Genomic DNA, 57,671 nt, shown 5'->3' on the forward strand with positions numbered 1-57,671 from the left:
CAAAAAGCTCCCAGCCAAATCTTCTGTAAAAATTCACTTGAAACGGATGGAGGAATGATATACTTTTCCCGCTCTCCCTCATTCGTTCCAACGATTTTGTTAACAGCTTGGCCACCTTTCGCTTCCGGCGATGCTCAGGCCATGTCGCTACGCCGGCTACCCCTCCCATTTCCCATTCTTGTTCGTGAATAAAAACCGTAAATGGCAGCAAATGCACTTTTGCAGCAAGTTGGCCATTCTCAAAATCTCCCAAAATCTCTTGTTTATCCATCCATTGTTTGCGAACCATCTTTTGCTGCTCTGTAAGCTTATATTGAAAGGCATATTCTGATAGACGAAAAACCTCTTCATAATCAGCTTCCGTCAATAAACGGACAGATTCCATAACAGCTTCCTCCCTCTTCTCGATATCCTTTTCCCTTATTTCGCTTTTTTTCCTATAAAATCCTTTGTCCAGCAAAAATAAAAACCTTATAACGATAGATGCATTTTCTGGTTTGCTCGTTTTTTGGTCGACTTTCATCTCCTGTTGATGCCAGCTTTCTCATCAGAAGATTCAACTCACAACAGATTTCCATTTTTTATAATCGAGGGCCAGTAATCGACTGTCGAAATCGGTTATCACCTGTTCATTTGGAGATCACTAGCAAGAAAGCCCTCTTAATCTCAATTGAATAGAGAGCCCAGCCAAACCTAGTTTTTTAATATCATCCACCGAGAAATCTCCCACCTCTAAGCGAAGTGGAGGTGGAGGAGGTTCATCGCGGAGAGCTTCTTAGGACGAAACTGCCCAGCATATAAAGGGAGTGTTACGAAAATCGTCTGATTTATGCTATTCTAATAGTGCGAAAAAATAAACAGAAAAGGTGTTTTTCATGAAATCATACATCGTTGTAGGAGCCGGCATTTTAGGAGCATCAACCGCCTACCATTTAGCAAGAGAGGGAGCAGCCGTCACCATCATCGATCGCGGCGACAAAGGCCAAGCCACCGCCGCAGCCGCCGGCATTGTCTGTCCATGGGTATCCCAGCGCCGCAACCAAGTTTGGTACCGCTTAGCCAGAGGCGGAGCCAAATTTTATCCTTCGTTAATTCAAGAACTTCAATCGCATGGAGAAACAGAAACAGGCTATGAACGAGTAGGGGCCCTTTGTTTGCATACAGATAAAGAAAAACTTGAAAAGATGATGGATCGTACACTGCAGCGCCGCCAAGAAGCACCGGAAATCGGAGAAGTGACAAAGCTATCCTTTACACAAGCAAAACAGCTAGTTCCAGCGCTGGCTGAAGGCTACGAGGCTGTTTACGTCAGCGGAGCAGCGCGCGTCAATGGCAAAGCATTACGCGATGCGTTAGTGAGAGCCGCCCAAAAGCTGGGGGCCATCTATATAAAAGGAGACGCCAAGATTGTTCAGCAACATTCGCATGTGAACGGTGTGGAAGTCGCTGGCACTTATTATCAGGCTGACGCGGTCGTCATCGCAGCCGGCGCATGGGCAAAAGAATTGCTGCTGCCGCTCGGCATCGAATTTTTAGTCACACCGCAACGGGCGCAAATCATTCATCTCGAAAAGCCAGAACAAGATACCGATCACTGGCCTGTCGTCATGCCCCCAAGCAACCAATACCTGCTTGCTTTTCGAAAAGGGCGAATCGTTGTCGGGGCGACCCATGAAGACGGTGTCGGTTTCGATTGTCGAGCAACCGCAGGGGGAGTGTATGAAATATTACATAAAGCGTTAGCAATCGCACCCGGATTATCGGATTGCACACATAGCGAAACAAGAGTCGGATTTCGCCCATATACCCCAGGGTTCCTTCCTGTCTTTGGAGCGCTTCCCGGCTTTACCGGCATTTATGTGGCCAACGGCTTAGGGGCATCCGGGCTAACAGCAGGGCCTTACTTGGGCGCTGAGCTTGCCAAGCTCATTGTCGGAAAGTCGACCGAGCTGAATCCGCTCGACTACCATATCGCCGGCGCGGTAAAATGAGAGAATACACCTAACAAAAAAGAACCCTCGCCATAGCTGATATTCAGTTGAAAAAGCTTCCCAATTCATTTCGGCTACTGGATGCTTATTTCACACGCTAATCATAAGCCAAACCGCAATTATCCGTATGGCGGTTTGGCTTAGATATCTAGGGATAAGCGGAAATGTTGTGCCCTTCCCGCTTTTTTTGGATATAATAATATCACAGGAAGGGAGCGAGAGGATGAAAATTACGCAAACGACAGACTACAAAACTATTGCCGCATTGAATAAACACGTTCACGATCTGCATGTTGCGTTATATCCCCGGCATTTCAAAAAATATGATGCGGAAGCCATGAAGCGATTTTTTCAAAGTGTGATCCACCAGCCGCACTTCATTTTTCTATTATTGGAAGAAAACGAACAAGCATGCGGATATGCTTGGCTGGAGATACGAACACATCCGGAAAATATATTTTTTCAGTCCTATCAATCTATATACGTCCACCAAATTAGCATTAGCGAATCCGTCCGAAACAAAGGCTATGGCACGCAACTGATGGAGTACATTTACGAACTGGCACAAGACAAAGGCATCTATTTAATAGAGCTCGATTATTGGAGCAAAAATGAAGTCGCAAAAAATTTCTACGCAAAGCAAGGATTTCAAGTATACCGAGAGCTTGTTTATAAAGAACTTGCGCCCCCTCAGCTATCCGAGGATCGTGCTTAAGATCAGATAACGGAATAGTCAAAAAAGCTAGTTTTTAAGTTACGGCGTGCTTTTTCTCCGGTTCGGAATAGAGCAGAGGGTGAGCAGACGAACGAGGCCCGTAACGCAAGATAAAGGCATTTGTCAACATTCTAAGCGGAAGATTTTTTACGCATCTTCCGCCGTTTCTTTTTATCTTGTGATCATGTCCTGTCCCTCTATATATTGTTCCACTTCACGAATGGAAGGAAGACCTTCCCAGTCTCCTTTAAATTGTGTAGCTAGGGCGCCTAATAAATTCGCCCGCTTTAATGCTTTAGGTAAACAAATGTTTAAAACATCCTCATCGAGCGGCTGATCTTCATCTAACAGCACAGACAGCAAGCCCGCGGCAAACGCATCTCCGGCCCCTACCGGATCAACAACCTTATCCATACGAAAAACGGGGGATTGGACCGCTTCATTTTGATAAAAGCCAATAGATCCCTCTTGTCCAAGCTTCATAACAACCAGCTTGGGGCCCATTTGCAAAAACTGCTTTCCATACTCTGCGACCGGTTGCTCACCCATTAAAAATTTTGCTTCTTCTAATCCAGGTAAAAAAATATCGCACAACGGCATTAATGACAATAAAACGCGCCGCGCCTGCTCCTCGCTCCATAGCTTTCGGCGTAAGTTCGGGTCAAATGAGACAGTTAATCCTCTTGCTTTCGCTTGCTCCATCACTTTTTTAATAAAATCTGCCGTCCGTTCGCCTAGTGCGGGCGTAATTCCGGTTACATGCAGATGACGGGCGTTGGCCAACCACTCAGGTTGGATATCTGCTTCGGAAAATTTACTTGCTGCTGAATATTTTCTATAGTAATATATCATTGGGTTGCCGTAACCTTTAAATTCTTTAAAATAAATGGCGGTCGGCGCCTTCTTATCACGAATAACGCAGGAGACATCGACTCCCTCCCCGGCAAGCGTGCTCACAATCAAATCGCCGAATGGATCGCAGCCAATCCGGCTGATCCATCTTACTTTTTTGCCGAGCCGCGTAAGCCCGATGGCCACATTGGATTCAGCGCCTGCTATCGATTTGGTAAATAAAGGAGAGTACCTTAAGGAGCCGTCTGTCATTGGTTGAAAGAGAATCATGCTTTCCCCGACTGTCACCACATCAACATCATTATTTTGCTGCATCGCTGCCAACCCCTTTAGCAAGCTCAACAAACATACGCGCCCGCTTTGTGAGTTCATCGTAGTTTTTTTGTTGCACAAGCTGTTTGTCGACTAAATTTCCTCCTAATCCAACGGCAATGGCCCCATTATTTAATATTGTCATCATATTTTTTGTATTGACGCCTCCTGTTGCAATCATTTCAATAAAAGGAAGAGGAGCTTTTACCTCTTTAATATAGTTCGCTCCTAAAGTTCCGACCGGAAACACTTTCACAGCGCTCGCCCCTAGCTGATAGGCCCTGTACATCTCGGAAGGTGTCATCGTACCAGGCCATACGTCGATCCCTTGTTCGACACAATAAGCAACCACTTGTTCATTTAGATGAGGAGAAATAATATATTGCGCTCCCGCCTGTATGGCTTCTTTAGCCATCTCTAGATTTAACACCGTCCCCGCACCAATATAAAGGCGGTTTTCATATGTTTCTCTTAGCTTCGCAATAGCGGCTAAAGCTCCATCGGTATTCATTGTGATTTCCAAAAATTTCATTCCCCCTGACTGTAAAGCCTCGGCAATTGGTTGTATGGAATCTTGTGAAACTCCTCTAATGATCGCGATGATTTTTTCCTCTTTCAATAATGGGAGCAAACGAGACGTCATCAGTATCATGCCTCCATTCTTATCGTTTTATAGTGTAACCCCTGTTTTCCAAATGGCCATGTCGTGAACATGATGATTTCTTATGATTGACTGCTTTGCCACTTGCTATTTCGATAATATACGATATAAAATCACATAATACCTTTTTCCACGAATTTCCTTCTAGTAAATGTCCAACAATGAACCTCTCCCGCCTCTTAACGGAGTAGAGGTAGGAGAGGTTCATGAATTAGAAAATATTTGCTGCTCATTAAAGTATGCGCCATCCATTATTTTGCAAAAACCTTCATAAAAGAGGTCCACCCTCCCCCATTACCCCCACCACATATTGGTCGGTTGGTCTTCGATTAAGACTTGTTTTAAGTTGCTGACAGCGCGTTTAAATCCCTCTTCAATCGACATGAGTGGATCTTCGTGTTCGATGCTGACGACGTAATCATATCCGTATGTGCGAAGGGCACTCATCATATCAGACCATTCTTGAAGGCTATGACCGCATCCAACAGACCGGAATGTCCAGGACCTTGTTTGAACATTACCGTATGGCTGCATGTCCGTTAAACCATACATATTGACATTGTCTGGATCAATATAGGTGTCTTTTGCATGAAAATGGTGAATAGCCTTTTCTTTTCCTAAAATTTTAATCGCAGCTACCGGGTCAATCCCTTGCCACCAAAGGTGACTTGGGTCAAGGTTTGCGCCTACTGCTTCACATGTTTCCTCACGAAGCTTTAACATCGTATATGGTGAATGAACTAAAAAGCCACCGTGCAATTCTAGACCAATTTTAACGTTATGATCTTGAGCAAATTTCCCCCACTCTTTCCAATATGGGATAAGCTTTTCTTCCCATTGCCACTTTAAAATATCATTGTATTCATTGGGCCAAGGGGCAACCGGCCAGTTTGGATATTTCGCCTTTTCATGGTCACCACTAACGCCAGAGAAACAGTTCACAACAGGAACCTCCATCATCTCCGCAAGCTGAATGGTTTTAACAAACGTTTCATGGGATTGCTTCGCAAATTTTTGGTCGGGAGAAAGGGGATTTCCATGACAGCTAAATGCACTGATCATGAGCCCACGAGATGCTACTTCCTTAAGGTAGCGCTCGCGCTTTTCTTTGCTTTCTAATAATTCATCAAGGTTGCAGTGAGCAGAACCTGGATAGTTTCCTGTTCCAATTTCGACTGCGTGTAATCCTGCTTCTTTCACGTAATCGAGCATGTCTGTAAACGATTTATTAGAAAAAAGCACTGTAAATACGCCTAGTTTCATGACAAACTTCCTCCCATCTCCGTTCGTAATATGCTTTTACTTTTTTCACTGCTTTCATAAATCACATCGATTATATGTGAAACTTGTATCGCTTCTTCTGGTTTCACTAAAGGTTCTTTTAATCCAAGACACGCCTCCACAAATGCTTTTGCCTGTAAAAACCCTTCCTCTTTTTCCTCGGGAATATAGGCAGCCACACTATTAAACAGCATCCCATGTTTCGCATAGTTTAAGGTAAAAGGAAAAACGTCTAAGCCGCCTTTTTCGCCAGAAATGGAAAGAGTATCTTCATCTTTCGAAATGTTAGCAGACCATGATGTTTCAAAAAGGAGGCTTGTTCCATTTTGAAAACGAAGGTAGGCTGTCGCATGATCTTCAACATTGAATGTTTCATGATTAAAGCTGCCCCATTCATTTACTTGATTTAGTATTTTACTAAGTACGTTATAGGTGGCACCTGTGACTTCTTTCACTTTTGGATTTCCCATCAACCAAAGAGCAAGGTCTAATAGATGACATCCGTAATCGATGAGGCACCCTCCACCCTGCAAGTCCTTATTGGTAAAAACGCCCATCCCGGAACCTTTCTTCGCCGTAATGCTTTGACACGGACAACGAGCGGATGACCAATTTCACCTTCATCGATCACTTTTTTTGCTGCTTGTGCTTCTTTCATAAAGCGATAGTGGTAGGCGATCCATAATATTTTCCCGGACTTTTCTTTCGCTTTTATCATTTCCGCACATTCACTCGCATTCATCGCCATTGGCTTTTCACAAAGAACATGAACGCCGGCTTCCAGTGCCGCAATAGTCATTTCCTTATGAAATTTATTCAGGGTACAAATGACAACAGCATCGACATGTGGCAGCATATCTTTATAATTCTCGTAAACTTGTGGAATATGAAATTGGTTTTGTACTTGTTTTGCTTTATCGATGTTTACATCGCAAACAGCCGTGACGGCTGCTTCATTTAATTGCTGAAATGCTGGAATATGGCAAAATGTAGCGATTCCCCCTGCTCCAATCATGCCGACTCTTAATTTTTTCATGGTGACACCTCTTCGCCGTTGGTCTCGTTTCATGAATTTGTTCGGTTAAGCTCGACAACTAAGCAAACAAACCTGTTCTCAAATAAAAAGGACGGCACTCATGTTTTATATGTTGGTGCTTTATTTCTAGGTTCATATCTTTTACGGGCTAGTTTGTATGAGGTTGAAGCGCTGCTATTCGGCTTCGAATTGACATTTTTTGATAATGAAGCTCATTGACTACGGGTCTGGGCTTTCCTTTCAGCTTTGCGGCTTTGATCGCGGTTTAGCACTAGTTTTCGTGTTTTCAGCACCCTTTTTCACGATTTTCGAATAATGCCTATCCGCCACGTTGAATGCTTTATCACTTTTATTCGAGGGTGAGGTTCTTTTTTCCGTAGCTTCATGCCTTGATCCTGCTGCTCTGCGATTTCCCTCCTGAAATAAGCCCAACACATGGATTTTTCCCGCCCTGAGATTTGATCCCCACATCTTTTATTGTTTGACTCTTTCCCATGTTAGCGGTACGACTTTTTTTGCTTGGGCTGCTTCGAACGCAGCAAGAATGACTAGCAAAGATTTCATTCCTTCCTCTCCCGATATCGGCGGTTCTTGGTCGTTTAGAATGCTTTCAACAAATTGGTCAATGACGTGAGAGGTTGTTTGCCCGCCTTCTTCATTGGATTGAATGGCACTAAGCTTGTAATTGACCACTTCTCCATTTTTGTATTGGACTACTAAAGAATAGTCTGGATCGTCTTCTAAACGTAAAATTCCTTTTTCACCCATAAATGATGGTTGAGTTGTCTTCTTTTCCGTTGTATGACCAGCTAGCAGCTAGGGTTCCGATAATGCCGCTCTCTGTTTTTAAGAGGCAAACGGCGTTGTCATCGACATCTGTTTGTTCCTTTGCTATTGTTTCGACAAATGCGGCGACCTCGATGATTTCTTCACCAAGTAAAAAGCGAATTAAGTCCGCTTTATGGACACCTAAATCGCCCATTGTTCCCATTGCCGCCTGCTCCTTTTTAAAGAACCAGCTGTCCCTTCCATCAGCGCTCCATCCTTCAGGTCCGGGGTGCCCGAAAGCTGTGCGGAAACTGTAGATTTTTCCGATTTCTCCTTTTTCAATTAACTCTTTGGCTTTCACATGGGAGCTTACAAAGCGTTGATTATGGGCAATCATTAATTTCTTTCCAGTTTGTTTGGAAGCTTCAATCATTTCCTCAGCTTCTTCTTTTGTTGTCGCCATTGGCTTTTCACATAGGACATGTTTCCCTGCTTTTAGCGCAGCAATGGAGATAGGGGCGTGTAAATAATTGGGCGTACAGACACTAACGGCATCAATTTCTTTATTTGACAAAAGGTCCTCATAATTTGTATAAGGTGTTACATGATATTTTTTAGCTATTTCGACTGCGCGTTCTTTATTACTATCACATACAGCGACAATGTTTACGTGTTCATTTTTAGAAAATTCAGACAAATAGCGGTGTTTAGCAATACTTCCACACCCAATTACTCCGACTTTCAATTTTTTCATCACAAATATTCCTCCTTAAAACATCGGTGTTGTTTAGGACCTCTTCCGTTAAGATTGGATTGTGCTTTATAAGAGCATAATCCAGCTCCCCAAGCAGCTGATGAGAGCAAGTGCCGCCAATAGTAGTCATAATGGCATGAATACGCGGATTGGCAAACATATCATGTAAATCTTCTAGACGCTCTTCCACTGTACCTGCCATATATTCATTTTGTTTTTGAACATGCTTGCCAACGACAACGTTAAATCCTAGTCTCTCTAATTCGGCGATCCCTCTTTACAACCGTCTTGGACATAAAGCCGCAACCCCCGATGAAGGGGAAATAATGCCAATGGTATCTCCAGGACGCAATCGGTTAGGACGCAACGCCATTTTTTCTCCTCCCTATTTGTAAAAATACACATACAAACAGATAAACTCCAATCCATTTTACCCAGCCTCATCTTAAATGATATGGGCAAAACCACTGGCTCTATCGAGATATTCTCCGTCTATAATTAATAGTTCATTACACAAATTGCTTTGATTCTTGTTTTATTTTTATCATCTGTAAAAAATAACTAAATTGATAATAACACATAAAGCAGCTGATCTTTGAACCTATGCCTTTCACAAAGTAAGTTCGGCAAACAAAAACCGAGTGATGTCAGCAAAAAATGGTCACTGTCTTGGTGCCCATAACATGACAGCTACGCCAGCTAAACAAAGAAGCATGCCTATCCAGTCATAGGAATCAGGCACTTTTCGATCCATTCCCCATCCCCAAAGAACAGCAAGTACAACAAAAATGCCCCCATAAGCCGCATAAACTCTACCGAAATTCGGAAATTGCTGTAATGTTGGAATAATCCCATAAAGAACAAGAAGTAGGCCTCCCAGCATTCCATATATCATTGGCTTGTCTTCACGAAGCCACAGCCAAACTAAATATCCTCCGCCAATTTCCGCTAATCCCGCCAGAACAAATAGAACGATCGCTACAAACATATGTATTTCCTTCCTTTTCCACCCCTAAAATTCAAAAAGCACAGCGATATCTTCTCTCGCAAAGACAGCAAGATGCCCTGTTCTCTATTTTCTTTTTATAGACAATGTCTTCATTTCTCATTTATATCATTATAAACGATCAAACGTTTATTTTATATGATCGCTTGATAAAATACAGAGAATCGACGATCGTCGATTTCCTTGACACTTCCACTTTCTTTTGCCGATGATCAATATGGACAATAAAATAAAAAGATGCTAAATCTCAGCATCTTTTTTCAAACAGAGAGCCGGGCACATAGCTTCCATAAAAGCCGGCTTGTTTTATACGGTTTGCCTTCTCATAGCACTTTTTGCTCGTCTTCCCATTCTTCGATGACCACTTGATGATCGGGCTGAAGATGAGAAGCCGGACGCCAATAGGAAAATAGAATCATCGATACGATGCTGGCTACGATGCCATACATAATCGGTTTCGTCGAGCTGAGGCCTTCCAACGCTAAACCAGCAAATACGACAAGTGAGCTAATAACCATCGAATACAGCCCTGCTTTCGCTGTTGCCTTTTTCCAAAAGAAACCAAGAATAACAGGGACGAAAATGGCACCTGATAAAATCGCATAAGCCACGTCAAGAGCAACGAGCACATCTTGAATCCAAATGGCAAAGATTATGGCGATCACACCGACCACAAGGGTAATGATCCGCGATAATCGTACAACATGCTGGTCGCTCATATTTTTTAGCCAATATTGCTTCAAAATATCGTGTGAGATCAGTGTCGAGGAAGCGAGCAGCGTTCCTGAGGCGGTAGACATGAGCGCAGAACACACGCTTGCTAAAATGAGACCTAATAACCCATGTGGAAGAATAGCGAGCGACATGCTGGCAAATACATTTTGCGGATCACTGATAGTTGGAAAGACAATCACTGCACACATGCCAATGATACTTAAAGCTAACGCATACGCAATGCTGTACACCCCGGCATACACCGCTCCGCCTCGAGCGATTTTCGTGGTTCGTGCTGTAAATACTCGCTGCCAAATATCTTGAGAAACGATCATTCCTAATGTATATAATAGAAAGTATTGAAAAATGCTGGACCATCCGATGGAGGTAAAATCAAAATGAGAAGCCGAAAGCTGTTGAGAGAGCGCCTCCCATCCGCCGACGCGAGATAAGCTCATCGGCAGCATAATGAAAAAGATGCCGATGGTCATCACAAGAAACTGAATAATATCTGTCATCGTTACACTCCACATTCCGCCGAGGATCGTATAAAATAGGACGATGCCGCCGCCCACAAGCATGGAGGTCGTCATAGGCCAACCGAGCACCGCGTGTATAATGCTGCCCATTCCGATCACCTGCGTAACAGAAACCATTAAGGTATAAATCGCCGCCACAATCGCGCTGATTAAACGAGCTTCTTGATTGTAGCGCCTTCCTAGCAATTCACTTATCGTCGTAACGTTCGCTCCGTAAATCTGCCTAATAAAAAACAAGCCTAATAGTGTGATGCCCAGACCAATCATAAAGACAAACCACATGCCTGAAAGCCCAAATTGATACCCCAATTTGGCCGTGCCAATCGTTGAAGCGCCGCCAAGAATGACGGCGGATAAACAACCAAGGTAAATAAACAAACCAAGATTTCTGCCTGCAAGCGCGTAATCTTCCGCCGTTTTCGCTTTTTTCGCTCCTAAAATCCCCACGACGATTAAAAGAAGAAAATAAGCCAAAATAACACCTGTATCAAGGACGCTCATCCCGATTCCCCCATTCTTGTTTTCATCAAGAAACCCGCCGCTATCTGCCTGTCATTTTAGCTTCAAATGAACGGAAGCCCATTTCGTTTTCATACTCCGTTAACGCCTCGGCCAGCAAGCGCAAGCCATCATCAATCTGCTCCTTCGTCACAGTCAGCGGTGGAATCATGCGAATAACTTCTCCTTGATTTCCGCATAAATAGAAAAGAACCCCTTTTTGCAGACAGCGATTTAAAATATTCATCACCCCCTCTCCATTTGGTTCCCCTGTCATTGGATCAACGATTTCAATGCCAATCATCAATCCGATCGAGCGCACCTCGCCAATCACAGCGTGTTTTTCTTTGAGCTCATCCAACCGTTCACGAGCATATTGTCCAACAATCCGGCAATTTTCCAGCACGTTTTCTTCCTTGAATACTTCTAATGTCGCCAGCGCTGCCTCGCAGGCAATCGGATTGCCGCCAAATGTTGTTCCGTGACTTCCTAGCGGCCATTGCTGCATCAGCTCTTTAGAAGCCACCGTTGCACTTAGCGGAAGACCTGAAGCGATTCCTTTCGCAATAGCCATAATATCTGGAACAACGTCAAATGTTTGTGCGGCAAACCATTCCCCCGTGCGTCCAAATCCTGTTTGCACTTCGTCAAAAATAAGCAAAATTCCATGTCGGTCACAAATTTCTCTTACTTTATGAAGCCATCCTTTTTGGGGAACAATATATCCTCCCTCTCCCAATACCGGTTCTAAAATCATGCACGCTACTTCTTCCGGGGTCACTTGATGAGCAAATAAAGCTGCAGCTTCTTTCTCTAGTTGACGAGCCAAATAAACATCCGGATCTTCACCGTCTGGACACGTTTTCGGATTCGCGTATGGCAGCTGATACGTCAATCCGTTTGGCTGCAAATATTGGCGATATTTGCTTTTGGAGGTGCTGACGCTAAGCGATCCTAAGGAACGCCCGTGGAAACAGCCTGTAAACGATATCACATACGGACGTCTCGTAACATGCTTGGCCAGCTTCATCGCTCCTTCAATCGCTTCCGTTCCGCTATTAGCAAAAAAGAAACAGTTTAATCCTTCAGGCATAATCGGTGTGAGCTCTTTGGCCAAACGAAGAATAGACTCATACATGATGACCCCGCTCGGTCCATGCAGCAGACGGTCTGCCGCATCTTTAATCGCCTGTACTACTTTCGGGTGACGGTGGCCAATGTTTGTTACGGCGATCCCGGAAGTAAAATCAAGATATTTTTTTCCATCCACCCCGTAATAATAGCAGCCTTCCTCCTTTACAACTGGCAAATTCGGATGATCTTTTGCCATCGTTGGCGCAAGCAAATCCGGCATTTGTTGAAATAGATGAATCCAATTGCTTTCTCTCATCTTTTTTCTCCCCTTGTGCGAATGAAATTTGTTTATTCATAACCCGCTATGATGATACCAGTACACAGCGCGGAAGGAATGTTCTCAACCACATTTGCAGGATGCTGATCCATCCTGTTGCTTTCAAGCGAAAGGGCCGATGATCCGCCATCCCTTCAACCGCTCGTTCATGATTGCATCAACTGGGCTTTAGATGCTGGCTGAATACACGCTTTTCCTAGGTTTCAAGTTCATTCTTGCCGACCACTCAAAATCAGGCGCCCCAGCTAAAGGGCCTTTTATCCTTCTGTTCCGCATCCCTTTCATTGTCTAGCAACGCCAGATCGTCTCTCTTGATGCGATCGCCTTTTCTTTAAAGCGATGAGTGTGATCATTTCATAAATAATGGCGGAGGCCAGCACAGCCGTAATTTCGCCCTGATCGTATGAAGGCAATACTTCAACTAGATCAAAACCAACGATGTTTAAACCATCAAGTCCTCTCACATATTCGAGCGCTTCATAACTTGTAGGCCCTCCTACTTCCGGTGTACCGGTTCCAGGAGCAAATGCCGGATCAACAAAATCAATGTCATAAGAAACAAAAACAGGCCGATCTCCCACTCGTTGATGAATGCGATCCATCACTTCAGAAAAGCCTGTTTTTCGAACTTCCTTCATCGGAATCACTTCAAAGCCGAGGCGGCGTGCATCCTCGATATCATCTGCGCTATAGAGCGGTCCGCGCATACCGACTTGAATGGAGTGATCCACATCGAGCAATCCCTCTTCTACAGCCCGGCGAAACGGCGTACCATGCATATACTTCTCTCCATAGTAATGGTCCCATGTATCTCCATGCGAATCAAAATGAACAAGCGCGATCGGCCCAAAACGTTCATAAAATGCCCGCAAATGTCCTAATGTGATGGAATGATCTCCGCCCATCATAATGGGAATAATATTTTTTTGCAAAAGAGGACGCAATTCCTTGACAATCCGACCATATGTCCGCAGCGCATTTCCAGGAACAACATCTATATCACCATAATCGATTCCAGAGCAGTATTGAAAAATATCAATCTCCATATCTGGATTATACGGACGAAGCAGTACTGAGAAATTTCGAATGTGTTGCGGACCGTATCGCTGTCCCGTTCGATTAGAAGCAGCCGTATCAAACGGAACACCAAGCACCGCAAAATCAACGTTATCCGTTGTGCGAACATGCTCTAGCCGCATAAATGTGCGAACGCCACAAAAGCGTGGCGATTGCGATGAATCTTTTGGTTGATACACACAAACCCCTCCCTTTATAAAAATATATAAATGCAGCTTGAAAATAGAACGAACGAGCTGTGGAAAATGGACGGTCGCGGCAAGGCTAATGGAAATATTTTGACTAGCTACCCTCATTTTGTTATCGTTATAGACAAACGTTACAAAATCAAGCGGGGGGATAATCGATGCCGCTTGATATGTAAGCATTTGCATCCATATGGAGCTTGGCCTTTTTCAACGTCCTTTGTCACACCCATGCCCAGTCTTTTTGTTGTAGACATGATTCGTTCCGTCTTGCCATGACGTTTAGATACCATGGGCATTCGATCTAGATTTGTGAATAATATAGCGAAAATCAGCCATACTGGATTTGCGCCGCTAAAATGGAAAGAGCGAAAGATGGCATGAAACGAGCAACAAACAGCAAAAGGCGGCTCGCAAGCAGAAGCTTACGAACCGCCTTTATTGTCTAGGATTCTTCCTCACCCTTCAGCTTTTTCACAACTTTCCTGCTCTTAATGCCCCAAAGCTGCCGACCGGCCTTTATCTTTCGGCAGCCAATAAGTCAACACTCCGAGCAGTGGTAAAAAGCTGCACATCCACATCAACGATTTAAGCGTGTATGTATTGGCAATTTTACCAAGTACGACCGCGCCTAACGCTCCCATTCCAAACGCAAGACCAACAATTAATCCAGAGGCCATTCCGACATTTCCCGGAAGCAACTCTTGTGCATACACGACAAAAGTTGAGAAGCTAAGTGATAAAATAAAGCCAGCTAAAAAGAGCGCAGGCAGCGCCCATCCGAGCGGAAGATGCGGAAGCAGCAAGGCGAACGGAGCGGTACCGACTGTAGAAAACAGCATTAAATTCTTCTTTCCAAATCGATCGGCAAGCGGGCCGCCAACAAATGTGCCAATCGCTCCAGCGATCATAAAAATAAATAAGTACAGCTGCGCTTCTCGTATCGAAATATGGTAATATTGAGTCAAATAAAACTGATAATAGTTGGAAATACCGGCCGAATACCAAGAGCGAGTAAACACTAAAAAGATTAATAGAATTAAAGCAAAGAGAACGCGTCGCCGCTCTTGCCCTTCCAATTTTACCACTGTTTTTTGGGCACGGTCTTTCTCTCGCTGTTCTAGTTTATGAGAATACCACCGTGATACGCGAGATAATATCATAATGCCCAGCAGTGCCACCATTGTAAACCATCCGGCCCCTTTTTGGCCAAACGGTACAAAAATAAGAGCCGTAAACAATGGAGCAAGAGCATTTCCTGTATTTCCTCCTACCTGATAAATCGATTGGGCAAACCCTCGTCTCTCTCCTGCTGCAAAATAGACCACCCTTGCTCCCTCCGGATGGAACACGGCAGAACCAAGCCCTACTAATAATACCGATAATAAAACAAAGAGAAAGCTAGGCGCCAGCGCCAAACCGACCATTCCCAACAGGCTCGCAGCCATTCCCAGCGGCAGAAAGTATGGGGAAGGACGCCGGTCCGTAAATAAGCCAACAACAGGCTGAAGAACCGAAGAGGTCATATTCAAAGTAAACGCAATCCAACCAATTTGCATATACGATAAATTCATCGATGATTCCAAAATCGGAAACAGCGCAGGGACAACGGCCTGCATGGCATCATTAAGCAAATGGCCCATGCTGATGGCAATCAAAATAGGATAGACTGTCATCCGAACAGGAGCAGCCTGCTGAGCACTTGTATACATCTTTTCTCTCCCTTTCTATTAATTTAAGCATTTCCCTAAGAAGTCTCCCTGACCAATGGCAGAGAGGCATCAGCTACCATTATACTCCTTTTAACAAATGTTTCAATTATTTATCATTTCCTTTCCAAATTAACATCTAGGCATGAAGCTTTAGAAACCTTCTATGATGTTCCTCTCGTCATTATCGTGATGATATACATATACAAAAATGCTTATGTATACAAAATGATAGCTGGCACTACTTCTTGAAGAAGCATACCATGCTTAAGTGCCGCCGCTGCACTTAGCTTGTTTGGGGAAGGGATCGCTTTTTTGTCATTCCCTGAGAAATGGCAGGCAAAATGGTGTGAACAGCGATCGAACACATGCAACAGCCAGTGAGCGAAAAAGCAAGGATGCTCTAACTGAGTCTCATGAAGCCCGTGTTAACTAAATACCATACACAAAAAATGGCTGCTGCGCCATGACTAGGCATGGCGCAGCAGCCGTTTTTTTGCGTTCTTTCTGTTCCGAAAAGCAGCTATTCACGATTTATTTGCCAAAAAACCCTTTTAACGCAAACGCGACATTTTGTGGTCGTTCCGCTAGGCGGCGCATAAAGTAGCCGAACCAGTCGTTGCCAAACGGAATATACACACGCATTTTATATCCTTCAGCCGCAAGCTGTTGCTGCATGTCGGTGCGGAATCCGTACAACATTTGAAATTCAAATTGGTCGCGCGGAATATTGTTCTCTTTAGCAAATTGCTTCACTTTCGCAATAATGTTATGGTCATGTGAAGCAATGGCCGTGTAGCTTCCGCTTAATAAATGCTGTTGAATAATGTTCATGTAATTGGCATCTACTTCCTGTTTATCCTGATAAGCCACCTCAGGTGGTTCTTTGTAAGCACCTTTTACTAAGCGAAGAGAGACTCCTTTTAAATCTTTGACATCTTGCTCCGCGCGATATAAATAGGCCTGAATGACTGTTCCTACATTGTCATACGTTTTGCGCAATTCATGCAAAATATCTAATGTCGCCTGACAATGAGCGGAATCTTCCATGTCAATGCGCACAAAGTTATTGCACCGCTTAGCGGTTTCCATAATTCTTTTCATATTGTCAAGGCAAAAATGCCAATCAATATCAAGCCCCAGTTGTGTCAGTTTAACAGAGAGATTGCTGTTGACCCCCGCTTTATGAATGGCCTCTAGCGTTCTCACATTATATTCTGTCGCCTCAATCGCCTCTTCTCGGCTCGAAACAAACTCGCCTAAATGGTCAAGCGTACAAACAAGCCCTTTTTCATTCAGCTCTTTCACTTTAGCAATAGCGCTTTCAATCGTCTCACCAGCGACAACTTGGGAAGCTCCAAACCGGAGCCCCCATTTTTTAGCTGCTTTATTTAATGCTTTGCTTTGCGAAGCATATAGAAAAATATTTTTTGAGATTTGTGCTAACATCGTCTTTCCTCCTAAAACGCCTCACTTACGGTTTTTGCTTGCATATGAAGAATTAAATAATCAGGGCCCCCTGCTTTTGAATCGGTTCCTGACATATTAAAGCCGCCAAACGGCTGATAACCGACAATCGCACCTGTACAGCCGCGATTAAAGTAAAGATTGCCAACATGGAACTCCTCACGAGCTTTTTCAAGATGGGCACGATTTCTCGAGATGACAGCTCCTGTTAATCCATATTCCGTATGATTTGCTATTTCAAGCGCATGGTCAAAGTCCTTTGCCTTCGTAAAAGCGACAACTGGACCAAAAATTTCTTCCTGCATAATCCGTGCGCTTGGGTGGACATCAGCAAAAATCGTTGGCTGGATAAAAAATCCTGTTGAATCGTCTCCTTCTCCTCCGGCCATCAGTCTGCCTTCTTGCTTGCCAATCTCGATATATCCCATAATTTTGTCAAATGACGCTTGATCGATAACCGGTCCCATAAATATGCTCTGCTCTTCTGGATTCCCCACCTTTAGCTGTTTTGTCAGCTCGACCACGCGGTTTAACACTTGTTCGTACACATCTTCAACGATAATCGCCCGTGAACAGGCTGAACATTTTTGTCCGGAAAAGCCAAAAGCCGATGCAACAATAGACTGTGCCGCTAATTCAAGATCGGCTTCTCGATCCACAATGATCGCATCTTTTCCACCCATCTCGGCAATCACTCGCTTAAGCCATTTCTGTCCAGGCTGAACGATCGCTGCTCGTTCGTAAATGCGGCAACCAACAGCTCGTGAACCAGTAAACGAAATAAAACGCATCTTTGGATGCTCGACTAAATATTCGCCAACCTCCGCTTCGCCGCCTGGCAAATAGTTTAGTACCCCAGCTGGCAGCCCTGCTTCCTCCATCATTTCGACAAATTTCGCAGCCACGACAGGCGCACGGTCCGACGGGCGCAAAATAACCGTATTTCCTGTTACGATAGCCGCTACAGTCGTGCCAGCCATAATCGCCAACGGGAAATTAAATGGAGAGATAATAAGCCCGACCCCTAGCGGAATATAATGAAACGTATTGTGCTCACCAGGACGACTCTCCACAGGGATGCCGCGCTGTAAATTCATCATTTGGCGCGCGTAATACTCCAGAAAATCAATCGCTTCTGCCGTATCAGCATCCGCCTCTTTCCAAGGCTTTCCGACTTCTTTTACTAAAAGCGCGGAAAACTCATGCTTTCTTCTGCGTAAAATAGCCGCTGCTCGAAATAAAATGTGCGCACGTGCTTCAACAGGTTCATTTCGCCATGTTTCAAACGCTTGGAGCGCTGCTTCCATCGCTTTATCCGCCCATTGCTTCGTCGCCTTTGAAACCATGCCGACAATCTCTGCCTTGTTCGCCGGATTGCGCGAAATTATTTTTTCTTCTGTAGTTACGCGTTGCGTCCCAATCACAAGCGGATATTCTTGTCCAAGCTTCGATTGAACATCGGTTAATGCTGCTTGAAATACTTGCCGATTTTGCTCAACAGAAAAATCGGTAAACGGCTCATGCTTATACGGTACAGCCATTCTCATCGTCCCCTTCTTGATCAGCTTATATGATTCATTATAATGGATACATTCAGAAGATTCTTTGTTTCTCCGGTATAATGATCAAGCCTTATATTTGTGTGTCGAACACAATATCATCCTTATATTGGAGAAGGAGGAGATCAATGTATAACATCATTCGTTGTTCAAAATCAGCAAAATCAATGCCAGTAATCGCTTGAATGCGCTTGATTCGATAATGCAATGTGTTAGGATGTATGTATAAGTCCTCTGCTGTTTCTTTAATTTTTCCATCATTTTTAAGATACTGCTTCAATGTTTGGATAAGCGTCGTTTGATTTTCCATATCATATCTTTTCAATTTCTGCAATTGTTCGTTTTGATAGCGCTGCCGCTTATGCTGCGCATATATGGCCGGAAGCAGCCGATAAATCCCTAACTCCTCATAAAAATGGCCAAGCGGTTCATGAAGTCGCGTTTTAATATGTATCACCTCAGTTGCTTCTGTATAGCTTTGTCTAAGATCCTTTAATCTGCGATACTCTTTGCCGATTCCCACAAGGACATCCCGCTGTAAATCACAGTGAAACTCCTTCTCTAATTTTTCAAGCAGCAGCCGAGCTTGGTCCAAAGCTGTATGAGAGGAAACAGAGGGATTTCCAATGATGCAAATCAACTGCTCATGATTTTCGATCAAAAAGGTGGAGCCACTTAACGCATTCATGCTAAAAATAATATAATGGCGAATGATTTCCTTCCTATCGGACCGCAAAACCCGAAACAGAACGACAACAAACTCCTTTGGCAGTTTGATTCCTCTCAGTTCTGCTTCAATCTTTACAGCTTGGTCACTTGGGGCTCCTTCTCGAATGAAGCTCATCAATATCCGTTCCATTTCCTTCTGCCGCTTACGAGTCACACTCATTTGTTGTTCAAACCATTCCGCCGCTTTCTTCGCCGCCTCCACCAAAAAAGACTGATGTTCCTCCGCAAATGCGTCACTGGCTTCCTGAACCCATAAATATCCATAAATTTTTTTCCCGCTTTTGATGCAGGCGACCGTGCGAGGGCCAAGTCCAATTTCTGTCAATGTTGGGATTTTAACGACTCCACTCGCCTCTTCAATGCGCTGAAGCCAACCACTTTCATGCAAATAATGGACAACATGGGCCGCGGCCCGTTTGCTTAAAATGGTATTCATGCGCACCGCATCCGGTTCGTTGTGGTTTCCGCTATAAGCCATCAGTTCCAAATCACGTGATTCAATGGTCACTGGACATTGAACATGGGCGGAGACAAAATCAGCTAATTCATGAAGAGAAGCAAACTCTTTTTCATTCCATTGTGACTCTTGTTTGGATCCATCCATACAGACGATTCTCCCTTCATTAAAACCCCTTTTGATAGTATGTACACTTTCATTGATTTACAATATACACTTGCATGCTTGCGACATTTGTGGTAGCAGTAAAAAACGCCTGTTCTAGTGAAACAGCAGGCGTTTTTGCATTCGTTGGCATCACGAAGACGGCAAAAATGTCTTTGGCATGACGACCGCAATCACTTCTCCTTGCGCGCAAAGAACATCATTTGCATAAACTTCTGTCTGCACTCTCCATTTTTTCGGATGTACTTCCTCCACCGTGCCAATCGCTTTGAGCGGTACCCCCTGTGGAGTGGGCTTCAGAAATTGCACATTTAAAGAAGCGGTTACAAACCGCGGCGGGGCTGTGCCATCTCCGGGGTCATAGCCATTTTTACGATGCAGGGCCAATGCTGCTGAACCGGTTCCGTGGCAATCAATTAAGGACGCGAGCAGCCCGCCATATACAAATCCCGGAATTGCTGTATGCTCTGGACGCGGTGTATAAATAGTCACTGTTTGCTCCCCTTGCCATCCCGTCCGAAAATGATGGCCTTTTTCATTAAGACGACCGCAGCCATAACACCAAGCAAAATCATCCGGATATTCATCTTGAATCGCGTTTACAACCTTTTCTTCCATCTTCTCTCCCCCTTTCCATTAAGTATAGCCGAGCGGCTATAGACAGAGCAATCTCCATTCATCTTTAGACGTACATTTTTCGTTTGTCAGCTGCTCCTATGGGAAGTCATCTTCTTTGTTTCCAAAAATGGGCCCCTTCTGCTCACGTTGAATGAAATCTGCTACACACATTTTTTATCAAAGTTCACAAAGTTGTAAGTCGTGCAGAGCAAACGGCTAATAAAAGGGCTGGCGATACGTTGATACACGACGTAAGCCAGCCCTTTAACCGATTGATATTTTTTACGAAAACCATTTAATCAAATAGCTCAATAAAATACCAACAATACCAAAGTCTGAATCACCAAATGTCGTGTTTTCAAACCCTAGCGACCCAATAACTGGCAAAAGAAGCGCCGGCAAGAACGAAATGAGAAGTCCGTTGACAAAAGCCCCCAAAATAGCTCCGCGTCTGCCTCCTGTAGCATTTCCAAAGACACCTGCTGCTGCTCCTGTGAAAAAGTGCGGAATCAGTCCAGGCACGATTACTTTTAAACCGACAGCCGGCAAAATAAGCATGGAAATCATTCCAGCAACAAAGCTTGATAAAAAGCCAATAATGACGGCATTTGGTGCATAAGGAAATACAGTCGGACAATCGAGAGCAGGCTTGGCATTGTTTACGACTTTATCGGCAATCCCTTTAAAAGCGGGAATAATCTCGGCAATTAACATCCGTACTCCAGCAAGCACCACATATACGCCAGCAGCAAATGTAATTCCTTGCATTAACGAGAAAACAAGAAAATTGACGCCGCCGCTTAACTGTGTTTCAACGAACTCTTTGCCCGCCAATGGTACAACAATCAGAAATAAGATCGTCATCGTCAGCGACATCGCTACGGACGTATCACGCAAAAAGCTCAACGATCTTGGTACGCGCAAATCCTCAGTAGAGCGCGCTTTATTGCCAAAGCGCTTGCCGATCCATGCAGACGCAAAATATCCGACAGATCCAAAATGCCCTAAAGCAACTTGATCTGTCCCGGTCACTTGACGCATATATGGCTGAAGCAGGGCCGGCATGAATACCATCAAGGCGCCGAGAATAATCGAACCGATCATGACAAGAAGAGCTCCAGCAACACCGCTTGTTGCCAGCACTGCTGAAATTAAGCAAGCCATAAATAACGTATGATGTCCAGTTAAAAAAATGTATTTAAAACGGGTAAACCGAGCAAGAAGCAGGTTGACAATCATCCCAAACAGCATAATGAGCGCCGTTTCTTTGCCAAATGTTTGCTGGGCAATTGCGACAATCGCTTCATTATTCGGAATGACCCCTTGAATCGCAAAAGCTTTTTCAAATAATTTGCCAAACGCATCAAGTGATTGGATCAGAATCGCGGCACCGCCGTTGAGAAGAATAAATCCCATAATGGTTTTTAACGTTCCTGAAATAATGTCAGAAACACGCTTTTTTTGCAGCACAAGCCCCAAAAACGCGAACAACCCCACTAAAATGGCTGGTGATCCCAAAATATCCTTCATTAATAAATCTAACATCCGCCTCTCCCCCTTGTTGTTTATGCATACTGCTGTAAGACGGATTTCAACTCTTGCATGTCGAAAATATTGGCTAGTTTAGCGACTGCCCTTGTTCTGTCGTCAAGGACATCCATTAAATCCTTCGCACTGACGTACAGATCCGCTTTTTCGGTTTTGCTTGCAGTTAAATCTGTATGGGACACATCGGCCTCAATCCCCAGATCCTGTAAAGCGTTTTTCACATTTAACTCGATCATAAAGCTGCTGCCAAGCCTATTGCCGCAGACCACCAAAATTTTTTTCATCCTTTTCACCTCCTTTCGTCTGCTAAAGACGCAACGGGACTTCACCTTTTCACATTCGAAACTGAAACTCGATGGTTAGGGTTAAGCGTTTCATTGATCGATTGCTAGAAGCGGCGGTTGTTCAGACCTGGCCGCATCAACGGGCTATAAAGCAAGCTGCAAACTGCTGACCTTCCCAAAATTATTCTTGTATTTTATCTACCATACATTTCAAAAGTCACATACCCAGTGCGCGTGATCCACTGCAAATAAACGGATAAGACCGCCTTTATTTCCTAACAGCGCCGCCTATTATGAAAGCGCTTTTAAATAGAGACGGGAGGTTACTGCTGCTCAAATGATGACCTTACGTACGTGATGTTTTCACCTTGTTAGATCCCCCGGCCGATTGCTTTTTTTGATGATGGTTTGTCATGCAACCGTTATGCAATTACATGCAGCCATATCCATCGCCGCTTTTCAATATGCAACACAATCCATAAAATGAATGTGGGTTAAAGAAAGCGAGTCAGTCAGCAGAGAACGCTCTTCTCCTCTTGGCTAAGAAAACAGACAGAGGGACATGCCATAAAAATCGGCTTGAGCCATTTTCTTATTTTCATATGTATGACATGATGGTAAAAATATTAATCTTAATAGAAATCCCCTTCGTATCCACAGTATTTTATATTCATGCAGAAGCCGAAAACCCAAACAGAAAAAGGGCGTTCCCACAAAATTATGGGACCCCCTTTTCCTTCAGCGGTTCTATTTTATTCGGTTTCTGGTTTTTCCGCTGTTACTCCTACTTCTTGCCATTTCCAGTTGAATGGATCGATATCAGCCGTAAAGTTTTTCACGCGATTATTCACAGCAAATATTTGTGAACGATATAAGGTTGGAATCACCGGCACTTCTTCATTCATTAATTCTTGCCATTGGTTATAAATACCTTTCCGGTATTGTTTATCGAAAGCTTGTTCAGAATGGCCTTTTTCAAGCAATTCATCATTTTTTTCGTTCACCCACCGAGAATAGTTGAACATAACATTGCGGCCGTATAGCCCGTACGGGTCGACATCGGTCCCTGTTCCCCATGCCGCTGCAAAGATATCCACTTTTGGATCGTCTTTTTCAACCATATCGTAAAATGAATTAAACTCTGCTAAACGGCCATCCACAAGCTGCACATCCAAACCGACTGCCTTCCAGCATTGGATATAAAACTTAGCAAGCGGTTCCGCAATATCTCCTCCACTCATTGAAAGGAAATTGATTGTGAATTTCTTTCCATCTGGATCTTCGCGAAGACCATCGCCATCTTTATCCTTATAGCCCGCTTCATCTAACAGCTTTTTCGCTTTCTCAGGATTATATGAATATCCTTTTGCATTTTCGTCATGATAGCCTGGAAATGATGGTGGAATGAGTGTAGTGGCCGGGAAGCGGAGCCCATGATATAGTTTGTCGGCAACTGCCTGATTGTCAATGGCGTACGCCATTGCTTGGCGCAGCTTTTTATTTTGGAATTTCGGATTATCCATGACATTTTCTTGTTTTTCTGCATCCCAATGCCCCAGCTTAAATCCAATATAATTATAGGCTAACTCAATGTTGCCAACGAATTGAATATTTTTTGTTCCTTTTGCGCTGACATATTGATCAGTTGGAAATTGCGCAACATCGATTTCTCCTTTTTTTAATGCCTGCAACACAACTTTTGGATTGACAACTTTAACGATAACGCCTTTTAAGTTCGGCTTTCCGCCGTAATAATCATCATTGCGCACAAGCTCAACCGACTCACCCGGAACGATCTTTTTCACTTTGAATGGGCCGAAACCGATCGGGTTTTTGCGGATTTTATCGGATTGCGCCATTTGTTTGATTGGAATATCTTTTAAATAATGCTTTGGCAATGGATATGCCCAAATGCCTGTTAAGATGGACGGGTTTGCATGCTTATATGTGATGGATAATGTTTTGTCATCAATCACTTTAATTCCAGAAATATTCGCTGCTTTTCCCGCATGATATTCATCCATGCCAACAATGTCTTGAATGAGTGCGTCTCCGTAGCGGACACCTGTATAATCCTTATGGCCAATGACTAAATAGGCATACTCTAAATCTTCCGCTTTAACAGGTTCTCCATCATGCCAGTTGACATTGTCTTTAATTTTAATCGTGATCGTTTTTTTATCATCAGAAAGCTCATACGTTGCGGCACCGTCATTCGTAATTTCATAATCCCCGTTTGCGTGGAACAGTGACTCATCAAAAAAATGTAAAATTTCCGCATCTGGCTGGCCTTGATAAAATGCATAATTCAGCGTTCCTTCAAAAGGCGTGTCGTAAACAAGCCCATACGTCAACACCCCGTCAACAATCTTGCCATCGTTTTTGACCGCCATCGGGAAGTTTCCGATCGTTTCTTTTTGCGCTGTCTGCGCGTTTTTGCTATTCTTTCCATCGCCGCTTGTTGTGCTGTTTGTGCAAGCCGCTAGCAAAATCGAAAAACCGACTAACAAGCTTAAAAGCTTCCCATACCTTTTTTTCAATGTCCATTTCCCCCTTTATCCTAGCCGCTGTCTCGCGTCAGCTGCTCTTTTTAATGCTTGACCAATAAAATTTATGCACAGCATGATCACTAAGATTAGCAATGATGCCGGAAGCCATACCCACCATTTATTTTGTAAAACATCCGGATTTGTCGCATAGCTTACTAACGTGCCAAGGCTCGGTGTGCTTTCGGGCAGCCCAAATCCTAAGTAGCTCAATCCGGATTCGATGCCAATATTCCCAGCGAGATTTAGCGTTAAATTCACAATGATGATCGAACTTAAATTGGGCAAGATTTCGCGTATCATAATTTTCCAATCCGGAGTGCCGAGTGTTTTTGAAGCACTGACATAATCCAGCTCCCTTTCAGCCAATGTTTTAGCTCTAATCAACCGCGCTTTCCCAGTCCACAAAAAAGCGCTCATGATTAAAATAAATGTAAAGACATTATACTTTGGTACAATCGCTACAAAAACGATGACAAGCATTAAAAAAGGCAAAACCAAAATAAAATCAATGATACGCATAATCACATTGTCAATGATCCCGCCATAGTATCCAGCAATTAACCCTATGGCAAGGCCAATGAAGCCGGTCAAAAGTGTAATGAGCAAACCAATTGTAAAGGAATTTCGGGCGCCAATAATCAATTGACCCAAAATATCTCGTCCTCCATAATCGGTGCCTAACCAATGTTCCGCAGAAGGCGGCGCGTAGATAGACAGTAAATCCACTTTCACAATTTTGTCTTGATCTAAAAAAAGCGCAGATCCATAGACGATAAGAAGAATGCACGAAAGAACAACGAGAGAAATAAGCGCTAGCTTATCTTTTATCATTTCACGCCATAATATGAAGAGGCTTGACGGACTTTGACTAACATCCTTCGCTATTTGCTGAGAATCATTCAAATTTGCCCTCATAATCGTTCCTCCATTTGTACTATTCAATTCTAATGCGCGGATCTACAGCACTTAAAATGATGTCGGATAACAAAGTTCCTATTAATGTCGCCAAACCTGAAATCATGACAAGTGCTGTGACGACGCTATAATCGCGCTGCATAATGGATTGAAGGAACAGCTGTCCTAGCCCCGGATAGCTATAAATAGATTCTAAAAATATGGAACCGCCAATAAGCCCCGTAATTTCATACCCTAAAAAAGCGGCAATCGGTAAAAATGAATTGCGTAAAATATGATGAGAGTAAATTTTCGATTCCGGTATCCCCTTGGCTCGCGCTGTTTTCACAAAATCTTTAACCTTCGTATCGATAATCTCACTTCGCAAATATTGAATAATACCAACCGTGCCAATAAGAGCACCAGACAAAGCCGGCAGAAGGAGATGATAAAATTTATTGATATAATAGTCCAATGTCCCCTTCTCTACTTGAATATCGACACTTCCTCCCGTTGGAAACCACCCTAGCTTAAATCCAAATACAAACAGCATAACTAAGGCAAAAATAAATAATGGTGTAGCAAAACTAACATAGCTATAACCAACAATGAGTTTGTCCGCCCAAGAATCTTGCCAACGCCCGGAAACCAATCCTAATGGTATGGCAATAAGATAGGTAAGCAATAGAACGCACGCGGATAATAAAAGAGTATTGGCCAGTCTGCCGGATAGAAGATCTGTTACGGGCTGTTGATGAATATACGAAAGACCAAGATCTCCATGCAAAAGATTTTTCACCCATCTTACGTATTGAATATGGACAGGATCATTTAATCCGAGCTTTTCCCGCATTTCCATTAATGTATTGGCGTCCATCTTTGGAGATTGGGCCAACTGTCCAGTAAGCGCGTCACCCGGCATTGCTTTAGCTAATGCAAAAACGAGAATACTCAAAATCAATAATTGAGGAATCATCATCATGATTCGTCGCAATATAAACTTCAGCATGTTTCGACTTCCTCTCTCACAAAATAGCAACAGAATGTGTGTCTGAGATGCGCTTTAACGGATAAGCCTTCCCTTCCGCATTAAAATAACGCTGCCAAGAAAGCTTATATTCTTTTTCAACGTGCTGGCGAAGCTTTATTTGTTCTTGTTTTTTTCGAGGATCGACATTAGGAATCGCCGAAATCAGCCGTTTGGTGTAAATATGCTGCGGATTGTTGAATATCTCCTGGCTTGCGCCTTCTTCAACAAATTGTCCTCTATACATAATCCCGATACGGTCACACATGTGACGGATAATCCCTAAATCATGACTAATAAACAAATATGTCAGCTGGAATTCTGTTTGAATGTCTTTCATAAAATTTAACACTTGAGCTTGTACAGATACATCTAAAGCTGACACAGGTTCATCTGCAATAATCAGTTTGGGATGAAGCGTTAAAGCGCGCGCAATGCCAATGCGTTGCCGCTGTCCTCCAGAAAACTCATGCGGATATTTATAGATAGAATCCGGATGAAGGCCTACTCTCTCGATTAGATACTGGACTTTTCGTTTTTCTTCTTGAGGAGATAGCTTTTCAAAATTGCGTATCGGTTCGGCAATAATATCAAGAACTCGTTTTTTAGGGTTAAGCGATGAATATGGATCCTGAAAAATCATTTGAATGTCTTTGCGATGATATGACCGTTCACGGCGATTCAGTTTTGCAAGATCCTTGCCCTCTAGTAAAATCTCCCCCGCTGTTGCTTTGATTAAGCCAATTAACGTTCGTCCTGTTGTCGTTTTGCCACATCCCGATTCGCCGACCAATCCGTATGTCTCTCCTCGGTTCAATTGAAAGCTTATATCATCGACCGCTTTTACATGGTCGACTACTCTGCGAAAAAAACCACTACGAATCGGATAATATACTTTTAAATGATTGACTTTAAGAAATTCCATATTTCATGTCCCCTATATGGTCATGTGGAAAGTGAAAGTTTTTATAGCAAATGCAACGTACAAAATGCCCCGGTTCCACTTCTCGCAAAATCGGCTGCTCTTCATGTTCTGATTCATCGATCCATTCAATTCTTGAGCGAAATCGGCATCCCGTTCTTGGCAATTTTTGAAGCGGCGGAACGATGCCTTGGATGACATGAAGCCTTTCTTTTGGATGTTGGGCAGATGGGATGGACTGGAGCAATGAACGTGTATACGGGTGCAAAGGGCGATCAAATAGCGTATAAACATCCGCCATTTCAACAATTTCACCTGCATACATCACCGCTACACGATCCGCCATTTCCGCTACCACTCCTAAATCATGCGTAATTAAAACAATGCCTGTATTCATCTGCTGCTGGAGTTCTCTTAATAGATCCATAATCTGTGACTGAATCGTGACATCTAATGCTGTTGTCGGCTCATCCGCAATGATTAATGAAGGGTGACAAGCAATCGCCATCGCAATGACAATTCTCTGTCTCATTCCCCCCGACAGCTCATGCGGGTACCGATGATATACTTGATTTGGATTAGGAATGCCAACGCGTTCTAACAACTCTATCGTACGGCCTCTTTTTTCTAGCGAAGAAAGAGACAGATGAAAATCCATTCCTTCTTCAATTTGTCTTCCTACCGTCATGAGCGGATTGAGAGCGGTAAGCGGATCTTGAAAAATCATCCCCATATCCTTTCCGCGAATTTTATTTAGTTCATGGACAGATAATGATAACAAATCGGTTCCATGAAACAGAATCTTTCCTTCTAATTTCGTTTTTGCAGGCGGATGCAACCCCATAATGGATAGGGCCAATGCACTTTTGCCGCAGCCTGACTCGCCCACAACAGCAAGCACCTCATTTTTGTGAACATTGAGCGATACCCCATCAACTGCAGCATAATAGGCATCATGAACCCGAAATGAAACTCGTAAGTTTTCGATTTGTAAAACTGGCTGGTTAGACAAATCATCACCTCCATATCAGAGATTAAAGAGTCTTTTTTTTCTGAATATTTTTATTGATATATTATTACATTAATATAAAAAATCAAATATTTTTTAGTAGATATTCCTTAATTTCTCAATATATCTAAATATAATCTATTTCATTGCACCTAAATCCCTGTTTATTTCTCAACATGTTAAAAGATGACGTCCTCCATAAAAGCGAACTTCGATATAGATACAAGCGGCTCTCTAGGCATCTGTAAATGTTTTTCGTCGTTCTTTCCGTTCATAAGCCGGATGACTAAACCACACCTCTTCACAAAACAAAATCAGAAATAGAGCTGAAAGTAGCGTTGCTCCAACCTTGTTCACGCAGATGCATCCCCAAAAAAGATCAGTCACTAAGATTCTTCTGAACGTGGAATTCGTTTCATTTTTAATGATGTAAATAAAGCAACAATCCCCCTTTCGTGATCGAAAGGGGGAACAGGTTATAGATGAAACCGCTCAATGGTTTCAAATAAGTCTTGTGCTTTGCTATTCAGCGACTGGACCGATGAGGAGATTTCCTGCATGGAAGCGAGAAGCTGTTCGGCCGCGGCTGCCACCATTTGTGTTTGCTGTCCGGATTCTTTAGAAATATGCTCCGTCTCTTGAATCGTTTCTGAGAGCTGCTGCAGTGATGACTCCATCATGGAAAGCTTGGCAGATACCCCGTTAATTTGTTCAGTCACAGCATCGGTTGAGGATAAAATCTTTTCAAAAATGGTTCCTGTGCGATTGGCTACTTCTACTCCTTTTTCCGCTTCTCGCAGCACATGTTCCATAGCTTTCATCGATTGGGACGTATCATCCTGAATCTCACTCAGCAGTTCATGAATTTGCTTAGCCGATTGCGAGGACTGTTCAGCGAGCTTGCGAACTTCCTCGGCCACGACAGCAAAGCCTCTTCCCTGCTCTCCAGCACGCGCCGCTTCAATCGCTGCATTGAGGGCCAGCAAATTCGTTTGCTCAGCAATAGCTGTGATCATTTGTGTCATCTGTCCAATATTATTTGAACGCTCATAAAGTGTTTGAATGAACCGCGAAGATTGCGAGACTAGTTCGTTGACGCTGGACATTTGCTGCATCATTTGCCGAACGGATTCACTTCCGCTCTTTGCCTCGTTTGTCATTTCAAATGAAGAAGTTGCTACTTGCTTTGCCCGATCCGCGATAAAGTGCGTATCGCGTAAAAGCTCATGAATCGAGTGCGTATTTTGTTCCGCATATTTCAATTGCTGTTCAGCACCCACAGCAACATTTTCAATCGTTGTCGCCACTTGTCCTGCCGCTTGTGCCGTCTCCTCGGTAATGGCTGTCAATTCTTCTGATGCAGCAGATACCTCTTCGGTCATTTGCTGGTTGACAGAAATGATCGAACGAAATGAATCGACTAATTCATTAAACGAATGGGCGATATGAGAAAACTCATCGTTTGTTCGAATATGCATTCGTCCTGTCAAATCTCCAGTAGCCGCCTGTTTAATCGCCATCTCTGTTGCTGAAATATGATAACGAACAGAAAAATAAAAAGCGATAAACAGATAAATCATCATGATCGATGCAGCTAACATGACGGAAATAGTCAGCCATTTATTCATATTTACCGATTGAGAGCGTTCATGAACTCGATCTTCCAAGAGTTTGACGCTGAATGTGGATAACTCATATAGCCGCTCATTCGCCTTGCTTGTCTTTTCATATATTTCCTTCGGTTGAATAGACACTTGTCCAACCATTAAAAAATCCTTATCCATCATTCCCGACATGCTGATGACTTCGGTCATAGCCATGTCTTTATGTTGGTCAAACTGATTCTGCAACGCTTTATGATTAGCAAACATCAGCGAAGCAGAGCGGTTCAGCGCATTTAACGAATTATCAATGGCATTTAAAAAATAAGTCATTTTCGATTGATCGATCTCATATATTTGCGTGCTGAGCGACATTTTCACCCCAAGTGCCTGCGCCGAGCTAATGAGCTCCGTTAAAGTAGGAATTTTTTCAACGATGACATCGGCAAGATAGTTATTATCAATATCATCATCCAACGCTAAATTAGAACGGTCTGTCACATTCATCATCATATCTATAAAATTATTAATCATAATGTTATGGCGTGAAATCGTTTCGTCCATTGTATAGGATGTCCACCCTTTTTTCATTTGTTCCCAAGATTCATAAATTTCCTTCCATTGCTTGTCTACTTTGAATACATCCTCATATGTTTTTTGCATAGCCTGTATTCTCTTAAAAACTTGATCCAGGTTGTTTTCATCGGCTTGAATGCTTTGTTCGCTTGATTGATCCCCAGATAGGTAAAGGGTGGTATGCTCGCGGTGGTCTTGGAGCGCTCTTAGCCCGGTTAAAAAGTCTTGGACATACAACAGGCCAATCTTTTCTTTTTCTATAAAATTCGATTTCGTTTCTAGTTCACGAATGTAAAATATTCCAATTGTTGCAAGCGAAAAAATAAAAACAATAAATAAGAGCATAAATTTTTTTCCAAATTTTAATCGGTTTAACAATTGCGCTCCTGGCTGAAATAGTTGCATCCTCGTCCGTCACTCCTTGCTTGAGAAATATTATTTAGAAAATTATGATTAGTTTTTATTTTATCAAAAAAACAACAAAATGAAAAAGATTATTTGAACGAAATCTAGGGCTTTTTTCTCACTGGCCGCATAGCTTTATCACATTTTTTATTTCTAAATTCATAGATGCAAATTCGCCGGTCGAGCGACTGAACAACTCCCGTACTAACAAATGAATTTGTCTGTAAGCGTCAATTGTCCCATGCTCTCTCTGCCATCTTTCCATATGTATAGAGGAAAATGATCAGGACGTGCTTAAGGGAGGCTTTTCAAACCGTTATATTTAAGAAATTTGCCAAAGAAGGAAAAGAGGAATCTCATACTTATAAGAATGTTAAGTGTGAGAGACTTCTCGGTAGGTAGGTTAAATAAAAATCACAGGGAACCCTCAAAGGGTTTCCCTGTTTTGTTAAATGAACGTGTTGCAAAACGCATAACGGGTGCATAAAAGGACGCAAAAAATCCACCGTCTTGGAAATCATATACAGTGACCAAAAACACATTTCCAAGGGGTGGACACTATCATGATTTCCAATTTTGTTATCGAACATGCACTGAATAGCGAAATGGATCCTCTTTTACAGGCTTTATTTCAATACATCGACCAACTTTCTTTACCAGAAACACCTTATATAACCGGGCGACCACCGATTTCGAAAAAATCATTGTTAAAATGTTTCTTTTTAAAAACCTATTTTTCCATTGATTCTTTACGTCAGTTAGTGGAAACACTCGATCGATTTGGCTACTTCCGGCGTATTTGTGGACTCAAAGAGGTTCCACATCTTTCTACGTTTTCACGTGCAGGTAAGTGGTTTCGAGAACAAGGATTTTCCACATTTAATGCTCGACTTCTAAAAGATTTAGGTGTTCGGTATCCCAAAATTGTCATCATCGACAGTACGGCACTCCGAAGCAGTTTTTATGATTCTCAAGCGAGATGGGGGATTTCGACTCGGTATAACTGGTTCAAAGGATATAAGTTGCACCTTTGTACAACCACAGAAGGAATCGTCCTATCCCATGTCTTCACGACTGCGAATCGAAATGATGCAGCCGTTGCGCTCGAATTATTTCCATCTTTAAAGGAATGGAAGATTGAATTTGCCCTTGGAGATGCCGCCTATGACAGCGAAAAAGTCCGTCAAATAGCCGAACAGACAGGAATTTTTTTCGTTTCACCTATTAATCCTCGAAATAGCGATGAACGAAAAGATGCCTATGGTCGGATGATTCGTTCGTTTTTGAAAACAGAATTCGGAAAGTGGTTGTTTGGTTTTCGCAACTCGATTGAGCAGACATTTAATCAGTTAAAGAATGACGGATTAGAACAGCCGCGTTGGTATGGGTTTCATCGCTATTTACTGCATGTACAATTATGCATTCTTATGCACAATTTTGAGTTTTTACTCTAGTTTTGCAACACCTTCTAGTATCAGAATCTCAGCTCAGAACCTCATATAAAAAGAAGAAGCTTCAAGGGTTGGCCCTTGAAGCTTTTTTAATTTCAAACCGAAAAACCCGTCTGCTTTACAAAAGGGTTTTTCGGTTAAACGGAGAATCATTTAACATGTTTATTGAGGAGATTTTCACAACGTATGGGGAAGAGGAATTTCATAGTGAATCGTTGGAGAAGGAGGGCGAACGATCATGCGTGTGGTAACAGCAGCTGAAATGTATGCCATTGACCGCTATACGATCGAGCATATAGGAATCAGTGAAGAAGCATTGATGGAAAATGCCGGACAAGCCGCTGCTAGAGTACTGCTTGAGCGCATTTCTCCGTTTCAGCGTATTGCTGTGTTAGCAGGTGCGGGCAATAACGGAGGGGATGGCTTTATTATGGCAAGAGTGTTGAAAAGCTGGGGCTATACCGTTGATTTATGGCTTATTCCCCCAAAAGAAAGAATAAAAGGAGCAGCCAAAAAAGCGCTTGAAATCTATGAAAATTGCGGTTATGAGGTGAAAAGCTTTATCGGAAATGAGCCGTTATTTTTTCAGCAAATGCTGAGCTATCACGTTTTGATTGATGCGCTGCTCGGAATCGGTGTGAAAGGGCCAGTCCAATCGCCTTATAAAGAAATCATCGATGCGATGAACCATCATCATGACGCAGTTGTATATGCTATTGATGTTCCAAGCGGTGTTCCGGCTGACGGTGGAGAGATAGGAGCGGCTGTTTATGCAGATATGACGATTACGATACAATATCCAAAACTGAGCGCTTATACATTTCCAAGCGCTGATTATTACGGTGAATTAGTAGTGGTTGATATCGGGATCCCTCCGCTTTCATCGGAGCACCATGCGGCTTTCCGTAAAGTATGGATGAAAGAGGACGTCATCCGCACGCTCCCAGAAAGAAAGCGCGCCTCACATAAAGGAGTGCATGGTAAGGGATTGATTATTGGAGGCTCTCAAAGGATGACCGGCGCCGTTATGATGGCAGCAAAGGCGGCTTTACGGAGCGGGGCGGGACTTTTGACGCTGGCCATTCCTGAAACGATTTATCCTGTGGTGGCTAGCGGCGTGCTTGAAGCGATGTATCATCCTTGTTCAGCGAAAAATGGCGGCTTTGCTGGAGAGATCGATTTGATCCATTTGGATATGGATGCCATCGCTATAGGGCCGGGGATGGGAAGGCTGGAAGGAACGAAACCGATCGTTCAAGCGGCTCTTGCCCAAGAAGTGCCAGTTGTTCTTGATGCCGATGCCTTATTTTTTTGGAGCGACTACGCTCGTTTTTTGAAAAAACGAACAAGCCCCACGATCGTGACCCCACATCCAGGAGAAATGGCGCGCATGCTTGGCCTATCGATTCGCGAGGTGGAAAATGATCGCTTTCAAGTAAGCAGACAAATGGCCATTGACTATGGGATCTACGTCGTCTTAAAAGGGCCTTATACGATTGTCGCTACCCCTGATGGAAAGCAGTATATCAATACGACGGGGAATCCGGCTCTGGCCAAAGGGGGAAGCGGCGATGCGCTTACAGGAATGATTCTTGCGTTTTTGATGCAGCATCGTTCGCTTGAAGCGGCGATCAGCAATGCGGTTTGGGTGCATGGAAAAGCAGCTGATTTTTTAGTGAAAACGAAGCATTCGCCATTCGATGTGCTGGCGACCGATGTAATCAGTGCCATTCCAAACGTCCTATCTTCGTTATGTAAAGGGAAAAAATGATGAGATATACGATGTTTCCATTAAGCGAGAATGCATTGACGATTCGCTTTTCGAATGAGATCAGCGACGAAGCACATGAGCGCGTTCAAAAACTAACTCGTTTGCTCCGTTGTGAAGCGATGGAAGGGATCATAGATATCGTCCCTGCCTTTTCATCGGTTACGGTCTATTACAATCCGCTTGTGCTTGGGACATATGAACAAGCAAGCCGAGACATCGGCGAGAAAGTGGAAGGAATGGAGAGAGCGGCTTCAGCTTTAGCAGGACGCACGGTGGTAATCCCGGTTTGTTATGGGGGAGAGTTCGGACCTGATTTGCCAGAAGTAGCGCAGTATCATGGCATAACGGAGGAAGAGGTGATTCGTCTTCATTCGGCAGGAACATATAAAGTATATATGATTGGGTTTGCTCCAGGATTTGCGTATTTGGGAGGGCTGCCATCGCAGCTTGCCACCCCGCGCCGCGCTGTTCCACGCTTGCTTGTCCCCGAGGGATCTGTCGGTATTGCCGACCGCCAGACGGGAGTATATCCGCTTGCTACACCGGGGGGATGGCAAATTATCGGGAAAACTCCACTGTCTTTATTCTGTGCAGAGCGGCAGCCTCCTAGCTTGTTGCAAGCTGGAGATGTTGTGCAGTTTCATCCGATGACGGAGAAAGAATATAGGATGTGGAAAAATAATGGGGATTTTTGTTCTTGATGGAGGCTTTTTCACAACTGTACAAGATTTGGGGAGATGGGGGGTTCAAAAAGACGGTGTGCCGGTCAGCGGCGTTATGGATGATTTTGCGAGCCGCCTTGCTAATTTTTTAGTCGGAAACGAAGCAAATGAAGCCGTGTTAGAAATAACCATGCTGGGTCCGACCCTGCGTTTTGAAATAGGAACGGTTGTCGCTATTTGCGGCGGCGAATTTTCTGGCAAACTGAACGATCAGTCCGTACCGCTGTGGCAGCCGTTTATGGTACAGCCGGGCGATATACTTGCCATTGGCGCCTGTCGGATAGGCTATCGGGGATCTGTCGCTGTTTCTGGAGGATTGCATGTTCCGCTGCTGATGAATAGCCGTTCAACCTACACGAAAGCCGCTATCGGCGGCTTTTATGGCCGCCCTTTGCAAAAAGATGATGAGCTTTCGCTGCGGCCAGCTCCTTGTTTGCCAGAATGGCCGCCTTCATGGGGAATCGCTTTTTCTATGCGTCAATATATCAACAGTCAAGAAAAAGTGATTCGTGCCGTAGAAGGACCAGACTTCCACACGTTTACAAAAGAAAGCATTGAACATTTTTTTACCGAAGTATATGAAGTCACGACACAGTCTGATCGGATGGGCTACCGGCTGCGAGGTCAAAAGTTGCAGAGAAGTGTGGACCAAGAGATCGTTTCAGAAGCGGTGACGTTTGGAACCGTACAAGTGCCCGCGTCCGGCGATCCAATTGTGTTAATGGCGGATCGGCAAACAACCGGCGGCTACCCGCGTATCGCTCAAGTATTAGCTGTCGATTTGCCAATTTTAGCACAAGCGCGCCCCGGCGATCGCATTCGCTTTCAACCATCATCTTGGCAGGAAGCGCAGCGATTATACATCCAGCGCGAGCGTGAGATGATGTACTCAAGAGCGATCATCCGCCAAAAATGGAGGGAGATAAATGGCGCAAATCGATTTAAATTGTGATTTTGGTGAAGGCTTTGGTATATATGAGCTTGGCGAAAACGAAATATTGCACTATGTCACATCCGTTAATATAGCATGCGGATTTCATGCTGGCGATCCGGTTGTCATGAGGAAAACCGTGCAGATGGCGCTTGAAAAGGGAGTGGCGATCGGTGCACATCCTGGTTTTCCTGATTTGCTTGGCTTTGGACGCCGCCATATGCATGTCACTTTTGAGGAGGCGTATGCCTACGTTGTTTATCAAATTGGAGCGCTGTTGGCATTTGTCAAGGCGGAAGGAGGCCGGCTTTCTCATGTCAAGCCGCACGGCGCCTTGTATAATATGGCGGCGAAAGATGCAGAATTGGCGGAAGCGATCGCTCAAGCGGTGCGGGATGTGGATTCGTCGCTCGTTTTATATGGGCTTAGCGGAAGCGAACTGATTCGTGCCGGCAAACGGTTTGGTTTGAGAACGGCAAATGAAGCATTTGCCGACCGGACCTATCAAGAAGATGGCTCACTCACTCCAAGAAGTCATCCACAGGCCTTGATTACGAACGAAGAGGATGCGGTGCGTCAAGTGGTGAAAATGGTGCGCGAACGCTGTGTTCGTTCGCTTGCAGGTACTGATGTGGAGATTGTGGCAGAAACGGTGTGTGTTCACGGTGACGGGAGTCAAGCCGTTTCGTTTGCGAAGCGGTTAGTTCAAGCGTTGCATGGTGCAATGATTGAAATCCAAGCGATTGGATAAAGAAAACGTGATATATTCCGGCGTCATTCACGGTAAAATGTATTTTTCTGTCTGTCCGTTCGTCCGGATTCTCGCGGCAAAGGAAGCGCAAAAGCGATGAGGCAAGGCCGCTAGCGAATGGCGGAGGATATAGAAACATAAGCTTTGAGCAACGTTTGGATTCAGAAAGTGGAGGGACAATGCATCATAGAACATGATGGAAGTCACCTTTTCGTTACACCATTTTTTCACACCGTTCTTATGGCTGCTAGTATTTGGCTTTCATTCATTTGTTACAAGGAAAAAGCTCGGCCGTAACAGCCGAACTTTTTCTTTAGATTCGTTTCAAACGAACAGAAGCCGGTTGTTATACAATAATCCGCTCCGGATGGGTGTATATATTGAGGGTTGTTCCGCGAATAAAGCCGACAACGGTCATGTGCAAGTCATCGGCGAGCTGTAACGCTAAATCGGTCGGGGCCGATTTTGAAAGTACGATTCCTGCCCCCATTTTCGATGCCTTCAGCAATACTTCCGAAGATACGCGGCCGCTGAAAGCGACGAGCTTGTCACGCATCGGAATCGCATGGTGCAAACAATAGCCATAAATTTTATCAAGAGCATTGTGGCGACCGATATCAGAGCGGGTGATGATCATCCCTTCTTCATTGCATAAGGCCGCATTATGCACTCCTCCTGTATGGCGAAAAACCGTGCTTTCATTTTGCAATGTATTCATAAGAGCGAAGCATTTCTCAACGCGGATGCGTGTGGAGGTTGTAATCGTTTTTGCTGTTTTTACATCATTTAATAAATAAAACTGTCGGCTTTTTCCACAGCATGAGCCGATGAACCGTTTGGAAAAAGAAGAAGCCGGGGCTAGAGGTACGGACAGATCAACATAGGCAAACCCTCGCTCTTCGTCAATGGATAATTGATGAATATCATCGTGGAAACGAATCACTCCTTCAGAAGCAAGGAAGCCGAGAACAAGCTCATCAAGGTGCTCTGGCGAACAAACGAGCGTGGCAAACTCCTCTCCATTCACGATCATGGTCAATGGCTGTTCAAGAACAATGGCGTCCTCTTGCTCGTGAAGTTCTCCCTCCATATATTTATAGATTTGCTTGGCAGTCGTTATATTCGATTTCACACTTTTCACCTTCTTTTCATATATAACCTCGAAGCTATCAGGCGTATATAAAGCCGGGTGAATCTTTCACCCTTTTCCTTTTAGAGATGTCCTCTTGTGTGGTGATAGAACTCCAATGAAATGTGCCCATCTTTCTTCCTTCCGTGGGCAGGCATGAGAAACAAGTCAAGAACTTGCCTGCGACTGTCGAAACCATCGAATTCTCCTTTGATTTACTCTATTCAATGAAGTGATGTTTTTCTTGTTTGACTGGTCGGATCAGGATCGCTGATTTATACCATTCATCCTCTCCTTTTTATCGATCATGCTCAAAGGCTCAGCTGCATATTGATTGAGGAAATAAGAAGAGATGATATAATATAATAATACCATAAAAATGTAGGAATGTTTCGAAAATAGGATGACCAATAAAAAAGGAGGAGCGAAGATGGGCAAAACGAAACACACCGGCCCAATCAAACTGAATCAGCGTCCCCAACCCTCGCTTTGGGCGAGCCTTTTGCCGATGGGAGTTGGAAAGATAAAGCCGCATCATCTCCGTGATACTTTAAAAGTGATGCTGGAAAACAAAGACCAGCTTGCTTATGCCTACCGCATTTTAACGCAGGGAGTATGCGATGGTTGTGCGCTCGGTGTATCCGGACTTCATGATCAAACATTGACAGGTCCGCATCTTTGTACGACTCGTTTAAACGTACTTCGTCTAAATACGATGCCAGCAATGGACCCAAAATGGCTGGAAGATGTGGAGGAGCTGCGCAAAATGGACAGTACAGAGCTGCGCAAGCTTGGCCGCATTCCCTATCCACTGTCACGAAAACCAGGAGAAAAAAAGTTTACAAGAATTAGTTGGAATGAAGCGTTTGAACGGATTGCCCGAAAAATCCGCTCACTTGATCCGAAACAGATCGCTTTTTATTTGACAGCGCGCGGCATTACGAATGAAGTGTATTACACTGCTGCTAAGGTAGCGCGCTTTTTAGGAACAAACAACATCGATAATGCTTCACGCATTTGTCATTCACCAAGCAAAACAGCGTTAAAGCGTTCACTTGGAATCGGTGCATCAAGCTGCAGCTATAAAGATTGGATCGGCACAGATGTTCTTGTCTTTTGGGGATCTGTGGCTGCCAACAACCAGCCGGTATCGACGAAATATATGTACGCTGCGAAAAAAGCAGGTACGAAAATCATTGTTGTGAATCCGTACCGTGAGCCGGCTATGGAAAACTACTGGATTCCGTCCATTTGGGAAAGCGCTTTATTCGGAACAAAAATCGCAGATGATTTTTATCAAGTCCATATTGGCGGAGATATCGCCTTTATAAATGGAGTTATCAAGCATTGGTTTGAGATGGAGGATGCAATTAATTGGGAGTTTGTCTCCAAACACACGAACGGTGTTGACGAGCTGCGTTCGCATGTCGCGAAATATGATTGGCAGACGCTTGAGCAGTCATCGGGGCTTTCAAAGGAACGAATGTATGAGTTTGCTAGATTACTGGCTAATGCTAAGTCAGCTGTATTTGTTTGGAGCATGGGATTGACTCAGCACCGGTTCGGTACGGATAATGTGTCACAAGTCGTTAACCTTGCCTTGCTTCGCGGGTTTATCGGACGTGAGCATTGCGGCGTCATGCCGATTCGCGGCCATAGCGGCGTGCAAGGTTCGGGGGAAATGGGGGCTGACCCATTTGTTCTTCCGGGCGGCGAATTTGATGAGGAAAATATTACCCGTCTTGAACAAATATGGGGCTTTCCGATTCCTCGCTGGCAAGGGGACACAATCGGACAAACGATTGAAAACATCTTGCTTCCCGACGGTCATGAACGAAAAGTGAAGCTGCTGTATACGAGCGGCGGCAATTTTCTTGAGACGATGCCGAATCCTGATTTTGTTCGCCAGGCGCTTGAACAGTTGGAGCTGCGCGTGCATCAAGATATTATTTTCAATACTTCAACGCTCTTAGATGCGAAGGAAGAGGTGATTATTTTACCGGCGATGACGCGATACGAGCAGCCGGGTGGCGGTACCTCGACCAGCACAGAGCGGATGGTCTATTTCAGTCCGGAAATCGACGGCCCGCGCATTGAGGAAGCGCGCGCCGAGTGGAAAATTTATGTCGATCTCGCCTCTAGAGTCAAGCCGGAACAAAAGCATCTCATCGAGTTTCAAAACGCTCAGCAAATCCGCGACGAAATCGCGGTGGCCAACCGAAACTACGACGGCATTCAACATTTACGGAAAAAAGGCGATGTGTTTCAATGGGGCGGCGCGTGGCTTTGTGAAGGCGGCATATGCCCGACACCGGACGGCCGCGGAAACCTTATTCCGATCGAATTGCCGGAGCTGCGCAAGACGGAAGGCAGCTTTTTTGTCACAACAAGGCGGGGCAAGCAGTTCAACTCGATGGTCTATAGCGAGAAAGACCCGTTTAATAACGCCGACCGTTATGATATTTTGCTGAACGAAGAAGACGCCAAATCGCTCCATATTCGCGACGGCGAACCGATCGTTGTGTACAACCGGCATGGCATGATGCAGGGGCGCGCCAAATACGCGGACGTCAAACGCGGCAACATCGCCGTCTATTGGCCGGAGGGAAATGTGCTCATTCCAAAAGGAGTGTATGAAACGTACGCGCACATTCCGGAATACAATACGGTGGCCATCGTTGAGAAAGCGGAGCATTATCATGCGCAAAAGGATCAAAACTATGCAGAAAAACGGATTGAAGAGCTCGAATTAAATGTAGAATAACGTTTGCGAAAGCGCCATTCCAAATAAGAGGGAATGGCGCTGTTTTTTTATGGGGGCATCAAGCGCCGAAATGTTAGAGGTTCTGCAAAAGAGAGGCAGGCCGCAACGATGAAAGGGGTTGTGTCGACTTAGACCACACTTGATATGCATGGTGCTTCTTGAGAACAAAGGCGGCTCATAGAGTTGTATCCATAGTATAGAGACGGTCGAGCCGCACGTTTTTGCTATACATGCAATTTTTTCTGTATAATTTCCTCTTTTTGTTAAAAGATAAAAATAACATGATCAGACAAGAGGAGGAGAAGAAATGACGATAACAGAAAAGCGACTTTTGCTCTTCTCATTCCTTGTGATCGCTTTGTTTGTATCGCCTTATTTTATTTTAGGCGAGAATGCGCATATGCGAGTACATGATAATTTAGATTCCAACATCGCTTGGTACAAGGTGCTCGCCAACAGCGGTCAGCTGTTTGGGCCGGTGGGGGCGGTCATTCCGCAAATCATTAACGGTCTGCCGCGAAATGCCTTTGGGACAGAATTTAGCGGAATCGTATGGCTCCATGCGTTATTTCCATCGATTTATGCTTATGGACTCAGCCAGCTGATTACAAGGGTATTTGCTTTTATAGGAATGTACTTATTGCTGAAAACGCATGTTATGAGAGAGAAAGAATGGGCATGGATTCGCATTGGTGTAGCACTTGCTTTTGCATTAACACCATTTTGGCCGTCCGGAATGTTAAGCACGCTTGGTATGCCGCTGGCACTTTGGGCGTTTTTTAATATTCGCGCTGGCAGGCGGTCGTGGGTGGATTATCTCGTGCTTACACTATTGCCGTTTTACTCTGGTCTTGTACTTGGTTTCTTCTTTTTCCTCAGTGCTCTGGGCATTTGGTGGCTTGTGGATGCAGTGAGGTATAAAAGATGGAATCTGCGCTTTTTGGCCGCCATCATCTATATGACTGTGTTATATTTAGCCGTTGATTATCGGCTTGTTCATTCACTTCTATTTTCCGAAGAGCCAACAAGCCGCGATGAATATTTTCATGCTGATCTTTCTTTTTGGCGTGCGGTTCGTTTGACATTTAAAAATTATATTCTTGGTCATACGCATGTCATGACCGTGCACGGACTCGTGATTTTACCAATCACGCTTTTCGCCTTGTATTTTGTGGGAAAAAGAAAGCAATGGCGGCAAGAAAGGCTGTTTTTATTTCTTCATGTGCTTAACTTTGCCCTTTCGCTGTGGTATGCGTTTTGGTTTTATCGAGGGTGGCTGCCACTTACAGAACGGTTTGATCTTCTTAATAAGTTTAATTTTGCCCGCTATCACTTCTTGCGACCTATGGTGATTTACGTATTGTTTGCTCTTTCATTGCGAATCATATGGCAGCATGCTAAAGCATGGAAAAATGTTGTGTGGCTGGCGCTTGCGCTGCAGCTTTTTATTTTAGCTATATTTAACGAAGAAATTATGTATCAAAATAAGCCGTCGTTTCGCCAGTTCTACGCTGAAAAACAATTCGCGGAAATTAAACGTTATATCGCGCGGCCCGTTGATACATACCGCGTTGCCAGCATCGGCATTCATCCGGCCATTGCTCAATATAACGGCTTTTATACGCTGGATACGTACAACAATTTTTATCCGCTCGAATATAAACATCAATTTCGGCAAATCATTGCTCCTGAGCTAGCCAAAAACCAGACGCTGCGCAAGTATTTCGATAAGTGGGGCGGCCGCTGCTATTTATTTGTCGATGAGCTTGGCAAGCACTACATGTTTAAAAAGAATTCAAAGAAGAAAATTCAACATTTAGAGCTGAATACCGATGTATTCCGCAAGATGGGCGGTCGTTATATTTTTTCGGCGCTTCCGATCGAAAACGCAGCCCAAAATCAGCTGCGGCTTGAGAAAGTGTTTCATTCCAAGGAATCCGCATGGACGATTTATTTATACAAAGTAGCATCATAGGGAGGAGAGCATCATGAGCGAACCTGTATTAACGATTGTTGTACCTTGCTACAACGAAGAAGAAGTGCTTCCGGAAACGATTCGGCAGCTGCGCGAACTGCGCGAGCAGCTTGTCAGGGAGCGGCTTATTTCCGAACGTAGTGCTTTACTATTTGTCGATGATGGAAGCCGAGATGCAACATGGACGATCATTTACAAAGCGAGTTTGCATTATCCGGAGGTCAAAGGGGTCAAGCTTGCCCATAATGCCGGCCATCAAAATGCGTTATTAGCTGGTTTGTTTTCCGCAAAAACTCGCTCAGATTGTATCATTTCCATTGACGCCGATCTACAGGATGATGTGTCGGTCATCCGCCAGTTTGTACAAAAATTTCATGAAGGGTATGAGATTGTATACGGGGTTCGCAACCGCCGCGATACAGATACGTTTTTCAAGCGTCATACAGCACAGGGATTTTATAGAATGATGAAGGCGATGGGCGTTCACCTTATATATAATCATGCCGATTACCGCTTGATGAGCAGGCGTGCGGTTGAAGAGCTGGAACGATTTGAAGAAGCCAATTTATTTTTGCGAGGAATTGTTCCATTGCTTGGATTCCGTTCAACTGTTGTTTATTATGATCGAAAGGAACGACTTGCCGGTGAAACAAAATATCCGCTAAAAAAAATGATTTCCTTTGCTCTTGACGGTATTACGTCATTTAGTGTGACACCTATTCGTTTTATTTCCATGATCGGGTTGGTTTCTTTTTTTGTCAGCCTGTTATTTGGTGCTTACTTCCTGTTTTTAAAATGGACCGGTCACACACAAACGGGATGGACATCGTTGATTACATCGATTTGGCTGCTTGGAGGATTGCAGCTGATTGCTTTTGGGCTAATCGGTGAATACATCGGAAAGATTTATAAAGAAACGAAACGGCGCCCTCGTTATATTGTGGACTTAGATTTATTTAATTTGCCATTGCCGCGATCTTCCTCGTTTCATGAAGAGCCAAGAAGAACGGAATCATTGCCGGGAGGGAGCACATAATTTTTTGCTTGCATTCTCGGGTAAGAAGGGGTAGACTGTGCTTGTAAACAGTGAAAAGGATACGGGAGTCTGTGGAATCAGGCTGAGAGTACGGCTATCATCCGCCGTTGACCGTTTGAACCTGTTGGGTAATGCCAGCGTAGGGAAAGTGATAGAGGCGATATAGATGCACTTTGCTTACGCGCAAAGTGCATTTTTATTTGCAAATCCAGCTGGACAAACGAATAAGGGAGAGGATGGAAAAGATGAATTTGCAACATGTGGCAGAAGTGCTCGATCAAGTGCGCAAGGCTAATCCACTTGTGCATAACATCACAAATGTAGTTGTGACCAATTTTACAGCAAATGGTCTGCTTGCGCTTGGCGCTTCACCAGTGATGGCCTATGCCAAGCAAGAAGTAGCGGATATGGCGCGAATTGCCGGAGCGCTTGTTTTAAATATCGGCACGCTAAATGAACAGGAAATTGAAGCGATGCTGATTGCCGGCAAGGCAGCAAATGAACAGGGAGTTCCTGTGATTTTCGATCCGGTTGGAGCGGGAGCGACGCCATATCGCACGGAAACCGCCCGAAAAATAGTCCGTCAATTAAATATTGCCGTCATCCGCGGCAATGCAGCAGAAATCGCGAATGTTATCGGCGAGCGGTGGGAGATTAAAGGAGTGGATGCCGCCGAAGGAAGCGGCGATGTGGTGGCACTAGCGAAAAAAGCAGCACAGCAGTTAAAAATGACAGTCGCTATTACCGGAAAGGACGATGTTGTCACAGACGGAGCGACGGTTTATGTGGTTCATAACGGTCATTCGCTGTTAACAAAAGTCACTGGGACAGGCTGCCTTGTCACATCTGTAATCGGAGCGTTTGCGGCTGTTGAAAAGGACTATGCAGCAGCGGCAACAGCGGCGCTTGTCAGCTATGGCGTGGCGGCGCAACTAGCTGCTGATGAAGCGGCAGAGTATGGGCCTGGAAGCTTTCAAATCGCCTTTTTAAATCAGTTGGCCAAAGTTGGCGCGGAGGCCATTAGTCAATATGGATCCTTTACCAAAGTTGAATGAAGGGGAGAGACATGGTGAATCAAGTTTATAAAGCATTAACGATTGCTGGGTCAGACAGTGGAGGTGGAGCCGGCATTCAGGCGGATTTAAAAACATTTCAAGAGTTACGCGTCTTTGGAATGTCTGCATTAACGGCGGTAACGGCGCAAAATACGCTTGGCGTGCAGGGAGTGTATCCGCTTTCTGTAGAAGCCGTTGAGCAGCAGATTGAATCCATTGGTACGGACTTAGGAGCAGACGCCGTCAAAACGGGCATGTTGTTTAATGAAGATATCATCCAAGCCGTAGCGAAAAAGGTGAAGCAATTTGGCTGGCGTCGGCTTGTCGTTGACCCGGTTATGATCGCTAAAGGCGGGGCACCACTTTTACAGGAAGCAGCGGTGTCAGCGTTAAAAACACATTTGTTGCCGCTGGCGATGGTAGCCACTCCTAACATTCCAGAGGCAGAAGTATTGACGGGGATGAAGATCCGCACATTAGAGGAACGCCAAGAAGCGGCAAAACAGCTTCACAAAATCGGAGTCACGTACGTGGTCATTAAAGGAGGCCACGATGATGTTGAAAATGCAGCGGTTGATTTGCTATATGATGGCCGTGAATTTTCCTATTTCAAGGGCGCCCGAATTGAAACGAGACATACGCATGGAACAGGCTGCACGTTTGCCGCGGCAGTAACAGCGGAGCTTGCTAAGGGGCGCAGCGTCCATGAAGCGATCGAAACAGCGAAAGCATTTATTCAAGCCGCGATTGAAAACGAACTGGAGATCGGCAATGGGCATGGCCCAACCAACCATTGGGCGTATCGGCAAAAATGGATGTCATAGGTGATAAAAATGGCGCAAACTTCAATGGATAGTCTGAAAGAGCAATTACGTGTTTATTTTATTATGGGAAGCAACAATTGTGAACGAAGTCCGTTAGAGGTGCTGGCAGAAGCGATTGAAGGCGGAATTACGATGTTTCAATTTCGCGAAAAGGGCAAAGGGGCTCTTTTGAAAAAGGAGCAGTACGCATTAGCCAAAGAGTTGCAAGCGCTTTGCCGGAAGCACCATATTCCGTTTATTGTGAATGATGATGTGGAGCTAGCATTAGAGCTTGATGCTGATGGGGTCCATATTGGACAAGACGATGAACGGGCAGATGTCGTACGAAAAAAAATAGGAAATAAAATTCTCGGCGTTTCAGCTCATAATTTGGCAGAAGCGAAACGCGCCATTGAGCAAGGCGCTGACTATCTTGGAGTCGGTCCTATTTTTCCAACCAGCACAAAAGAAGATGCAAAAGAGGCACAAGGAACGGCCGTTCTTCGTCTTATGCGTGAGCATGGCCTGTCGATACCGATCGTGGGCATTGGCGGAATTACCGCGAACAACGCAAAGAAGGTTATTGCCGCTGGAGCAGACGGGGTGTCTGTCATTAGCGCGATCAGTTTAGCTCCTTCTCCTAAAAAAAGTGCGGAATGGCTGGCAAGAGCGGTTTCTGAAGCACTGAACGAATAAGGATGTCGATCATTGGACTACTCCATATTCCGACAGAAGACTATCGCCTCAAGGAACATGACGGGCATCGCTTCATGAGTTAGAGAGAGAAATGTCGGTTGGCATTGGCTAAAGCAGTGGAATCACAAGAATCTATGTGCTATTCTATACTTGTAAGTGGTTCTTGGAAAAACTGAAGATAGGGGATTGTGACAAGGAACACCGTCCGTTACGTAAAAGCTTCAACGTTCCCTTGTCTGTGCACGGTTCGAAGCAACGAAAACCGAGCCCAGTCGAACGTGTGAAGCGGACGAATGTACAAGCTTTCTTGTCGTTTCCCATTGGAACAACGGGGAAGGTCTGCTAGCTGAAAAATCGAAGGATGTTTCCATGTTCGCAGGAATCTCCCACTTCGAAGCGAAAGTGGTAGTAATTCAAAGATGATATGATATAATGGAAAAGGAAAAGACGAAAATGAAGCGCATGGAGTGAATGATATGAACATAGGATTTGGCGAGATTGCCTTGATCGTATTTTTTGCCCTGTTACTTTTCGGCCCGAAAAAGCTGCCGGAGCTTGGACAAGCAGCTGGAAAAACGCTCCGCGAATTTAAAAATGCTACAAAAGGCATCATGGATGACGAAGAACAGAAAACGAAAAAGCACGACTGAAAAAACCGCTTGGCATAGCCGAGCGGTTTTTTAGTCTAATTCACATTCTTTGAGGGGAACGACCTTTGTCTTTTTCACGATTTTATAGCCAAGCCAAACCGCTAAAAACAATGGCAGTCCAATGTAGGAAACGAGAATGCCGTACCAATCGATTGACTTCCCCATAAAGGCCCCATAGTTCTGTCCCAAAATGACAATCGTGCAAAGCACTAGAGCGAACAAGGGTCCAAATGGAAACCATTTGGCTTTATAAGGAAGATCATTGAGATCGCGCCCTTGCGCGGCATATGCTTTGCGGAAACGGTAGTGACTGACCGCGATGCCTAGCCACGCAATGAATCCCGACATACCAGAGGCATTTAATAACCATACATAAACGGTGCCATCGCCAAAGAAAGAAGCCAAAAAAGCAAGCGTTCCTAGTGAAGCTGTGACTAGTAATGCATTAACAGGAACACCGCGGTGATTTAGCTTGGCCAGAAATTTTGGCGCTTTTCCTTCTTTTGCTAGATCCCAAAGCATTCGAGTAGATGCGTACATACCGGAATTTCCGGCTGATAAAACCGCTGTTAAAATGACGGCGTTCATAACGGATGCAGCCAACGCAATGCCAGCTTTATCAAAGACGAGAGTAAATGGGCTGACCGTAACGTCGCTATTCGCTAGATTTTCATTTGTATACGGAATAAGCAGCCCGATTGCTAAAATAGCCAGTATATAAAATAGCAAAATACGCCAAAATACTTGACGAATGGCGCGAGGAATGTTTCGTTTCGGATCCTCGCTTTCACCGGCTGCAACCCCAAGCAGCTCTGTTCCTTGGAAAGAAAATCCTGCGGCCATAAAAATGCCGAGAGTCGCCATGAACCCACCATGGAACGGAGCGTCGCCGATGGTGAAGTTTCTAAATCCAACCGCTTCACCACCCATAATACCTACAATCATGAAAAAGCTGACAATAAGAAAAATAATAACCGTTACTACTTTAATAAGGGAAAACCAATATTCGGCTTCACCAAATCCTTTTACAGATAAATAGTTAAGTAAAAACATAATCACTAAGCATAATGCGCTCCATAAAAGTGAAGGGCTATTCGGAAACCAAAATTTCATGATCATAGTCACAGCCGAGAGTTCTGCGGCAATTGTAATGGCCCAGTTATACCAGTAGTTCCATCCTAAAGCAAATCCGAGAGCAGGATCGACAAATTTCGTTGCATACGTACTAAACGTTCCGGTAACGGGCATATAAGCGGCCATTTCCGCAAGGCTGGTCATCAAAAAATATACCATCACTCCAATCGCGATATACGCTATGAGCGCTCCACCCGGTCCAGCGGTATGAATCGCTCCGCCGCTTGCTAAAAACAACCCAGTACCAATCGTTCCCCCAAGAGAAATCATTGTTAGATGCCTTGTTTTTAGCTTTCGTTGCAGCTGGTTAGGCGAAGCCGGTGTGGCGGCTTCCTGTTTTTGCATGACGCTTTCCATGTTTTCATCGCTCCTTTTTTTCATGTTGTCATGGAAAGGAGCCGGGCAATAAAAAAAGCCGCCGAAGGAGATTCGGCGGCAATGCAATCATTACCCGTATCAACCCTTCCGTGAAGATAGCGCCCCACGGTTGCTTTACGCAAACCGTGACAGTGCTGCCCCTATTCGGTGACAGCCCCAGTTCGCACATCCAGAGAAATGTGCCAACTTCGGCGGCTTTTCCCTTCGAGCGAAGTCTTCAATGTTCTCTGCATCTCGTTCGCTGTACTCATAAAAGCCGCAACCTCTACCTCATCGGGTGAATGAGGATGCTATTCATTTTGTTCCATGATGATTATAAAACAATTTTTGTACAAAAACAATATTTATTTATGCTTCAATCGCAAAAAAGCCAAACCCTTCTATGTTTACTATATACGTGGAATAGAGCGAGAGGCATGGAACGATAGAAATCCTGTTTCGTGAACTACTCACCACTTAGCTAAAGCTTGAAGTGGGAGCTTCTCAGTTCCACGACGAAAGCCGCCTTTCGTCTCCCTGAGCGTGACTTCGGGTCGTTCCAACCCTAGATGTCCGACAATTCGGAGTTCTTTTGTACCTTGGATATTTTACGCATGGAAGGATCAGCTTGGTTTTCGCATTTTATTTTCTCCATGCAACCTCCTATATCCAGTTATGAAAGAACGACATAGGTTTATTTTACCACAGGGTCAGACAATTGAACAGGCAAAAGCCTGTCCTTGTCCGAAGTCGATTCATCTCCCACTTTCATCAAGCTTCGCAAGATTTAGAAATGGGAGACTTCTCGACTGAAGAATGTTAAAACGACCAATGGTAAATAAGCAAAGAAAAAAGGATTCACGATATAAGTGAATCCTTTTTTCTTTATTATTCTGACATTTCTACAAGTTTTTTCGATAATAATAACAGAACAAAGCCAAGAACAATGGTAATGCCGCCAATTAAGCTGAAAATTTCTAGATAGCCTAATGACTCCGTAAAAGCTGCTAATTGACCTGCTAAAATATTCGCGATACCAGTTGCTGATAACCAAACTCCCATTAGCAGGGAAGCGAGACGAATCGGTGCGATGCGGCTTGTAAGTGATAGCCCAACCGGTGATAGGCAAAGCTCACCAAGCGTATGCAAAAAGTATGTTAAAACAATAAATAATGCATTTGCTTTTACCGTAATGTGTTGCTCGTCGCTTCCGGTTTGCAGCAGAGCAGGAACCAAAACAGCAAATCCGAGACCAAGCAAAATCATACCTAATCCCATCTTTGTCGGAGCTGATAAATCACCGCGTTTAGAGTTAGCCAATTTTACCCATAATGCAGATAAAACGGGTGTTAATAGAACGATAAATAATGGATTTAATGATTGAAACCAAGAGGTTGGCATGGTCCAGCTGCCGATGGATTTATCGACGAACTTATCGGTATACAATGTAAGCGAGCTTCCTGCTTGTTCGAAGCCAGCCCAGAAAAAGACAACAAAGCACATTAAAATTAAGATCACACGAATGCGCTGTTTTTCTTTTTTTGTTAACGGCTCTTTTGGCGCAGTTGAAGCTGTTTTCTGTTTGCCAATCGGCTTTTTGCCGATTTCTCCTAGATAACGATTTCCTAATAGATTAAAAAATACTTGACCAATTATCATACCGATGGATGCGGCAAGGAAACCATATTTAAATCCATACTGCACGACGCCATTGACAGTCGTTTTAAAATAATCTTCAGCTAAAAATCCACAGATCAGCGGAGCAAAAAAGGCGCCGATGTTAATTCCCATATAGAAAATGGTAAAGGCTGCATCGCGGCGCTTGTCATTTGGTCCGTACAATTCACCGACAAGCGTCGAAATATTAGGTTTAAAGAAACCGTTTCCGATAATTAATAGTAAAAGCCCCGTATATAACCCTATTTTTGTATTGACCGCAAACAGTATAAGATTGCCGACGGCCATAATAATTCCGCCGATGGTAATAGCTAAGCGACGACCTAAAAAGCGGTCAGAAAGGTATCCACCGATAATAGGGGTAAAATAAACAATCCCTGTAAAGAACCCATAAATACTTACGGCGATTCTTTGATCAAATCCTAAACCGCCACTAATGGTTGCTGTCGTTAAATAAAGAACTAGGATCGCCCGCATTCCATAGTAGCTAAAACGCTCCCAAATCTCGGTGAAGAATAAAAGATAAAGCCCGGGAGGATGTTTTTTGCTTTGTTCCTGTTGCATCGGTTGAACCTCAGGTAATGCTCCCATTTTTCTTCCTCCTAAATTGATGATCGTGCAAAGAACATTTTATTTTATAAAATATCTATAAGTCAATAAAATTATATAGAAATAGAAAAATATAAACTTTTAAACTTATCTTTATCGATTTAATAGTGTTATTAATCTAAATATTATATTATTTGTATAATGAATCTTTCCATCATACTCTATATACTAGCTATTTCGTTCAATGGAACAGGGCATTCATGGTGCTTGTTCAATTCATACTCGTTTGAGGAAGAAATGTTGACCCATTCCATTGGATGGCATCGCTTAAATGAAAAGATCGAAAGGTTCGTTCCATTTTCTCTATAGTTTCTCCATATAAACGGAATAATAGTTCTATTTTTAGGCGATCCATGCGCCTTGGAAAATGTTTTGTATGGTCTTGAAAGCTTAGGATTATGGATAAAAAAGTGAACAAATAGTGGTCAAGTTTTCTGAGATGCGCTACGATAAGATACGGAAGGAGGAGAAAGATTGAAGAAATACCTCATCGCGCTTTTGACTGCTTTTGCGGTTCTCGTGTTAACGGGATGCCAATCATCTTCAGAAAAAATTCCAGCTATTGTTCAACGGGTCATTGATGGGGATACGTTAAAAGTTGCAGTCGGAAGCAAAGAAGAAACCGTCCGTTTGTTGTTGGTTGACACACCTGAATCTGTACATCCGACCAAGCCCGTGCAGCCGTTTGGCGTGGAGTCAAGTCAATATGTGAAGCAATTACTGCCATCAGGGACAAAGGTGGAGCTGGAATTGGATGTGAGAGAGCGAGACAAATACGGCCGGCTGCTAGCCTATGTATGGATCGGAAACAAAATGCTTAATGAGCTGCTGCTGGAGCAGGGCTATGCTCGGGTGGCTTACGTATTTGAGCCTAATACGAAATATGTCGATGAATTCCGGAAAATTCAGGAGAAAGCCAGGGAGAAGCAACTGGGGATTTGGTCAATAGAAAATTATGCAACAGATCAAGGATTTAACGATCAAGCTTCTTCTTCATCATCGTGCTCTAAGCCAATGATTAAAGGCAATATTTCAAAAAGCGGAGAAAAAATTTATCATGTTCCTGGAAGTCCGCAATATAAGGTAACAAAGGCAGAAAGAATGTTTTGTACTGAGAAAGAGGCACAAGATGCAGGATTTCGCAAACCGCTACGCTAAATCCCTCTCTCCATATTAAGGGGAGAGGGATTTAGTTTGAACTGGGAAGGGAAATCATAAAGGAAGTAACATGCTGATTGGAAGAGCAGGTGATTTGGCCGCCATGATCTTCAATAATTTTTTTACATACATACAGGCCGATTCCTGTGCCAAGCTTTTTCGTTGTGAAAAATGGCTCAAAGATGGCGTGAATGGCTTCCGAAGGAATCATTGGACCGTTATTAGAAATCATGATGGCAATCTTTCCGTCCATCAAAGACACATCAATATTGATCCGCCGCGGCTTTTCCTTTTCTTTGACCGCCTCGATGGAATTGAGAAGAATATTCATGATGACCTGTTTGAGCTGATTCCTATAGACAAATACAGTCAATGTTGAATCGATATTGGTAGACACATCGACATCTTCATCCACAAAGCTTGGGTACAGAAAGGATAGGATCTCTTCGAAAAACTCGGAAAGAGATACAGTCTCCTTTTTCTCTTCAACCGCTTCTTTTCTTGAAGCATGAAGAAATTGAGAAATGCGAAATTTCAATTGTTGGAGCTCATGTTCAATAATATCCAAATATTTTAAGGTTGGATGTTCAAATTTTAGCAGCTGAATAAACCCGATAATAGCCGTCAATGGATTGCGAAATTCATGAACGAAACTCGAAGACATTTGGCCAAGCAATGTGAGCCGATCTTTATGAGACTGAGAAATAAACAAGTTTCTTTTTTTGAATTTCCGCATCTTTTAGTTCGGTGTATTTTGTAACCGCATAAAACGAAAAACGATCAAATAAAGCGTTAATATCGTCAATTAATGGTTGAAGCTCGTCAATTGGAAGACCAGACTGCAACGCATACCGGATTAATAGACTTCGGCCGAGGTTTGTATTATAGACAAATTCACCGATATTCACATTTGCTTCTGCTCTTTCTTTTGCGATTTTTTCCGCCAGTGCTTGAATGTGTTCTGACGGAAGGGGATGGCTGAGCATTTCTTTCACAAGTTGAAAGAAAGATAGCCCGTTATGCTCTACTTGATCAATATATTTATCATTATCGGCGATACGCACATGGTTTCGCCAATGCGTTAGAAAATCAGATACATGCTCTTCTAGAAACGCAATTAGTTTTTCTTTTGAAGACTCCAAATCCACTCACCTCATTTATCCGCTCGCCATCGCATGTTATTATTATAAAAGGAAATAGCTAAAATGATAAAGAGAAATATTGCTAAATTTGCAGTTTTTACAATGCTCTATTGCTGAATGATATCATACAAAATTTTTTCGTCATTTTTCACAAGTTTCTCACAATATTTGTTTATAATATGTCAAGTGTTTCGCCTGAAAAGGAGGAGAACAATGAGACTTGCCCTTGTGCTTGCCTTTATGTTTGTCAGCTTGTTAATGGGGTGCGAACGACAGGAAGAGTTTACGCCGATTCCTAAACGGATGAAAGTGTTGATTAGTATAAATATTAAGGATGGCAGTGTCACATTTTTCGATTTAAAACGTGAAAAAAAATACGCCCAATGGGAGCTTGGTCAGCCTATTCAAGGAGGAGTGCTGCTGAATAACGGGAGCACGCTGCTGTTATACGGACATGAGCTGGACCGGGCATATGAGTATAATTTGGCAACTGGGAAAATGGAGAAGGAATGGAAAATAGGCAAGGGGATTATTAGTGCACTTGTTTCCAATGATCAACAGCATCTATTATTAGCTGACCAAAATCAAAAGGCGATCCGCATTTTTCACATGAACGGCAAAGAAAATGGATCCATCAAAATAGGAAGCCAGCCCCTTACTCTACTGCAAAACAGCACAGGGACACGTGTGTATGCGATTGATTTCCAAGATGAAAAAGCCGCTGTGATCGATATGGAGAAACATCAAGTGACCCATACGTTTTCGGTTCCGAAATTTGCGCTCGGCGGTTTGCTTCGCGAGCGGGAGCAAGAGCTTTGGGTTGGCGGCCATGGAAGCGGAAGTTCGGTAGAAACCGTGATTCATATCTATTCATTACCTAGTGGAACACTCATGAAGACGATTCCTGCTCCAGAGATGCCTATTAGTTTTGCCGAGACAAATGAAGGAATTTTTGCATTAAGTCACGGCTCAAATACTGTGCGCAAATGGGATCATGCAGGAGAGGAAAAAGCGTCGATTACAGTAGGGGCGAATCCGTTTGTGATGATTGGCGAAAGCCATTACTTATATGTCGCAAGCTATGACAGCAATGAAGTGACGGTCATTGATGGCCGTACACTCCAAGTGGTTCAACGATTGACAACGGGAAAAGGTCCGTTTCAACTAATGATAAGAGAGGAAGGGTGAGAATGGAGACGAAGCAAACGATTCTGGTTGTTGATGATGAGGAGGATATGCGTTTTTTAGTATGTATGTATCTTGAAAACTCGGGATTTACCTGTTTGCAAGCACAAGATGGACGAGAGGCGCTGGCGCTTATCCAGAAACAAACCATCGACTTGATTTTGCTTGATATCATGATGCCGAATATGGACGGGTTTTCATTATGTGAGCATATTCGCGGCTATTCGAATGTGCCGATTATCTTTTTGACAGCAAAAGGAGATGAATGGGATAAAGTTCGTGGATTTAAGCTTGGCGGTGACGATTACATCGTAAAGCCATTTAGCCCCGGAGAGTTAATTGCGCGCATTGAGGCGATCATGAGACGCACATATCAAGCCAAAAAGCAAGATGACCTTTCTTTTGGAGGGCTTTTGATTGATGAAAAAGGACGGAAAGTGACGGTAAAAGGAGAAAATGTTATTTTAACATTAAAAGAATTTGACTTGCTTCTTTTTCTTGCTAAGCATCGCGGACAAGTATTTAGCAGGGAAGATTTGCTTATTCGGATATGGGGATATGATTATGCAGGAAACGCTCGAACGGTGGATACACACATTAAAACATTAAGGTTAAAGCTAAAGGAAAGTGGAGCATTCATTAAAACGGTGTGGGGGATTGGCTATAAATTTGAGGTGTGACAGATGCGGCGAAAATCCATGACTTTAGTACAAAAGATTTGGCTGGCTATGAGCCTTGTTGTGATTATTACTGTACTTTTTTCTTATTTTCTTTTAAATTATTTTTACCAAAATTTATATGTAAATAAAGTGGAACAAACATTGATTGAAGAAGGCAGAAATTTAGCAAGCGATTATCAAGGAGGACCAATAACTGAAGAATATCGGAAGCGGGTAGAATGGTATAAGGAAAAGACGACATCGGAAGTGCTGCTCGTCAGCAACCCGCGGGAATTAAGCGCTTGTTTGCCGTTTCAAGTCGATTACGATTCGTTGATTAGCGAAGCAGATCGGCAAAAGCTGCTTGAAGGAAAAGTAGTGACGAAAACAGGCTATGAAAAGCGATTTGGGCGCAAAATCATGGGTGTGATCGTGCCGCTATTGGACGAGCATCGCTTACAAGGAGTGTTTTATCTTTATATTCCGCTTGCGACCATTCAGGAAATGACCAAGGAGGCTGCGTCCATTTGGATTCCGCTTGCTATTTTATTTGTGGCGGCTTTGCTGCTGTTCGGAAAAAAAATGGCGGACCGCTTGGCTGGACCGCTCAAGGAGATGGAAAGAGTTGCTTACAGCATGTCGCAGGGGGATTATGAAGCAAGGATTCCGACTCAAGCGAATGACGAAATAGGAAGGCTCGCTCGGGCGTTTAATGTAATGGCCAAAGCCATTCACGAGGAGGATATGCGCAAGAGGGAATTCCTCGCCAATGTGTCGCACGAATTGCGAACGCCGCTCAGTTATGTCAAAGGATACAGTGAAGCCATTTTAGCAGGAATGGTGAAAACAAAAGAAGAAGAAACAAAATACATGAAGCTCATTCATCGAGAAGCAGGAAGAATGGAACGGCTTGTCCGCGACTTACTTGATTTAGCGCAATTGGAAGGAAAAAGCGTCCCACTGCAAAAGGTGCCGCTCGTATTTTCACAAGTTATTGAAGATACGTTAGCCAAATATGAGCCATTTTTGCATGAAAAGGAAATACAAGTTGTCGCAGATTTAAGTCCAGAAGTGATTGTTGAAGGGGATGGCGATCGCATGGAGCAAGTCATCCATAATTTGCTCGACAATGCGATCCGCTATACGCCAAAAGGAGGCACGATCACACTGCAGCTTTTTGAAGCGGAGGCTCATTCTTGCTGCTTTGTCATCCGTGATTCCGGAAAAGGCATTCCAAAGGAGAAGCTCCTGCTGTTGGGACAGCGTTTTTTCCGTGTCGATCAAGCGCGCACAAGAGCAGAAGGCGGCACGGGGCTTGGATTAGCGATTGTCAAACAGATCGTCCATCTTCATGGTGGCACGATAGCGTTTGCGAGCGAAGAGGGAAAAGGAACAGAGGTGTCCATTTATTTGCCAATGTGGGATGACCAGCAACATGAGGTCGAGTGAACGGAATACAGAATCATGAAAAACTCCAGCCACTCTCGGTGCGACAGATCCAATCGATTCACTCGGTTCTTGCGCTCTGTGATCTTATGAATGAGCAGTATCAGTAAAACTTACAAACCGGGATTCTAGAATAAAAGCTTGTTTGATCTTTCAGCTTCCCTCTTCCTCACATAAATGGCCAAGCGTTGAAAGAGGAAAGGTGAAGCAATATAATCGTTAAAGAAAAATGATAAACAAAGGTTGGCGATATTGATGAAGCGGTATCAGTCTATTTTAGATGTGATCGGCAATACACCAGTAGTCAAACTAAACCGAATTCCCGATCCGAAGGGAGCAGAGGTATATATCAAGCTTGAATCATTTAATCCGGGTGGAAGCGTGAAAGATCGGGCTGCATTTCAAATGATTCAGCGCGCGGAGGAAGAAGGGAAAATCGTGCCAGGAAAAAGTACGATTATTGAGCCGACCTCTGGAAATACAGGGATCGGACTAGCCATGGTATGCGCTGCGAAAGGTTATCGCTGCATGATTACCATGCCGGATAATGCCACAATGGAGCGTGTCAAGCTTTTAAAGGCGTACGGCGCTGAGGTGCATCTAACTCCTTCTTCGCTTCGCATGCAGGGGGCGATTGATGAAGCGCATCGTCTTGCGGCTGTTATTGAAGATAGTTTTATTCCAATGCAATTTGAAAATCCCGCTAATCCAGATGCCCATAGACAGAGCACGGCTTTAGAAATTTTAGCGGCCTTTGAAGGAAGGCTTGATGCTTTTGTGCTAACCGCTGGAACAGGAGGAACCGTGACGGGTACGGGCGAGGAGCTAAAAAAGCATCTTCCTCGTTTGCGGATTTATGTCGTAGAACCGTACGGCTCGCCTGTACTGTCTGGAGGAGAACCGGGGCCGCATAAAATCCCGGGAACTGGGCCTGGATTTGTTCCAAAGATATTAAATCGCGACATTTTTGATGAAATTTTATTAATTAAAGATGAAGATGCCCAAACGATGGCGCGCCGTTTAGCAGCAGAAGAAGGGATTTTGGTGGGGGCTTCAGCTGGCGCGGCTGCACATTATGCGATAGAAATAGCAAAGCGATTGCCGTCTGATGCCCGTGTTCTTTGCATGGCGCCCGATTCTGGAGAACGGTATTTATCATGGGATTTGTTCCATTTTTAGAAAGGCTCGCTGACTGGCGCGCCTTTTATAGCTATTTATTGTGACGTAACTTGGCAGCTCAACATTAGCATT

44 protein-coding genes, 3 pseudogenes and 2 riboswitches are annotated in these 57,671 nt (G+C 43.9%); of the genes and pseudogenes, 19 read left to right on the plus strand and 28 right to left on the minus strand.

Annotated features, from left to right (window positions below):
* The coding region (locus B6A27_RS17420; protein ID WP_161491058.1) for a GNAT family N-acetyltransferase at positions 1-385 on the minus strand (385 nt) is incomplete at its 3' end.
* A 490-nt stretch (positions 386-875) separates the two neighbouring features.
* On the opposite strand from B6A27_RS17420, the gene B6A27_RS17425 reads away from it, so the two are divergent.
* Positions 876-1,991: an NAD(P)/FAD-dependent oxidoreductase gene (locus B6A27_RS17425; RefSeq protein ID WP_080862787.1), complete on the plus strand. Its 1,116-nt coding sequence runs from the start codon at positions 876-878 to the stop codon at positions 1,989-1,991.
* Positions 1,992-2,214: 223 nt separating this feature from the next.
* Positions 2,215-2,706, plus strand: coding sequence for a GNAT family N-acetyltransferase (locus B6A27_RS17430; protein ID WP_080862788.1), 492 nt, complete (start codon positions 2,215-2,217; stop codon positions 2,704-2,706).
* A gap of 171 nt (positions 2,707-2,877) precedes the next feature.
* Here the strand turns inward: B6A27_RS17430 and B6A27_RS17435 are convergent, their stop codons facing one another.
* The 23 genes and pseudogenes from B6A27_RS17435 to B6A27_RS17555 all read right to left on the minus strand — a co-directional run bounded on the left by B6A27_RS17435 (position 2,878) and on the right by B6A27_RS17555 (position 31,319).
* A complete protein-coding gene (locus tag B6A27_RS17435; protein ID WP_080862789.1) occupies positions 2,878-3,873 on the minus strand; it encodes a sugar kinase in 996 nt (331 codons plus the stop codon).
* Complete coding sequence (locus B6A27_RS17440; RefSeq protein ID WP_080862790.1) at positions 3,860-4,513, minus strand: bifunctional 4-hydroxy-2-oxoglutarate aldolase/2-dehydro-3-deoxy-phosphogluconate aldolase; 654 nt, start codon at positions 4,511-4,513, stop codon at positions 3,860-3,862. The genes B6A27_RS17435 and B6A27_RS17440 overlap by 14 nt, the downstream gene beginning before the upstream one ends.
* A gap of 312 nt (positions 4,514-4,825) precedes the next feature.
* Positions 4,826-5,794: a sugar phosphate isomerase/epimerase family protein gene (locus B6A27_RS17445; RefSeq protein ID WP_080862791.1), complete on the minus strand. Its 969-nt coding sequence runs from the start codon at positions 5,792-5,794 to the stop codon at positions 4,826-4,828.
* Positions 5,791-6,848 (minus strand): annotated as a pseudogene (locus B6A27_RS17450) (Gfo/Idh/MocA family protein). Before B6A27_RS17450 ends, B6A27_RS17445 begins: the two are co-directional and overlap by 4 nt.
* A gap of 474 nt (positions 6,849-7,322) precedes the next feature.
* Positions 7,323-8,370 (minus strand): annotated as a pseudogene (locus B6A27_RS17465) (Gfo/Idh/MocA family protein).
* Positions 8,324-8,641, minus strand: coding sequence for an LD-carboxypeptidase (locus B6A27_RS19465; protein WP_080862792.1), 318 nt, complete (start codon positions 8,639-8,641; stop codon positions 8,324-8,326). The pseudogene B6A27_RS17465 and the gene B6A27_RS19465 overlap by 47 nt, the downstream one beginning before the upstream one ends.
* A gap of 390 nt (positions 8,642-9,031) precedes the next feature.
* Positions 9,032-9,358, minus strand: coding sequence for a YnfA family protein (locus B6A27_RS17475; protein ID WP_139788167.1), 327 nt, complete (start codon positions 9,356-9,358; stop codon positions 9,032-9,034).
* Between the two features lie 341 nt (positions 9,359-9,699).
* Positions 9,700-11,130 (minus strand): sodium:solute symporter family protein, encoded by a 1,431-nt coding sequence (locus B6A27_RS17480; protein ID WP_066147477.1) that lies wholly within the window; start codon positions 11,128-11,130, stop codon positions 9,700-9,702.
* 40 nt (positions 11,131-11,170) lie between these two features.
* Positions 11,171-12,517: an aspartate aminotransferase family protein gene (locus B6A27_RS17485; protein ID WP_080862794.1), complete on the minus strand. Its 1,347-nt coding sequence runs from the start codon at positions 12,515-12,517 to the stop codon at positions 11,171-11,173.
* A gap of 302 nt (positions 12,518-12,819) precedes the next feature.
* Positions 12,820-13,794, minus strand: coding sequence for an agmatinase (speB, locus tag B6A27_RS17490; protein WP_066147733.1), 975 nt, complete (start codon positions 13,792-13,794; stop codon positions 12,820-12,822).
* A gap of 497 nt (positions 13,795-14,291) precedes the next feature.
* On the minus strand, positions 14,292-15,512 hold the full coding sequence (locus B6A27_RS17495; RefSeq protein WP_080862795.1) for an MFS transporter: 1,221 nt from the start codon (positions 15,510-15,512) through the stop codon (positions 14,292-14,294).
* 531 nt (positions 15,513-16,043) lie between these two features.
* On the minus strand, positions 16,044-16,958 hold the full coding sequence (locus B6A27_RS17500; RefSeq protein WP_080862796.1) for a proline dehydrogenase family protein: 915 nt from the start codon (positions 16,956-16,958) through the stop codon (positions 16,044-16,046).
* Positions 16,959-16,969: 11 nt separating this feature from the next.
* Positions 16,970-18,517 carry an L-glutamate gamma-semialdehyde dehydrogenase gene (pruA, locus tag B6A27_RS17505; protein ID WP_080862797.1) on the minus strand — a complete coding sequence of 516 codons (1,548 nt, stop codon included), beginning with the start codon at positions 18,515-18,517 and terminating at the stop codon, positions 16,970-16,972.
* Between the two features lie 91 nt (positions 18,518-18,608).
* Complete coding sequence (locus tag B6A27_RS17510; RefSeq protein ID WP_066147466.1) at positions 18,609-19,868, minus strand: PucR family transcriptional regulator; 1,260 nt, start codon at positions 19,866-19,868, stop codon at positions 18,609-18,611.
* 150 nt (positions 19,869-20,018) lie between these two features.
* Positions 20,019-20,504, minus strand: a complete 486-nt coding sequence (locus tag B6A27_RS17515) for a PaaI family thioesterase (RefSeq protein ID WP_080862798.1) — start codon at positions 20,502-20,504, stop codon at positions 20,019-20,021.
* A gap of 282 nt (positions 20,505-20,786) precedes the next feature.
* Complete coding sequence (locus tag B6A27_RS17520) at positions 20,787-22,049, minus strand: PTS ascorbate transporter subunit IIC (RefSeq protein ID WP_080862799.1); 1,263 nt, start codon at positions 22,047-22,049, stop codon at positions 20,787-20,789.
* Positions 22,050-22,069: 20 nt separating this feature from the next.
* Positions 22,070-22,336: a PTS sugar transporter subunit IIB gene (locus B6A27_RS17525; protein ID WP_080862800.1), complete on the minus strand. Its 267-nt coding sequence runs from the start codon at positions 22,334-22,336 to the stop codon at positions 22,070-22,072.
* Between the two features lie 752 nt (positions 22,337-23,088).
* The gene (opp4A, locus tag B6A27_RS17530) at positions 23,089-24,876 is read right to left on the minus strand and encodes an oligopeptide ABC transporter substrate-binding protein (protein WP_080862801.1); all 1,788 of its coding nucleotides are present in this window, start codon (positions 24,874-24,876) and stop codon (positions 23,089-23,091) included.
* Between the two features lie 15 nt (positions 24,877-24,891).
* Complete coding sequence (locus B6A27_RS17535) at positions 24,892-25,800, minus strand: ABC transporter permease (RefSeq protein ID WP_066147458.1); 909 nt, start codon at positions 25,798-25,800, stop codon at positions 24,892-24,894.
* A gap of 19 nt (positions 25,801-25,819) precedes the next feature.
* Positions 25,820-26,788: an oligopeptide ABC transporter permease gene (gene opp4B, locus B6A27_RS17540; RefSeq protein WP_044745241.1), complete on the minus strand. Its 969-nt coding sequence runs from the start codon at positions 26,786-26,788 to the stop codon at positions 25,820-25,822.
* 16 nt (positions 26,789-26,804) lie between these two features.
* On the minus strand, positions 26,805-27,731 hold the full coding sequence (locus B6A27_RS17545) for an ABC transporter ATP-binding protein (RefSeq protein WP_080862802.1): 927 nt from the start codon (positions 27,729-27,731) through the stop codon (positions 26,805-26,807).
* Complete coding sequence (locus tag B6A27_RS17550) at positions 27,718-28,740, minus strand: ABC transporter ATP-binding protein (RefSeq protein ID WP_080862803.1); 1,023 nt, start codon at positions 28,738-28,740, stop codon at positions 27,718-27,720. The genes B6A27_RS17545 and B6A27_RS17550 overlap by 14 nt, the downstream gene beginning before the upstream one ends.
* Before the next feature lie 473 nt (positions 28,741-29,213).
* Positions 29,214-31,319, minus strand: a complete 2,106-nt coding sequence (locus B6A27_RS17555; protein ID WP_080862804.1) for a methyl-accepting chemotaxis protein — start codon at positions 31,317-31,319, stop codon at positions 29,214-29,216.
* Positions 31,320-31,882: 563 nt separating this feature from the next.
* On the opposite strand from B6A27_RS17555, the gene B6A27_RS17560 reads away from it, so the two are divergent.
* The 5 genes from B6A27_RS17560 (at position 31,883) to B6A27_RS17585 (ending at position 36,945) form a co-directional block, all read left to right on the plus strand.
* Positions 31,883-32,773, plus strand: coding sequence for a transposase (locus B6A27_RS17560; RefSeq protein ID WP_080862805.1), 891 nt, complete (start codon positions 31,883-31,885; stop codon positions 32,771-32,773).
* A 235-nt stretch (positions 32,774-33,008) separates the two neighbouring features.
* A complete protein-coding gene (locus B6A27_RS17570; protein WP_080862806.1) occupies positions 33,009-34,541 on the plus strand; it encodes an NAD(P)H-hydrate dehydratase in 1,533 nt (510 codons plus the stop codon).
* Positions 34,541-35,242 (plus strand): 5-oxoprolinase subunit PxpB, encoded by a 702-nt coding sequence (pxpB, locus tag B6A27_RS17575; protein ID WP_080862807.1) that lies wholly within the window; start codon positions 34,541-34,543, stop codon positions 35,240-35,242. The genes B6A27_RS17570 and pxpB overlap by 1 nt, the downstream gene beginning before the upstream one ends.
* Positions 35,223-36,215, plus strand: coding sequence for a 5-oxoprolinase subunit C family protein (locus B6A27_RS17580; RefSeq protein ID WP_080862808.1), 993 nt, complete (start codon positions 35,223-35,225; stop codon positions 36,213-36,215). Before pxpB ends, B6A27_RS17580 begins: the two co-directional genes overlap by 20 nt.
* Positions 36,190-36,945, plus strand: a complete 756-nt coding sequence (locus B6A27_RS17585) for a LamB/YcsF family protein (protein WP_080862809.1) — start codon at positions 36,190-36,192, stop codon at positions 36,943-36,945. The genes B6A27_RS17580 and B6A27_RS17585 overlap by 26 nt, the downstream gene beginning before the upstream one ends.
* A gap of 346 nt (positions 36,946-37,291) precedes the next feature.
* Here the strand turns inward: B6A27_RS17585 and fdhD are convergent, their stop codons facing one another.
* Entirely contained in the window at positions 37,292-38,077 is a 786-nt protein-coding gene (gene fdhD, locus B6A27_RS17590) for a formate dehydrogenase accessory sulfurtransferase FdhD (RefSeq protein ID WP_080862810.1), read from the minus strand.
* Positions 38,078-38,504: 427 nt separating this feature from the next.
* Here fdhD and B6A27_RS17595 point away from each other — a divergent pair, with 427 nt between their 5' ends.
* The 7 genes from B6A27_RS17595 (at position 38,505) to B6A27_RS17625 (ending at position 47,053) form a co-directional block, all read left to right on the plus strand.
* Positions 38,505-40,838 carry an FdhF/YdeP family oxidoreductase gene (locus B6A27_RS17595; protein ID WP_080862811.1) on the plus strand — a complete coding sequence of 778 codons (2,334 nt, stop codon included), beginning with the start codon at positions 38,505-38,507 and terminating at the stop codon, positions 40,836-40,838.
* 307 nt (positions 40,839-41,145) lie between these two features.
* Positions 41,146-42,813, plus strand: a complete 1,668-nt coding sequence (locus B6A27_RS17600; protein ID WP_080862812.1) for a DUF6044 family protein — start codon at positions 41,146-41,148, stop codon at positions 42,811-42,813.
* Between the two features lie 13 nt (positions 42,814-42,826).
* The gene (locus B6A27_RS17605; protein WP_080862813.1) at positions 42,827-43,849 is read left to right on the plus strand and encodes a glycosyltransferase family 2 protein; all 1,023 of its coding nucleotides are present in this window, start codon (positions 42,827-42,829) and stop codon (positions 43,847-43,849) included.
* A 51-nt stretch (positions 43,850-43,900) separates the two neighbouring features.
* A riboswitch (TPP riboswitch) is annotated at positions 43,901-44,012 on the plus strand.
* Positions 44,013-44,094: 82 nt separating this feature from the next.
* Complete coding sequence (gene thiM / locus B6A27_RS17610) at positions 44,095-44,904, plus strand: hydroxyethylthiazole kinase (protein ID WP_066148681.1); 810 nt, start codon at positions 44,095-44,097, stop codon at positions 44,902-44,904.
* An 11-nt stretch (positions 44,905-44,915) separates the two neighbouring features.
* Positions 44,916-45,728, plus strand: coding sequence for a bifunctional hydroxymethylpyrimidine kinase/phosphomethylpyrimidine kinase (gene thiD / locus B6A27_RS17615; RefSeq protein WP_080862814.1), 813 nt, complete (start codon positions 44,916-44,918; stop codon positions 45,726-45,728).
* A gap of 9 nt (positions 45,729-45,737) precedes the next feature.
* Positions 45,738-46,403 carry a thiamine phosphate synthase gene (gene thiE / locus B6A27_RS17620; protein WP_080862815.1) on the plus strand — a complete coding sequence of 222 codons (666 nt, stop codon included), beginning with the start codon at positions 45,738-45,740 and terminating at the stop codon, positions 46,401-46,403.
* Between the two features lie 476 nt (positions 46,404-46,879).
* Positions 46,880-47,053, plus strand: coding sequence for a twin-arginine translocase TatA/TatE family subunit (locus B6A27_RS17625; protein WP_044746464.1), 174 nt, complete (start codon positions 46,880-46,882; stop codon positions 47,051-47,053).
* 30 nt (positions 47,054-47,083) lie between these two features.
* Here B6A27_RS17625 and B6A27_RS17630 read toward each other — a convergent pair whose 3' ends face one another.
* Both B6A27_RS17630 and B6A27_RS17635 read right to left on the minus strand, forming a co-directional pair.
* Positions 47,084-48,544: an amino acid permease gene (locus B6A27_RS17630; protein ID WP_080862816.1), complete on the minus strand. Its 1,461-nt coding sequence runs from the start codon at positions 48,542-48,544 to the stop codon at positions 47,084-47,086.
* A gap of 109 nt (positions 48,545-48,653) precedes the next feature.
* A riboswitch (Lysine riboswitch) is annotated at positions 48,654-48,841 on the minus strand.
* Between the two features lie 591 nt (positions 48,842-49,432).
* Positions 49,433-50,812, minus strand: a complete 1,380-nt coding sequence (locus B6A27_RS17635) for a peptide MFS transporter (protein ID WP_066148689.1) — start codon at positions 50,810-50,812, stop codon at positions 49,433-49,435.
* A gap of 492 nt (positions 50,813-51,304) precedes the next feature.
* Here B6A27_RS17635 and B6A27_RS17640 point away from each other — a divergent pair, with 492 nt between their 5' ends.
* Entirely contained in the window at positions 51,305-51,988 is a 684-nt protein-coding gene (locus tag B6A27_RS17640; protein ID WP_080862817.1) for a thermonuclease family protein, read from the plus strand.
* 31 nt (positions 51,989-52,019) lie between these two features.
* Here the strand turns inward: B6A27_RS17640 and B6A27_RS17645 are convergent.
* Positions 52,020-53,130 (minus strand): annotated as a pseudogene (locus tag B6A27_RS17645) (histidine kinase N-terminal domain-containing protein).
* A 213-nt stretch (positions 53,131-53,343) separates the two neighbouring features.
* Here B6A27_RS17645 and B6A27_RS17650 point away from each other — a divergent pair.
* The 4 genes from B6A27_RS17650 to cysK all read left to right on the plus strand — a co-directional run bounded on the left by B6A27_RS17650 (position 53,344) and on the right by cysK (position 57,599).
* Complete coding sequence (locus B6A27_RS17650) at positions 53,344-54,318, plus strand: YncE family protein (protein WP_080862818.1); 975 nt, start codon at positions 53,344-53,346, stop codon at positions 54,316-54,318.
* Between the two features lie 2 nt (positions 54,319-54,320).
* Positions 54,321-54,995 carry a response regulator transcription factor gene (locus B6A27_RS17655; RefSeq protein WP_080862819.1) on the plus strand — a complete coding sequence of 225 codons (675 nt, stop codon included), beginning with the start codon at positions 54,321-54,323 and terminating at the stop codon, positions 54,993-54,995.
* Positions 54,996-54,998: 3 nt separating this feature from the next.
* The gene (locus tag B6A27_RS17660) at positions 54,999-56,423 is read left to right on the plus strand and encodes a sensor histidine kinase (RefSeq protein WP_080862820.1); all 1,425 of its coding nucleotides are present in this window, start codon (positions 54,999-55,001) and stop codon (positions 56,421-56,423) included.
* A 252-nt stretch (positions 56,424-56,675) separates the two neighbouring features.
* A complete protein-coding gene (gene cysK, locus B6A27_RS17665; protein ID WP_080862821.1) occupies positions 56,676-57,599 on the plus strand; it encodes a cysteine synthase A in 924 nt (307 codons plus the stop codon).
* The last annotated feature ends 72 nt before the right edge of the window (positions 57,600-57,671 follow it).

Origin of the sequence: Anoxybacillus sp. UARK-01, assembly GCF_002075365.1 — a bacterium.
Taxonomy (GTDB): Bacteria; Bacillota; Bacilli; order Bacillales; family Anoxybacillaceae; genus Anoxybacteroides; species Anoxybacteroides rupiense.

Bases quoted from the DNA above. Each gene is read 5' to 3' on its own strand.
- B6A27_RS17425 (WP_080862787.1), top strand. From the start codon at position 876: ATGAAATCATACATCGTTGTAGGAGCCGGCATTTTAGGAGCATCAACC.
- B6A27_RS17430 (WP_080862788.1), top strand. From the start codon at position 2,215: ATGAAAATTACGCAAACGACAGACTACAAAACTATTGCCGCATTGAAT.
- B6A27_RS17435 (WP_080862789.1), bottom strand. From the start codon at position 3,873: ATGCAGCAAAATAATGATGTTGATGTGGTGACAGTCGGGGAAAGCATG.
- B6A27_RS17440 (WP_080862790.1), bottom strand. From the start codon at position 4,513: ATGACGTCTCGTTTGCTCCCATTATTGAAAGAGGAAAAAATCATCGCG.
- B6A27_RS17445 (WP_080862791.1), bottom strand. From the start codon at position 5,794: ATGAAACTAGGCGTATTTACAGTGCTTTTTTCTAATAAATCGTTTACA.
- B6A27_RS17475 (WP_139788167.1), bottom strand. From the start codon at position 9,358: ATGTTTGTAGCGATCGTTCTATTTGTTCTGGCGGGATTAGCGGAAATT.
- B6A27_RS17480 (WP_066147477.1), bottom strand. From the start codon at position 11,130: ATGAGCGTCCTTGATACAGGTGTTATTTTGGCTTATTTTCTTCTTTTA.
- B6A27_RS17485 (WP_080862794.1), bottom strand. From the start codon at position 12,517: ATGAGAGAAAGCAATTGGATTCATCTATTTCAACAAATGCCGGATTTG.
- B6A27_RS17495 (WP_080862795.1), bottom strand. From the start codon at position 15,512: ATGTATACAAGTGCTCAGCAGGCTGCTCCTGTTCGGATGACAGTCTAT.
- B6A27_RS17500 (WP_080862796.1), bottom strand. From the start codon at position 16,958: ATGTTAGCACAAATCTCAAAAAATATTTTTCTATATGCTTCGCAAAGC.
- pruA (WP_080862797.1), bottom strand. From the start codon at position 18,517: ATGGCTGTACCGTATAAGCATGAGCCGTTTACCGATTTTTCTGTTGAG.
- B6A27_RS17510 (WP_066147466.1), bottom strand. From the start codon at position 19,868: ATGGATGGATCCAAACAAGAGTCACAATGGAATGAAAAAGAGTTTGCT.
- B6A27_RS17515 (WP_080862798.1), bottom strand. From the start codon at position 20,504: ATGGAAGAAAAGGTTGTAAACGCGATTCAAGATGAATATCCGGATGAT.
- B6A27_RS17520 (WP_080862799.1), bottom strand. From the start codon at position 22,049: ATGTTAGATTTATTAATGAAGGATATTTTGGGATCACCAGCCATTTTA.
- B6A27_RS17525 (WP_080862800.1), bottom strand. From the start codon at position 22,336: ATGAAAAAAATTTTGGTGGTCTGCGGCAATAGGCTTGGCAGCAGCTTT.
- B6A27_RS17535 (WP_066147458.1), bottom strand. From the start codon at position 25,800: ATGAGGGCAAATTTGAATGATTCTCAGCAAATAGCGAAGGATGTTAGT.
- opp4B (WP_044745241.1), bottom strand. From the start codon at position 26,788: ATGCTGAAGTTTATATTGCGACGAATCATGATGATGATTCCTCAATTA.
- B6A27_RS17545 (WP_080862802.1), bottom strand. From the start codon at position 27,731: ATGGAATTTCTTAAAGTCAATCATTTAAAAGTATATTATCCGATTCGT.
- B6A27_RS17555 (WP_080862804.1), bottom strand. From the start codon at position 31,319: ATGCAACTATTTCAGCCAGGAGCGCAATTGTTAAACCGATTAAAATTT.
- B6A27_RS17560 (WP_080862805.1), top strand. From the start codon at position 31,883: ATGATTTCCAATTTTGTTATCGAACATGCACTGAATAGCGAAATGGAT.
- B6A27_RS17570 (WP_080862806.1), top strand. From the start codon at position 33,009: ATGCGTGTGGTAACAGCAGCTGAAATGTATGCCATTGACCGCTATACG.
- pxpB (WP_080862807.1), top strand. From the start codon at position 34,541: ATGAGATATACGATGTTTCCATTAAGCGAGAATGCATTGACGATTCGC.
- B6A27_RS17580 (WP_080862808.1), top strand. From the start codon at position 35,223: ATGGGGATTTTTGTTCTTGATGGAGGCTTTTTCACAACTGTACAAGAT.
- B6A27_RS17585 (WP_080862809.1), top strand. From the start codon at position 36,190: ATGGCGCAAATCGATTTAAATTGTGATTTTGGTGAAGGCTTTGGTATA.
- B6A27_RS17595 (WP_080862811.1), top strand. From the start codon at position 38,505: ATGGGCAAAACGAAACACACCGGCCCAATCAAACTGAATCAGCGTCCC.
- B6A27_RS17600 (WP_080862812.1), top strand. From the start codon at position 41,146: ATGACGATAACAGAAAAGCGACTTTTGCTCTTCTCATTCCTTGTGATC.
- B6A27_RS17605 (WP_080862813.1), top strand. From the start codon at position 42,827: ATGAGCGAACCTGTATTAACGATTGTTGTACCTTGCTACAACGAAGAA.
- thiM (WP_066148681.1), top strand. From the start codon at position 44,095: ATGAATTTGCAACATGTGGCAGAAGTGCTCGATCAAGTGCGCAAGGCT.
- thiD (WP_080862814.1), top strand. From the start codon at position 44,916: ATGGTGAATCAAGTTTATAAAGCATTAACGATTGCTGGGTCAGACAGT.
- thiE (WP_080862815.1), top strand. From the start codon at position 45,738: ATGGCGCAAACTTCAATGGATAGTCTGAAAGAGCAATTACGTGTTTAT.
- B6A27_RS17625 (WP_044746464.1), top strand. From the start codon at position 46,880: ATGAACATAGGATTTGGCGAGATTGCCTTGATCGTATTTTTTGCCCTG.
- B6A27_RS17630 (WP_080862816.1), bottom strand. From the start codon at position 48,544: ATGGAAAGCGTCATGCAAAAACAGGAAGCCGCCACACCGGCTTCGCCT.
- B6A27_RS17635 (WP_066148689.1), bottom strand. From the start codon at position 50,812: ATGGGAGCATTACCTGAGGTTCAACCGATGCAACAGGAACAAAGCAAA.
- B6A27_RS17650 (WP_080862818.1), top strand. From the start codon at position 53,344: ATGAGACTTGCCCTTGTGCTTGCCTTTATGTTTGTCAGCTTGTTAATG.
- B6A27_RS17655 (WP_080862819.1), top strand. From the start codon at position 54,321: ATGGAGACGAAGCAAACGATTCTGGTTGTTGATGATGAGGAGGATATG.
- B6A27_RS17660 (WP_080862820.1), top strand. From the start codon at position 54,999: ATGCGGCGAAAATCCATGACTTTAGTACAAAAGATTTGGCTGGCTATG.
- cysK (WP_080862821.1), top strand. From the start codon at position 56,676: ATGAAGCGGTATCAGTCTATTTTAGATGTGATCGGCAATACACCAGTA.